The following is a 57,671-nucleotide window of genomic DNA, read 5'->3' as shown; positions in this document are numbered from 1 at the left end:
TTTTACGTGCAGGTATCGGAATGGTTGACGGTTTCTTAAAACTAATGCCTGCAGCAAAAGTAGGGCATGTTGGCCTATACCGTGATCCAGAAACACTGCAACCAGTTGAATACTATGTAAAATTACCAAATGATGTAGAAGAGCGTGATTTTATTGTTGTAGACCCAATGCTTGCAACAGGTGGTTCAGCAGTTGAAGCAATCAATTCGTTGAAAAAGCGCGGTGCAAAAAACATTAAATTTATGTGCTTAATTGCTGCTCCAGAGGGAGTAGAAATTGTAAAAGAAGCGCACCCAGATGTTGATATTTATATCGCAGCTTTAGACGAAAAATTAAATGACCATGGTTACATTGTTCCAGGTTTAGGAGATGCGGGAGACCGTTTATTCGGCACAAAATAATTTCTCAGATACGGGTGATAAATAATGAAGCAACCAATTAAAGTAATGACGATATTTGGTACTAGACCGGAAGCTATTAAAATGGCACCACTTGTTCTTGAGCTAAAGAAACGTCCCGAGGAATTTGAAGCAATTGTGACTGTTACTGCTCAGCATCGTCAAATGCTTGATCAAGTGCTATCCATCTTTAATATTGAACCAGATTATGACTTAAACATTATGAAAGACCGTCAAACATTAATGGATGTAACAACTAGGGGATTAGAAGGTTTAAACGATGTAATGCAAAAAGTAAAGCCAGATATTGTGTTGGTTCATGGAGATACAACAACAACATTTATTGCGGGACTAGCAGCGTTTTATAACCAAATTCCTGTAGGGCATGTAGAAGCAGGTCTTCGTACATGGAATAAATATTCACCTTATCCTGAAGAGATGAATCGACAGTTGACGGGTGTACTAGCAGATTTACACTTTGCTCCAACAACGAAGTCTTCTGTTAATTTGAGAACAGAAAACAAGAATGAAGAAAATATTTTTGTGACAGGAAACACAGCTATTGATGCGCTGAAAACAACTGTAAAAGATTCGTATGAGCATGAAGTCTTACGTAACCTTGGTACTGATCGTCTTATCTTATTAACCGCTCATCGTCGTGAAAATTTAGGTGAGCCAATGAAAAATATGTTTAGAGCCGTAAAGCGCATTGTAACTGAACATGATGACGTACAAGTTGTTTATCCTGTGCACTTAAATCCTGTTGTACGTGAAACAGCCAATGAAATATTAGGCGATGATGATCGTATTCATCTTATTGAGCCATTGGATGTAATTGACTTCCATAACTTTGCGAATCGAGCACATCTTATTCTAACGGATTCCGGTGGCGTTCAGGAAGAAGCACCTTCTCTTGGTGTACCTGTGTTAGTATTACGTGATACAACGGAGCGTCCAGAGGGTATTGAAGCAGGAACGTTAAAGTTAGCTGGTACAGAAGAAGAAACGATTTACACCTTAGCGAAAGAGTTATTAATCGACACATCCGTTTATGAAACAATGTCGAAAGCATCTAATCCTTATGGAGATGGTCATGCTTCTGAACGTATTTGCGATGCAATTAGCTACTATTTTAAACATCGTGAAGAAAGACCTGAAGAATTTAAGCCGTTATAAAAATAAACCTAACACCTCTCACATGAATGCAGTCTATTTGTGACACGCTATGTTGAGAGGTGTTTTTATGTGGAAAATAACCATTTTATTATTATTAATATTTGGAGTAAACAGTACAATCACGTACAGTGAAGGCGTAGAGTTTCCAGATATTCAATCATTTGAAAAACAGGTGCAAAAAACATACATTCTCATACTGAACGAGCAGAATGTGGCAGTTGCAAAACAAGAAATAAAGAAAAAATATCCCAACGTAAGCATTAACCACGAATTTCGAGAAGTATTTATAGGTCTATCCGTATCGGGGACTTTATACGACTTACAAAGACTGCGAGAAGAATCTTATATTGATAGTTCACATGCTTCTGTTTCGTATCATGCAAAAAATGAAGGAAGCGCATCTTATATTGGCAGTGAAAAGGTAAGGGGCATGTTTGATAAAAAAAACCAACGTTTAACAGGTAGAGGGATAAAAGTTGGAGTGATTGATACAGGAATTGACTTTAATCACCCTGATTTAAAGTCAAATTATCGAGGTGGATATGACGTTGTCGACCAAGATTACTCTCCAATGGAAACAGTAAGTAAGCAAGGAGAGCCTACGCTTCATGGTACGCATGTGGCTGGTATTATCGGAGCAAACGGGAAGATGCGTGGAGTGGCACCTGAAGCTGAAATTTATGCTTATCGAGCATTAGGTCCAGGCGGTTCTGGTTCTTCTGAAAACGTTATTCTAGCTGTTGAAAAAGCCATTCAAGATGGAGTCGATGTTATCAACTTATCCCTAGGAAACGATATTAATGGGCCAGATTTACCGACTAGTTTAGCTCTGAATAAGGCCGTTGAAAAAGGAATCGTAACGGTAACGTCCAGCGGTAATTCAGGGCCAGGATTGTGGACTGTCGGATCTCCTGGAACAGCTCGAGAAGCAATTTCAGTTGGTGCATCCGTTTCTCCAACAAGCATTCCATTTATAAAAATGGAAAGTTTCCCACATGATATTTCTCTATCTCCATTACCCAATGCTGAGAAATGGGATATGGATCAGAAAATTGTATTAAAGGACGCGGGAAGCGGAAGGGAAATGATTGATGTTGGAAATAAGGTCGTCCTTATGCATACCGGGGAAATTCCTCTATCGAATAAAATAAACAAAGCTAAAAAAGCTGGAGCTAAAGCGGTAATTGTATACCATGCTATCAACGGAGTGGTAGATGAGACTGTAAGCGAATTGTTTTCAATTCCAGTAGTTATCGTTTCGAGTGATGTGGGGGAAGTCATAAAGAAAGAAATTCAAAAAGGAAACGTGTATGCATCTACTTTCTCCAAGACTATAGAAGATATTATTACCCCTTTTAGTTCAAGGGGCCCGGTTACAAGCACATGGGACATTAAGCCTGATGTAGTAGCGCCAGGCTATCAAATCATGAGTACGGTACCGAACGGGTATGAGCCTTTAAATGGAACGAGCATGGCAGCACCTCACGTAGCGGGAGCCTGTGCTTTACTTTTACAGGCTCACCCTGATTGGTCTCCTGAACAAGTAAAAGCTGCACTGATGAGTACGGCAAAGCCAATTAGGAATTTGAAGGGTGAATTATATCACGTATATGAACAAGGCGCAGGAAGGATTCAAGTGGAACGTGCAGTAAAAGCAACAACGCTGTTATCACCTAGCACGTTACCTTTTGGAATTTTTGAAGGACAAAGTAGTAAAAGAATTAAAATGAGCATCTTTAATGAATCAAATTATAAAAACGTTTATCATGTTACGCCTCCAACAAAAAAGTCTGGTGAAACTTGGAGAGTACCGCTTTCTTTCACATTAAAGCCTAAAGAAGCGAAGACTATTTCATTTGATCTTCAGGTAAACAGCCATCAAAAGAAAAAAGGCATATATGATGGACGGTTGGAAATTCGTGATTCACGTGAAACAATATCAATACCGTATTTGTATATGGTCGAAAAGCCAAATTACCCTCGAGTTATGGGACTGCAGGCTATGCAAGGAAGTGATGCTAATACTTATATATATGAAGCATTTTTACCTGAAGGAGCGGATGAATTTGGAATTGCTGTTTATGACACGGATACCCTTCGATTCGTCTCTTATTTAGATGTAGATAAGAAATTAGAAAGAGGAATGTTAAAGCGGAAAATTCAACTGCAGGAAGAGCTACCTAAAGGTGATTATAAAGTATTCGCATATGCTAAAAAAGATGGTAAAACAGAGGTAGTAAATGCGAGGCTGATGATTGAGTAAAAGGGCATCAAACCAAGGTTTGATGCCCTTTTACATTGTTCTTATTTAATTATGAAATATGTGTGGCAAAAATGTGAACATCCCTTTTTAGATTGTGAAGTTTTTAGCTTAAACACATTGACATTAAATATGTGCTATTGTATGCTAACAATGGATATAAATGATAAGGTTTTCAACACTTGAAAATCAAGGTTCGCTTGTGTTTTCGACTAACTGTTTTTAACTTTTTTGGTAATTTATACATAAGTTTGCATAGCTTTAGAGTATGTAGATTTTTTTGAAAAAAAAGAATTTACCAAAAAGGGGTTTTCTAAATGACTAAGCAAAAACGGCAGTCATTACAAGCGATTGCATTAATGTCCACCATTCTTTCTCAGTTAGCAGGTTCCGTATTAATCGGTCTATTTGGTGGCAAATGGATTGATGGAAAAGTTGGGACTGAGCCACTTTTTTTAGTTTTAGGCCTTCTTTTAGGGCTTGCAGTTGGCGTCTATGCCATGCTGCGCACAGTCCGACAATTTTTTTCAGGAGATTAATAATCCATGCAAGAATTGCAACATTTATTTCCAAGACTTCGATCCTACATATTTTATTTATTAGCAATATACGTTCTCGGATGGGGATTTACTCCTTATCAAACCGTGTTTTTAGGCCTGATTTTAGGTACAGCACTCAGTTTGTATAACCTTTGGGTTTTAGTAAGAAGGGCTAAACAGTTTGGACAAGCGCTGGATGAAGGAAAACGACCTCGTTCAGTAGGAACATTTGCAAGGTTTGCAACCGCTGCGCTAGCAGTTGTAATTACAATCTCTTATCCAAATACTTTTCATATTATTGGTGTAGTTATGGGATTAATGACATCCTATCTTGTCATTATCATAGATTTAGTTGTTCAAAATATACGCAGGAGATGGGAAGAGAGGTGAATATAGTTGGGTCATGAATCACCAACTCAAGATTTCTTTGGTCTTACGTTTAATCTCAGTAACATGTTGATGATTACCGTGGCGTCAGTCATTGTGTTTTTAATTGCAGTTTTATGTACTCGTACTTTAGCAATGAAGCCTACAGGTATGCAAAACTTCCTGGAGTGGGTATTAGACTTTGTAAAAGGCCTCATTAACAGCACAATGGATTGGAAGACAGGTGGACGCTTCTTAACACTAGGTGTAACGCTCTTAATGTATATCTTCGTTGCCAATATGTTAGGATTGCCATTTGCCGTTGTTGTCGATCACGAATTATGGTGGAAATCACCGACTGCTGATCCGACGATTACATTGACTCTAGCAGCAATGGTCGTTGTCTTATCACATTATTATGGTATTAAGATGAAGGGGTTCGCAGAATATGGTCGAGATTACTTCAAACCAATGCCTTTTCTATTCCCATTAAAGATTATTGAAGAGTTTGCAAATACGCTAACGCTTGGTCTACGTCTTTTCGGGAATATCTATGCAGGAGAAATTCTGTTAACTTTATTAGCAGGGCTTGCTACAAGTGGTACTGCTCTTGGATTATTTGGGGCGGTTGTGCCAACATTGGCATGGCAAGGCTTCAGTATTTTCGTAGGTGCAATTCAAGCATTTATCTTTACAATGTTAACAATGGTTTACCTGGCACACAAAGTGAGTCAAGACCATTAATTTATAAAACCTTCGCTCAAGCTTTACCCGTTTTGAGCGAGTTTAAAACATGTTGAAAAAATTCTATTTCACTAAGGGAGGACTTTATAAAATGGGTTTATTAGCAGCTGCAATTGCAATTGGTTTAGCGGCACTAGGTGCTGGTATCGGTAACGGTCTTATCGTATCAAAAACAGTAGAAGGTATCGCTCGCCAACCAGAAGCACGTGGTACATTAACAACAACAATGTTCATCGGGGTTGCATTAGTAGAGGCGATTCCTATCATCGCTGTAGTAATCGCGTTCATGGTTCAAGGTCAATAATTAGTAACTTAAAACGTTTAAAAGTGGCGAAGATCATTCGAAAAGAACCTTCGCCATTGCTTTATGTCTTTAATGAGCAAAATCATAGATGTTAAGTCTTTGAAGGGAGTGAAGCAGCCGTGTCAAATACGTTTGTATTAGGAGCATCAGGCTTTAACGGTGGAGATATTTTATTCCAATTAGTAATGTTCCTTATCTTGCTAGCATTGTTACGAAAGTTCGCGTTTGGTCCAGTAATGGGTATCATGAAACAGCGTGAAGAGCATATTGCAAGTGAAATTGATTCAGCTGAACAGCAGAATCAACAAGCACAAAAGCTTGTTGAAGAGCAACGCGAGCTGTTAAAACAGTCTCGTGAAGAGGTTCAAGTTTTAATGGAAAACGCAAGAAAATCCGCTGAAGAGAAAAAAGAAGAAATTGTTGCTGCTGCGCGTGAAGAGTCTGAGCGCTTAAAAGCATTAGCAAAACAAGAAATTCAGCAAGAAAAAGATCAAGCAGTTACTGCACTTCGTGAGCAAGTTGCATCATTATCTGTATTAATCGCGTCGAAAGTGATTGAAAAAGAATTGTCAGAGCAAGATCAAGAGAAGTTGATCAATGAGTACATTCAAGAAGTAGGGGATGTACGATGAGTCAGCCGGCAGTCGCGAAGCGTTATGCATTAGCTCTTTTTCAATTAGCTTCTGAAAAGCAATCTATCGATGCTTTACAAGAAGAATTAGACGTAGTGGAAGCAGTTTTCGCTCAAAACGATGATTTAATTGAAGTGTTAACGCATCCAAAGATTTCAAACAACCGAAAAAAAGACTTAGTTCGCCAAACGTTTTCAACGTTGACAGAAACGGTTCAAAATACGCTCCTTTTATTATTAGATCGTCATCGTATTCAAGTAGTAGGGGAGATCACTCGTGAGTATCGTGCTCTTGCAAATGAAGCACGAGGTGTGGCTGAAGCTACCGTTTACTCTGTAAAAGCATTATCTTCAGATGAAGAGCGTGCTATTTCTGAAACATTTGCACCAAAGGTAGGAAAGCATTCATTATATATTACAAATGTAATCGATAAAAGCCTAATCGGCGGCGTGAAGCTTCGCATCGGCAACCGTATTTATGACGGAAGTATTTCCGGGAAATTAGAATCGGTACATCGCGAACTTCTTGCACATAGATCGTAGATAGGGGTGAAATTCATGAGCATCAAAGCTGAAGAAATTAGTGCGCTGATAAAACAGCAAATTGAAAACTATCAGTCTGAGATTAAAGTGAGTGATGTAGGTACTGTTATCCAAGTAGGGGATGGTATCGCACGTGCTCATGGCCTCGACAATGTCATGGCTGGAGAGTTAGTTGAATTTTCAAACGGTGTCATGGGTATGGCACAAAACTTAGAGGAAAACAATGTCGGTATCATTATCTTAGGACCTTACACTGGAATTCGTGAAGGGGATGAGGTACGTCGTACGGGAAGAATCATGGAAGTTCCTGTAGGAGAACAATTAATTGGTCGTGTTGTAAACTCGTTAGGTCAACCTGTAGACGGTTTAGGCCCAATTGGAACAACAAAAACACGTCCAATTGAAAGTCAAGCTCCTGGTGTTATGGATCGTAAATCTGTACACGAGCCACTTCAAACAGGTATTAAAGCGATTGACGCGCTTGTACCAATTGGCCGTGGTCAACGTGAGCTTATCATTGGTGACCGCCAAACAGGTAAAACATCTGTGGCAATCGATACAATTTTAAATCAAAAAGACCAAGATATGGTTTGTATTTACGTAGCTATTGGTCAAAAAGAATCAACAGTACGTAACGTAGTAGAGACATTGCGTAAGCATGGAGCACTTGATTACACAATCGTTGTAACAGCATCTGCTTCTCAACCAGCACCAATGCTGTTCTTAGCACCTTATGCTGGTGTAACAATGGGTGAAGAGTTCATGTATAACGGCAAACACGTACTTGTTATCTATGATGATTTAACAAAACAAGCATCTGCATACCGTGAACTTTCATTATTACTTCGTCGTCCTCCAGGTCGTGAAGCATATCCAGGGGATGTATTCTACTTACACTCTCGTTTATTAGAGCGTGCTGCAAAATTATCAGATGCTAAAGGTGGAGGATCATTAACAGCTCTTCCATTTATTGAAACACAAGCAGGAGACGTATCTGCTTATATTCCAACAAACGTAATCTCGATTACGGATGGACAAATTTTCTTACAGTCTGACTTATTCTTCTCAGGTGTACGTCCAGCGATTAACGCAGGTCTTTCAGTATCACGTGTAGGTGGGTCAGCTCAGGTTAAAGCGATGAAGAAAGTAGCTGGAACGCTACGCTTGGATTTAGCATCTTATCGCGAGCTTGAATCATTTGCTCAGTTTGGATCAGACCTTGACCAAGCTACACAAGCAAAGCTTAACCGTGGTGCGCGTACAGTAGAGGTATTAAAACAAGGCTTACACAAGCCGCTTCGCGTAGAAAAACAAGTAGCGATTTTATATGCGTTAACAAAAGGCTTCTTAGATGATGTACCAGTTGCTGATATCACTCGTTTCGAAGATGAGTACTTAGCATGGTTGGATTCAAATCGTAAAGAAGTTCTTGAAACAATTCGTACAACTGGCGGACTGCCTGAAGATGGTGCGTTTGAGTCTGCTCTTGAAGCGTTCAAGAAAACATTTGTAGCATCTGAGTAATCGTTAACTTTGTCAAAATGGTATGTTAAGACAAGCTTTTATTAAGGTAAAGGTGAACTTACGTTCACCTTTCATACCACGTGATCTTCTAAAACAAGGTGGTGAAACCTGTGGCATCATTACGTGATATACAAACGAGAATTACATCAACGAAAAAAACGAGTCAAATTACAAAAGCAATGGAAATGGTTTCAGCTGCAAAGTTAAACCGTGCCGAGCAAAACGCTAAGTCTTTCGTTCCTTATATGGAAAAGATTCAAGAAGTAGTTGCAAGCGTAGCAGGAGGCAGCAAAGGCGCTGCACATCCAATGCTAACGGCTCGTCCTGTAAAGAAAACAGGATACATTGTCATTACTTCAGATCGTGGCTTAGCAGGAGCTTATAATAGTAACGTTTTACGCGCTGTCTCACAAGCAATCGAAAAACGTCATGCATCTTCCGATGAATATGGTGTAATTGCAATTGGGAAAGTTGGGCGTGACTTCTTTATCAAGCGTGGTATTCCAGTGTTTTTAGAAATTACTGGTTTATCCGACCAACCATCTTTTGCTGATATTCAAGGAATTACTTCGCAAACGGTGCATATGTTCGCAGACGGTACATTTGATGAATTGTATTTATACTATAACCATTTTATTAATACAATCTCTCAAGAAGTAACGGAAAAGAAGCTGTTGCCGTTAGCTGATTTAGCTCCAACAGGGAAGCTTGTATCCTATGAGTTCGAGCCTTCTCAAGAGGAGATATTAGAAGTGCTATTGCCACAATATGCAGAAAGCCTTATTTATGGTGGCTTACTGGATGGAAAAGCAAGTGAGCACGCAGCGCGTATGACAGCGATGAAAAATGCAACGGATAATGCAAAAGACCTTATTAATAATCTTACCTTATCATATAACCGTGCTCGTCAAGCAGCAATCACGCAAGAAATTACGGAGATTGTTGGTGGAGCAGCGGCTTTAGAATAGAAATAAGACTTGAAAAGCAAGTTAGGAGGGAACACGATGGCAAAAGGACGCGTTACTCAAATCATGGGTCCAGTTGTAGACGTAAAGTTTGACAGCGGACACCTTCCAGCAATCTATAACGCCCTTAAAATTTCTCATAAACCTGTTAGTGAAAGTGAAGTAGCAATCGAATTAACATTAGAAGTTGCAATTCACTTAGGTGATAATACAGTTCGTGCAGTAGCAATGTCTTCAACTGATGGACTAGTTCGTGGACTAGAAGTAGAAGATACAGGCGCACCAATTTCTGTACCGGTTGGTGATGTAACGTTAGGTCGTGTGTTTAACGTATTAGGTGAGCATATCGATTTAGATGGACCAATCAGTGCGGGAGCTCGTCGTGATCCAATTCACCGCGAAGCACCAAAATTTGAAAACTTATCTACACAAGCTGAAATCCTAGAAACGGGAATTAAAGTAGTTGACCTTTTAGCTCCTTATATTAAAGGTGGTAAAATCGGTCTGTTCGGTGGAGCAGGTGTAGGTAAAACTGTACTTATTCAAGAACTAATCAATAACATCGCACAAGAACACGGCGGGATCTCAGTGTTCGCAGGTGTAGGTGAGCGTACTCGTGAGGGTAACGATCTATACCACGAAATGACAGATTCTGGTGTTATTAAAAAGACAGCGATGGTATTTGGTCAAATGAACGAGCCACCTGGAGCACGTCAACGTGTTGCATTAACTGGTTTAACAATGGCTGAATATTTCCGTGATGAGCAAGGACAAGACGTTCTGTTCTTTATCGATAACATCTTCCGTTTTACTCAAGCTGGTTCAGAGGTATCAGCCCTACTTGGTCGTATGCCTTCAGCGGTAGGTTACCAGCCTACACTAGCAACGGAAATGGGTCAATTACAAGAGCGTATTACATCTACTAGCGTTGGTTCTGTAACATCGATCCAAGCGATTTATGTACCAGCCGATGACTATACGGATCCGGCTCCTGCAACAACATTTGCTCACTTAGATGCAACAACTAACTTAGAGCGTAAGCTATCTGAGATGGGTATTTACCCAGCGGTGGATCCGTTAGCTTCGACTTCGCGCGCGCTTTCTCCGGAAATCGTAGGTGAAGAGCACTATAACGTTGCACGTCAAGTTCAGCAAACGTTACAGCGCTATAAAGAATTACAAGATATTATTGCAATCTTAGGTATGGACGAGTTATCTGATGAAGATAAGCTTGTTGTACAACGTGCTCGTCGTGTTCAATTCTTCTTATCTCAAAACTTCCACGTTGCGGAGCAATTTACTGGTCAGAAAGGTTCATACGTACCAGTTAAAGAAACGGTTCAAGGATTTAAAGAAATTCTTGAAGGTAAATATGATCATTTACCAGAAGATGCTTTCCGTTTAGTAGGACGTATTGAAGAAGTAGTTGAAAAAGCGAAAAGCATGGGAGTAGAAGTATAATATAGGGACATAGGAGGTTTTTTGAATGAAGACAATCCATGTCAGTGTAGTCACTCCTGATGGCCCAGTTTACGATTCGGAAGTGGAAATGGTCAGTGCTAGAGCTCAAAGTGGTGAGCTTGGTATCTTACATGGACATATTCCGATGGTAGCTCCATTACAAATTGGAGCCGTCCGCTTGAAAAAAGGAAGCAGCAGTGATGAAGTTGTAGCTGTTAGTGGAGGCTTTCTTGAAGTAAGACCTGACAAAGTAACAATCTTAGCACAAGCAGCAGAGACGTCAGATATGATTGATGTTTCTCGTGCAGAAGAAGCAAAAAAGAGAGCAGAAACACGACTGCAAAGCAAACAAGATGACGTTGATCATAAACGTGCTGAGTTAGCTTTAAAGCGTGCTTTAAATCGCATAGAAGTTACTAAACAAAAAATGTAATAACTAAAGCCTCCTTAAGCTTTTAAGGAGGCTTTTTACATGTAAATAAAAAGATTATATTAAGTTAAAATATGTAAATTAAGTTATATAGAGGTAAATCTTTGCACATTGCGCTGGACTGTGATTAAATGAGATAGTGGCTTTTCTTTGTTTTTTATCATTATGTTAAGGAGGTGTGATCATGCTAATTGGTGGTATTGGTCCACAGGCGCTATTAGCGATGGTTTCTCACCTTATTTTTATTGTCATTACATGGTATGCGCTTCAAGGTTTTCAGATTGAGAAATTAATGAAGCCAAACCGGATAGTACAAGCAAGAATCATGTTAATCTTGCTAACTATTACAATCGCTTCTACTGTTAGTAATTTCTTTTTGGATTACTTATTCTGGTCGCAGCGAATTCCTTCCTTATTTCAATAGAAAGTAGTGCTACCCTCTTAAAAGGCTGTCTAAAAATGACGACGAAACAGGTGTATTCATCTGGTTAATTTGGACAGGCTGATAGTAAGAAGAGGGAGTGAGGAAATGGGGAAAAAAATTAGTGTCTTTTTGGCTATTTTCATTGCAGGTATAATCGTATATTATGGAAGTTACGTGACCAATGCACAAGCTTCGAATTCAACGCTTGAAAAAATGGTTAACGTCTTAAATAAAGAAGCTGTAGAGATGAAAGAATGGTCATTGTATGCACGTGAAGAAGCTATGGACGTTACTAGTCTAGTAAACTTCCAAATGAAATCAAAACAGCTTCAAAGTAAATTTAGAGGTTTTAAATGGGACATTAAAAGGGAAAACGATGTATGGAAAGCTAAGGGTACAAGACAAACGGAATCTGTGAAAGAGTTGATTATGTTAACCTATACGGGAGATGAAAAAAGTAAGGGTGGATATATCTCATATGAGTTAATAGGACAAGGATTCACGACTCGGAATGTCAACGATGCCGAAGAGATTTTTAAAGACAATTATGAGCAACTTTTCCTAACAAATCCATTAATTTTCTCTTGTATAAAAGGTGAAATAAATGATAAGATGGAAAGTGTTTTGTCTTTACAAGTCAAGCAATTATTAACAGCATTCAATGCCCAGCAGATTGAATCGCTAATGGAAGAGTCATTTGTATCAGTATCAGCATATACTGGACTGTGGGAAGAAGCTCTTTCAAGTCAACAGCAGGAAATGAACTTACAAATTGCATTACGCAAGACAGGAATGGGCGGTCAAACAACCCTAGTTGTTGGCACACCTATTATTACGTCTGAATATTAATATATAGAAAATGGACGCGGAGGGGAATACCTTGGAAAAAATCATCGTCCGCGGTGGAAATAGATTAAACGGTACAGTAAAAGTAGAAGGTGCAAAGAATGCCGTTTTACCTATTATCACTGCAACATTATTAGCTAGTGATGGAAAAAGCATTTTAAATGATGTACCAGCTCTCTCCGATGTATTTACGATTGGCGAAGTTTTAAGACATCTGAATGCAGAAGTGGATTTTGAAACAAATCGTGTAGTTGTAGATGCATCAAGAGAATTAGAAACAGATGCACCTTTTGAGTATGTAAGAAAAATGCGAGCATCTGTATTAGTAATGGGTTCTTTATTAGCCCGTACTGGTAAAGCGCGTGTTGCGTTACCAGGTGGATGTGCAATTGGTTCTCGTCCAATTGATCAGCACCTTAAAGGCTTTGAAGCAATGGGAGCCAAAGTTACGGTTGGAAACGGCTTTATCTATGCTGAAGTTGAAGGAAGATTACAAGGTGCAAAGATTTATTTAGATTTCCCAAGTGTAGGTGCCACTGAAAATATCATGATGGCGGCAACGCTTGCTGAAGGTACAACAATTATTGAAAACGTAGCAAAAGAGCCTGAAATTGTGGATTTAGCAAACTTCTTAAATGCGATGGGTGCGAAAGTACGTGGAGCTGGAACTGGTACAATCCGAATTGAGGGTGTTAACAAATTATATGGTGCCGAACATTCAATTATTCCTGATCGCGTTGAAGCAGGTACGTTCATGGTAGCAGCAGCGATTACAGGTGGAGATGTGCTTGTACGTGGAGCTGTATCTGAACATTTGAGCTCGTTGGTAGCAAAAATGGAAGAGATGGGCGTGAAGATTATTGAAGAAGGCGACGGTTTACGTGTTATTGGACCGGAGAAATTAAAGCCTGTTGATATTAAAACGATGCCACACCCTGGCTTCCCAACAGATATGCAATCTCAAATGATGGCATTATTGTTAGCAGCTGAAGGCACAAGTATGATTACAGAAACAGTTTTCGAAAATCGCTTTATGCATGTCGAAGAGTTTCGTCGTATGAATGCAGATATTAAAATTGAAGGTCGTTCTGTGATTATTAATGGTCCTTCAAAACTACAAGGCGCAGAAGTAGCAGCAACAGATTTACGTGCTGCAGCAGCATTAACGCTTGCTGGCTTAGTGGCTGATGGCTATACGCGCGTTACTGAATTAAAGCATTTAGATCGTGGCTATGTGAACTTCCACCAAAAGCTAGCGGGATTAGGTGCTGATATTGAACGTGTAAATGATAAAACACATCAAGTGGAAACATCACAACAAGTATCTGATGTAAATATGTAATAAAAAAGTATCTCGCTTTGTCGAGATACTTTTTTTTATGGACAAATTTAGAAAAGGTTTTGGAGTGTCATAAAAGCTTGTCCCTATCCATAAATATGAATTATAAGGATTATTGAGTTCCTTGATAAATTCATAGATATGGAGGCTCTGTGTACATGAAGCAAATAAAGCCAATGATTATTCTAGCAGCGATCTTCTTTCTCGTCATTCTTTTAATTCCAACTTTATTGGTGATACCTTTTATTGAAAACGAAAGCGATTCATTAATGAATAAAGAGAATAAAAAAGCGGAACAGTCTGAGGTAGAGGAAGCGCCTAGTTCACAGCTAGATATTGATGTAGGTGTATATCGCTCTCAATCAGAGCAGGTAGAGACGTTGCCTCTTGAAGAATATCTAGTAGGAGTCGTAGCTGCTGAAATGCCTGCAGAGTTTGAATTGGAAGCATTGAAAGCCCAAAGCCTTGCAGCGCGCACTTATACTGTTCAAAAGCTTATGAATAGAGCAAATGCAGGCTTACCAGCCGGAGCAGACATTACAGATACTGTAAACGATCAAGTATATTTAAGTGAAAAAGAATTAAAAGAGCAATGGGGAAAAGAGTATGAGTGGAAAATCAAAAAAGTAAAAGATGCGGTTAAAAAAACAGAGGGACAAATCTTGACGTATAAAAATAAGCCCATTGATGCCACATTTTTTTCAACTAGCAATGGTTATACGGAAAATTCAGAGTCGGTGTGGTCAAATTCTATCCCTTATTTAAAGAGTGTCGAGAGTCATTGGGACACGAAATCACCTAAGTTTAAAAATCAAAAGATGGTATCTATTTCAGAGTTTGAACAGAAGCTAGACGTCAACATCTCACAATCTGGTGATGTAGGTAATATTATTTCAAAAACGCCTGGAAAACGAGTAGATTATGTGCAGGTTGGCAATAAAAAGATAGCTGGAACTGTGGTACGTAATAAGCTAAATCTTTCATCAGCTGATTTTACATGGAAGCGTGAGAATGACCATATTGTCATTGAAACTAAGGGATATGGGCATGGAATTGGTATGAGTCAATACGGTGCTAACGGTATGGCTATGGAGGGTAAATCTTATAAAGACATAGTGACTCATTATTATACAGGTGTAGCAATCGCCGGCTCAGACCAGTATGTTACACAGCTAACGGCTAAAAAGTAAATAAAAAAGCTTACTCTAGACATAGATCTAGAGTAAGCTTTTTTTGGGGAAATAAATAGCTTTATGTATATTTTTAAAACGTTTGTCGAAAAATAATCGAAAAAAACTTTTAGGTTGTGTATATATTCTTAAAATTGTGTTCAAACTGGTTGCTGAGGTGATGATACATGAGAGAGGAAGAAAAGAAACGTACTTCTCAACAATCAAAGGTTCACAAACTTTTTAGAAAGCGTTGGATTTTCCCAGCAATCTATCTGGCAAGCGCAGCAATTATCCTTACAGCCGTTCTTTGGTTTCAAGCGAATGGAAATAGTAACCTAAGCGAAGATGCTAAAGATCGTTATGGACAAGATGGGACTGCATATACAGAAGATGCAATGGAAGTAAATGCATCGCTTGAGAATTTAAAGATGCCACTTGTAAATGATAAGGATGCTGTTGTGAAGAAACCATTTTACGATGATCAAGCATCAAAGAAACAACAAGAAGCAGCACTCGTATTTTATAATAATACGTATCACCCAAACACAGGTATTGACTTAGCGGTAGAAGGTGATAAATCATTTGATGTAACAGCAGCTGCAAGTGGAACTGTTACAAAAGCCGAAAAAGACCCGTTGCTTGGATTTGTAATTGAAGTGGATCACAAAGATGGACTTGTTACGCAGTACCAATCGTTAGATGAAGCGACTGTTGAAGTAGGAGATGTTGTGAAACAAGGTCAAGTGCTTGCTAAAGCTGGAAAGAGCTTATATAACCAAGAAGCAAATAACCATGTTCACTTTGAAATTCGTAAAGATGGCGTTGCTATGAATCCTAGCGATTACTTTGGTAAATCAGTCTCTTCTATTAAAGAAGTGAAAGCTGCTGAAGTGACAGAACCGACTACAGCTGATGAGCCATCAAAGGATAAAGAAGAGTCAAAGCAGGAAGATAAAACTGGTGACGAAGCACCTAAAGCTCCTGAAAAGAAAGAGCAATCTGCGGATGAATTAAAATCAAATGCATAATATAAACTAATAAAAGCCTACCTTCTCTTAAACTCAGTTTTGGGTTAAGAGAAGGAGGTTTTTCTCTATTTTTTGATAAAATAGATGGAATTTTTAAAAAAATAAAATAAATCACTTGTCCCTCTTGACTTTTATAGCATATATCTTCGTATAAGCTAATACACTGTTACAAACCTACAAAGAGAATGGTGGAAAAATATAGAATGTTTTTCATCATCTCACATCCAATTTAGGGAGGGCGAGTAGAGTGCACGATTACATCAAAGAGAGAACTATCAAGATTGGGAAGTATATCGTGGAAACCAAAAAGACCGTTCGTGTAATTGCGAAAGAGTTTGGTGTTTCTAAAAGTACTGTCCATAAAGATTTAACAGAAAGACTACCTGAAATAAACCCTGAACTAGCAAATGAAGTAAAAGAAATACTTGATTACCATAAATCAATTCGACATCTGCGTGGAGGGGAAGCAACAAAATTAAAATACAAAAAAGAAGAAGAAATTGTAAAGTAGTACGATTCCCCTTTACTATCGTAAGCAATAGGGTAGGAAAGGGGAATTTATATTGGTTAAAAAAGTAAAAAAATAAAAATTTTTATTAATAAATACATACATATACAATTTGTGATAAAATAGTAAATTAGGAAAAAAGAATGGTATGCATGCAATGATATGTAAACTGAAGGAGGATTTAAGGTATGTTAGCAAAAGACATCGGTATCGACCTTGGTACGGCTAACGTCTTAATTCATGTAAAAGGCAAAGGAATTGTATTAAATGAACCATCGGTTGTAGCAATCGATAAAAATACAAATAAAGTGTTAGCAGTTGGGGAAGAAGCACGTCAGATGGTTGGACGTACACCTAGTAATATTGTAGCAATTCGTCCTCTTAAAGATGGTGTAATCGCGGACTTTGATATTACAGAATCTATGTTGAAATATTTCATTAATAAGTTAAATGTAAAAGGTTTTTTATCGAAACCTCGCATTTTAATTTGCTGTCCTACGAATATTACATCCGTAGAACAAAAGGCAATACGTGAAGCAGCCGAAAAAAGTGGCGGCAAAACCATTTATTTAGAAGAAGAGCCAAAAGTAGCAGCTATTGGTGCGGGAATGGATATCTTTCAACCAAGCGGTAATATGGTAGTGGATATTGGTGGTGGAACAACAGATGTGGCTGTGTTATCAATGGGCGATATTGTAACAGCTTCATCTATTAAAATGGCTGGAGATCGTTTTGATGCTGAAATCTTACAGTATATAAAAAGCAAATATAAGCTGTTAATTGGTGAGAGAACAGCTGAAGAAATTAAGGTGAAAATTGGTACAGTTTTCCCTAACTCAAGAGAAGAAGAATTAGATATTAGAGGTCGAGATATGGTGTCAGGCCTTCCTCGTACAGTCACAGTAAAATCTCATGAGGTAGAGGAAGCGCTTAGAGAATCTGTTAGCGTCATTGTACAAGCATCAAAAAGTGTCTTAGAACGTACACCTCCAGAGCTTTCTGCCGATATTATAGATAGAGGTGTTATCTTAACAGGCGGAGGAGCTTTACTACACGGTATTGATCAGTTGCTAGCAGAAGAACTAAAAGTTCCCGTACTGATTGCTGAGAGTCCAATGGATTGTGTTGCAGTTGGTACAGGTATTATGCTAGACAATATCGATCGACTTTCTCGCCGAAGTATTATTTAATAATGAAATTCTTATCATACGCTTTTTGTAAAAGCGTAAATAAGATGATAACTCCTCTTTGTAAAGTATTACAAGAGGAGTTTTATTATTTCTAAAAGTGTGAGGTGGACAAGTTGTTTAAAGGTTTTTATACAGCGACAGCAGGAATGCTATCCCAACAGCGAAGAACAGATATGCTTACAAATAATATTGCTAATGCAAATACTCCAGGCTTTAAAGAGGATCAAGGAGTTATTAGAGCGTTTCCGGAGATGTTATTGCAGCGTATCGAAGAGCAGCAAAAAGGAAAAACTGTAACTCGTTCTCAAGAGAACATTGGAAGCTTAAATACAGGAGTATACTTACAAGAAACGGTTCCTAATTTTGTGCAAGGAGATCTCCAGCAAACCGATTACCAAACAGATCTCGCACTGTTACAAACGAACTTACCAGACCAGAATGGTGGCTTATTTTTCGTAGTACAGAGTTCTGAGGATAACCTTTCTTATACACGAAATGGTAATTTTTCAGTAGACCCGGCAGGATTTTTAACCACTAATAATGGTGAATATGTGCTTAATATAAATAATGAACCTATCAATGTCGGAAGTGAAGAATTTAAAGTGGATAATCAAGGGAATGTAATGGTTAATGGTGAAGTAACGGGGCAATTAAATATTGCGTATGCTGATTCTATGGAAACAATCATTAAAACAGGAAACGGACTATACCAAACTGAAAATGGTGAGCCGTTGCCTTCAACTATTGAAAACAGTGACGCTTCTTACGAAATTAAACAGGGCTTTGTGGAGCGCTCTAATGTAAATATGTCACAAACTATGACTGAACTACTTACTGCTTATCGTACATTTGAAGCAAATCAAAAAGTGATGCAAGCTTACGATCGCAGCATGGAAAAAGCAGCCAATGAAATTGGTAAAGTAAGATAAGCATTGTATCAAATAATTGGAGGAATAATACGTGAATCGCTCGATGATTAATGCTACAAACACAATGACTCAATTGCAACAGCGCTTAGATTTAGTTGGAAGCAACTTGGCAAACGTAAATACAGTTGGTTACAAAAAGCGTGACGCGTCATTTAGTGATATGTTGTATCAACAAATCACTAATCAGTCGGATAAAGCAAGTGAACAAGGAAGAAAGACACCGCTTGGCATTCGTCAAGGAGCAGGAGCCATTCTTTCTCAAACGAAACTTGTTACTACACAAGGTTCACTTCAAGAAACAGGGCGACAACTAGATGTTGCATTAACCAACCCAAACGTTTTCTTTCAGGTGCAGAGAGATAATAATGGTACAGTAGAAACGTACTATACAAAAAGCGGTTCCTTTTATCTTACCCCACTTGGAAACGGAGAAGTACAGTTAGTGAACGCAGATGGAAATGCAGTCTTAGATAGTGAAGGCAATATTATTTCCTTTAGCAAGGACTTTCGTGAGCTTCAAATTAATAAAGCTGGTGAATTAACTGTTGTTGGAAGTGAAGAAAATGAAGTTATTACCCTAGGTTTAACTCGAGTAAACCGTCCGCAGTCACTTGAGGCAGTTGGTTTATCTTTATTTAAGGTTCCTGATGCTCTAAATCAAGAAAATAGTATTCAAAGCTTACAGGGTGATGAACGTATGGAATCGGGGATTCGGCAAGGGGTCTTGGAACAATCGAACGTTGATATGAGCAAAGAAATAACGGATATGACATTGACGCAAAGAGCCTACCAGTTTAATTCGCAATCCATTTCAATTGCTGATCAAATGATGGGACTGGTAAACAGTATACGTTAATTATTCGCTTTGCTTTTTATAAAATAGTAAATTATAACTAATTTTTTAATTTGTTCATAAACTATACCTTCACGTGGCATTCTAAGTACGTAGATTGAATTTATGTAAAAGGAGAGTTGCTACGATGAAGAAAAAAATACTTATGGGTTTAGGTTCAGCTGTGTTTGCACTTGCAACACTAGGGGCGTGTAACACGCAAGACCCACCGCCAGAAGAAGAGCAAATGGAAGAGCAAGAAAACATGGATGAGCAAAAAGAAGAAAATATGCAAGAACAAGAGATGCAAGACGAAAACGATATGAACAACATGGATGATAACCAGAATCAAAATGATGATGAAAACAATGAGAATGACCAAGAAGACCCAGTAGAAGATATGAATGATATGGAAGATAAAGATCGTAAAGATGAATAGAATGAGTATAAACAAACATGTCAGCTTAGGTTGTCATGTTTGTTTTTTGTTTGAAAGCGTATACAATTTCCGGAATAAAGGGGTGATGGTATTTAAGAGCTCTTTTTGAGGTACTTCTGGTAAAGAGTGCAGTTTTTGTAAAGCTTTTTTTAAATCAGGGTATTTTTGAAAGAGCATAAGTAGAGTGTGAACATCGTTGTCGGAAACATGATAAGTAGCAGGTGAAGAGTTGAGTTTGTGGGGTTGTTGAAGGTGAGGTTCAGATTCTAAAAACTCATCTAGATTTATTTGGAAATGACTTTTAAGCAAAAGGCAGTCTGCTATATCGGGATATTGAATGGAAGTTTCCCATTTGGAAACTTTAGAGCGAGAAATATTAAGCAATTTTGCAAATTGATCTTGAGTCAAACCTGCATTAGCACGAAGCATTTTAATCTTAACAGCAATTTCTAACATAAGTACCACTTCTTTCTTCATATAGATTGTGTTCGGAATTAGGTCTAAAGTCATGTAAATGAGTAATATTCGAACTTAATTAAAAAAATACAGCAAAATGACAGAAAATTCAAGGTAATATTCGTTTATTTTTAAATTAAATAAAGTAAGATAGGGGTTTTTTAAAAAAAAGTGGTGAAAAAAATAAAGCTTAACTGATAAGTAAAAAAAGGTGAAGAAAAAGCTGTTGAATCATGGTAAAAAATATATTAATATACATAATACAAACAAGAAAGGAGTAGAGAAATGGCGAAATATTACTTGAAACGTAATCAAATAAAACATCGCAAAAGAAAGAATAGTCGAATGAATGATTTACCTTTATTTTTGGGGAAGCATAGAGAGTTTAAGCCTATTAATCCTTTACCCTCCAACCATAACCTTCACCGTATGACTCAACACCCTTTTAAGTAATATAAATTTTTTAATCTTCACGTGTTCTTTATATTTTCTCGTTCATTAGTAGGAAGAGTTTTGTTATTTCGTTTTTTATTATGAAGCTGATATTTAAACTGTGCTAATAATTCAGAACCTGTTAAACCTTGTTCAATCAAGTTAGCGAGAATCATTTCAGCAAAGTGTAGTTTTCTTTCAAGTAATGTACCTTTCATTAATACGCTTATCTGCTTATCGTTAATTGCTTTGACTGAAACAACCTGAACCGAAAACAAGGCAGGATCGTTGGTTGGTTTTGAGATAAGTGCCTCAATTTGTACAGGTTGATGATCTTTTAGTGGCAGCTCAAATAAGCGTGTAAACTGCTGATCAATAACAGCTTCGAGAATCCAATGGTTATCTGTATCTTCTTTATTAATAATTAACCCTTTATTTAATTCTAAATTATGTTTCTCTCCTTCATGATCAATTAGTTGTAGGCCGACTAATCGAAATGTTTTCATACAGAAGCTTCCTCCTTTAACAAATATGTTACTCGTATACCACTATTATAACATGAGGTATAAGAATATTCTTATTATTCAACCTTTTGATTGTGTAGAAATTGAATAAAGAGGTGATCAATTGATTAATGAAGTAGTGTTAGTAGGGCGTTTGACACGAGCTCCTGAACTAAAATATACTTCCGAAGGAATTCCTTTTTCTCACATTACAGTAGCTGTGAACAGAAATTTTCGTAACCAGGAAGGAGAAGTGGACGCAGATTTTGTATCAATAACGCTATGGCGGAAAAACGCTGAAAACATGACGAAATACTGTGATAAGGGGTCTATTATAGGAGTCGTAGGTCGTGTGCAAACACGTACGTTTGAAAACAACTTGCATCAACGCGCTTATGTTACAGAAATTATCGCAGAATATGTTCGGTTTTTAAGCGGTAAGCCTTCCTCACCTGAAAATCAGCCATGATGTTTTTCAGCACTATAAGCTAAATGGAATTGCTTCATTATCTCTTTTATCCAAGATCAGAAAAACTTACTTTCCTCTCTTTATTATAATCCCCACTTTGCCATTGAACTCTCATCAATGGTTCTTTTTTGTGAAAAACTCCTCTAGCTGCAAGTAACAACTAGAGGAGTTTAGCTTTTATTTTGAGAAACGTTTCGCTCCTAGGTAGCGTTTGTTCCAATAGCTATTATCTAAGCTTGAAATAGTTACACCTGTTGAAGAGCCAGCATGAATAAACTGACGATTTCCTAGGTAAATTCCTAGATGTGAAGGTCCTGACGTATATGTAGTAAAGAACACCAAATCTCCAGGTTGTGGCTGACTTACCGACTTTGAAGCATTCCAAAAGCCCATTGTTGTATAACGAGGCATTGAAACTTGTTCTTTCATTACATAGTAAATAAATCCACTGCAATCAAAGCCAGATGGTGTTGTACCACCCCATTTATAAGGAACACCTATATATTTCTTTGCATCAGTAATCATTTTAGAAACATTTAGTTGTCCATTGGTTGGCGTTGTAGTTGAAGGAGTGCCAGTGCTTGGCGTAGATGGCGCTGCTCCAGATGTAGTTACTTTTAAGACCTGGTTGACATAAATAATATCAGATTTTAAGTTATTTGCTGTTTTAAGAGCAGAGACGCTCATTTTAAACTGAGCTGCAATTTTAGAAAGCGTATCACCCTGCTGAACTTTGTATGTACCATTTGTTGAAACCGACGGCGTTTGTGGTTCCGTTACTTCCGGCTTGGGGTTAGAAGATGTAGCTTGTCCATTTACTTTTAATGTTTGGTTGACATAAATAACATTTGATAAGAGTGAATTTAACCTTTTTAAATCTGAAACGCTCATTTTAAATTGAGCTGCAATCTTATATAGCGTATCGCCACTTTGTACTTTATAAGTAGAAGCAGTACTCGGTGTGGAAGGTGTTGGTTTTGCTGTCTCAACAGGTTTCGTAGGCTCTGATGGTTTTGATGCATTAGACGAAATCACGAGTGTTTGTCCTATATGGATAACATCAGACTTTAGGTTATTTTGAGTCTTTAAGTTTTGTACACTTGTTTGATATTTAGTAGCTATTGACCACAAAGTATCGCCTGACTTTACCTGAACAGAAGTAGAAGCAGCGTCAGTAGACGTTTGAAAAAGGGTAATTCCTCCTAATATCGATCCTATCGACAGGACAATTTGCTTTTTTTTCACTAGTAATCCTCCTTTTGTATATGAATCTTTTAGACTATTTTCGACTCGTTTTAATCATAATCTAAAAAAAAAGAAGAAGTAAAGGGTATTTTGTCACACAAAACACCTTTTTTCTTCTTTTGAAGCTGAATTTAATAAGGAGTTGGCTTTTTCTTTTATTAATTGTATTGAAATAATTCTTGCAGTTCTTGCTGTGACAATTCTGTGATCCACTTGTCATTTTGAACTAACTGTTCACTTAGCGCGTATTTTTTCATCATCATATCATCAATCTTTTCTTCAATCGTCCCTAAGGAAATAAATTTATGAATATGGACAAATTTTTGTTGACCAATTCGATATACGCGATCTGTCGCTTGATTTTCGACTGCTGGATTCCACCAACGATCAAAATGAATTACGTGATTCGCGGTTGTTAGGTTCAAACCAACTCCACCTGATCGTAAGGATAAGATGAAAATGGAATGCTGACCAGATTGAAAAGATGCTACCATGTCATCACGCTCTGCTTTTGATAAACCTCCATGCAAGAATAATACATCTTCTTTTAAAGCTCTTTTCAAAGTACGTTTTAGCATGTTCCCTGTTTCAAGATATTGAGTGAAGATTAAGCAGCTTTCATTTTGTAGTTTAATTTGTTTTAGTAGCTCAACTGTCTTCTCAAGCTTAGGTGATCGAGTAATAGCTTGCTTATTAATTGGCTCTTTTAACAACAAAGCAGGGTGGTTACAAAGTAGTTTGAGCTTTGTTAGAAGTTGAAGAACCTGACCGCTTCGTTCAATTCCTTTTTGTTCTTTAAGATCGTTAAGAGTCGAATGAACAAGCTCTTCGTACAGCACTTTTTGTTCAGCTGTTAACTCAATATGCACTTTTTCTTCTTGTTTATCAGGTAGGTCTAAAGCAATTTTTTTATCTGATTTAGTACGTCTTAATAAAATGGGAGAAAGCAATGCTTTTAACTGTTTCGATTTTTTTAGGTCTTGTTCTTTCTCAATTGGAATAACAAATTCTTTCTTAAACCTTTCTAAGCTATCTAGATAACCAGGATTTAGAAAATCAACAATAGACCATAGCTCGGTTAACCGATTTTCGATTGGTGTACCGGTCAGAGCAAATCGATGAGCTGTATTTAATTTTTTAACTGCTTTTGCCTGTTTAGTATGAGGGTTCTTAATATGTTGGGCTTCGTCCAAACATACTGTATCCCAAACTTTCGCTTGAAAAAGTCCGACTTCTTGAGCCACCAATTGATAAGTTGTAATGACTAGATCATAATCACTTATTTCATCTAGACTTGTTGTGTTTTCTGACGCTAATCGGTTTTTACCATAGTGAGTATACACTTTGAGGTAAGGTGAAAATTTACTCAGCTCTTTCTCCCAATTCCCAATCAGTGAAGTTGGGCAAATAAGTAAAAAGGGCTTTTGTGCAGCGGCTAGTTCATTTGCCTTTGTAAAATAACTAATCAACTGAATCGTTTTACCAAGACCCATGTCGTCTGCTAACAAGCCGCCTATCCCTATTTGACGTAGGTGGATTAACCAATTTAATCCTACCTGTTGATAATGGCGCAGTTTTCCTTTAAAAGCAGAAGAAAGTTGGATAGGTGGAAGTGTATGAGCTTGCTTTAATTGATTAACAATTGATTGAGAGTGTGAATTTAAGTAATATTCAATGGGCACGTTATTGCAATCATTATCAAATGAAAAAGGCTGTTTTAGATGCGAACGCAATACTTGATGGACGCTAACGCCTTGTTGCTTTGCTTCTTTTAGCAGCTTTTTCGCTTTTCTGATAAGCGTACTGTCTACATGAATCCATTGACCATCTAATTTTAGCAACTGTTTTTTCTTTTTAATCAAGTCGTTGAGCTCATCTTCCGTTAACCTATGTGAGTCTATAGAAACCGACCATTGAAAGTTTGTTAAAGCTTCTATTCCAAACGAAGACGCTTGGTTTTCTTCATGGACAGCGTGTACTTGAATTCGACCTTTTTTAATTCCTTTCCACCAGCTAGGTAGCTGCATGTGCACACCTTTTTGAATTAATTCATTGCTTTCCTGGGTCAGGAAGTTCCATAGCTCTTCATCAGATAACGTAGGTACTTTTCCTGATAAGGCATGTCGTAAGGTAGGTGATGAGTGCTTAATTCGTTGAACTTCATATAAAATAGCTTTTTCATTTTGATACTCATGAATCATGTCATCACGAATAAGAAAAGGGTCTTGATCGCTATCTGCAGGAATGGCTACTAGCTGAACTTCCCAAAAAGAACCTTCAAATAACGGTTCTTCAAATCGCACAGATACGGTATATTCACTTTGAGGATAAGGGATATTAGCCTCCTCGAGCAGCTGATAAGTATGATTGAGAAAAAGAAATTCAAGCACATTTTTTTCCCAAGTTGAATTGCTATTTACCAATAAAGGCTGTGTTAATCCATCGACAGTTAATAGGTTCTCTTTTAGCTTTAAAGCTCTATTAAAGTAATCCTGAACTTCTTCTGAAAACGTTGGTGTTAATAAGTGTCCTTTTTCAATGGACAAAAAGAATGTGAAGCTATCCCATGCTGACAATAGAATACCACTCTTGCCGTCCAGCTCAAAAGGAGATAGAGTTGTACCGTAATAAGAAGAAGAATGCCATAAAAATAGGGAATTCTTCCATTTGGCTGGCTGTAGAAGCTGTTGGTTTCTGTCGGTGCAGTATAAAAACAACTTATCTTCGTATTTATCAATATGGAGCGTTAGTTCAAATAAATCAAACATCAGCATGAAGCCCTCTTTCTTTTAGTAGCTTTTGAAATAAGGATAGTGATTTTGTTTCACCATGTAAATAGTGTATATAACGATGAAACAACTTCTCTTTATTTGTTTTAATATAAATTTCTTGTAGTTTTAGTAAGTAATCACATGCAAGTGCATAGCTTGTTTTCTTACGCTCTGAAATAAAGTGACTAATAATTTGATGCAGGATTGGAATCGCATAATCTGCACGTTGTTGAATAACATATTCAGCTATTTCACTTGCTTGTTGGGCATCATCAAAGTCTAGCAGTACTTGAAGTTCCATCCATTCTTTTAAATATCCTTTGTTATGTAGATACTGGCTATATTCAATAAAGCTATACGGTAATAAAAGCTGAAGGCACACGATATAAGGATCTTCCTTCTTTATGAGAAGTGCGTATTGTTTAAAAAGGTTCACTAAGATTGAAACCATATTTCGACTTCCTTGATAAGTGGAGGGAACAGTCCTTACATACTCACCCATTTTATTTGAAAGATAGGTTATCCACACTGGCAAGCGCTCCGTTTCTTTTTGAGAAAGCAGTTCCTTTACCCAAGAGATATAGTAAGGAAGCTTTGATAAGTCATCTGGTTTTAGAGTTAGGATAGCACCTTCATCGTTTCCATTTAAAAATAATAAATAGCTACGGGCAATAGTCGCGTGAATAGAGGTAAAAGGTTTAAGAATGGTTAATTCTTTGTTGATCCATTCCTCGTCATTTAATACATTTGCCCATATAACCTCATATAACTTCATCAATTCATATTGTAATGAATCACTTTCATCTAGTAATAAGCGAATAAAAGATAAACTATTTTCAATAATGAATTTCTTATCATCTGGAATGGAACTTAGCTTATTAACTTTAGCTAATTCACTTACTTTATTAGTTAGTTTATAAAGGTGCACATATAAGAAGGATTCTTTTGTGTTAGCAGAGAGCTGAATCTGCTTTAGCTCATCATTAAATTTTAAGACGGCGTATAGACCTCCATATAAAAGAAAAAGGTTTCGTAAGGTCGGTTCAGTTGGAGCTGTCTTAGTTAATGACATAAAAAACTCCTCATATAGATTTTGAAAAATAGAAAGGTTTTTGGTGGATTGTGCTTGCGAGAATTGATCGTATACTATATCAAACTGCTCGATCCACGCCTTAAAAGAAAGATCAATGGAAAGAGAAGAAGGTTTTTTTGGTTGAATGAATAAGCTTGTCTCCCCTGCGCTTCGCCACTCTTGAAATAGTATTGTTAGGGGCTCATATTGGGCCCAAAGAAAGAAAACCAAAGCGAATTGATGTTTGCAAAATTCACCATCATTGCACGTGCACGAGCTTTTGAGTAAGTTGCTTGTATTAATTGTTGTGGTAAATCCATCTACACGGTTAGAGATGGTCTCTGTGTCTTGCTTTATGCCATTGTTTGAAATCTGCTTATATAATTGAAGCCCATCAGCAGCTTTTGCTTTATAAATTGGATTATTGTAGGGAAGAGTAGAAATAAATTTTGATTTTAATTTATAAATAAACTCGGTCATTTGACTCATCCTTTCAAAATGGAAGCGATGTAGAATTTCGTGACAGTTATGATAAGGTTATTATAAAATACATTTATATGAATTGTAACAACCATGAATTTAATGGGAGGTAAATGAAATGACAGTACGTAAAGCAATCATACCAGCTGCAGGATTAGGAACACGATTTTTACCTGCAACGAAAGCGCAACCAAAAGAAATGTTACCGATTGTTGATAAACCAACGATTCAATATATTATTGAAGAGGCAGTAGCTTCTGGTATTGAAGATATTCTAATTATTAGCGGTCGCGGTAAGCGCGCGATTGAAGATCACTTTGATAAATCATATGAATTAGAAGAAACGTTAGCAGCTAAAGAAAAATGGGACATGCTTAAAGAAATCCAAGAAATTTCAAGCTTAGCCAATATTCATTACATTCGCCAAAAGGAACCAAAGGGGTTAGGGCATGCGATTAACTGTGCACAAAGCTTTATTGGTAATGAACCTTTTGCAGTTTTACTCGGTGATGATATTGTACAATCGGAAAAGCCTTGCTTAAAACAACTTATGGATGTTTATGAAGAACACCAATGTACGGTAGTAGGTGTTCAGGAAGTACCTCGTCAAGAAACGAATAAATATGGAATTATTGGAATTGAAGAGTCAATACAAGATGATGTTTTTGAAGTAAATACGTTAGTAGAAAAGCCAAATCCGGCTGATGCACCTTCTACGTACGCAATTATGGGAAGATACATTTTAACACCTGAGATTTTTGATATTTTAAGTCAAGAGAAAATTGGTGCTGGGGGAGAAGTGCAGTTGACAGATGCAATTTTACAACTGAATGAATCTCAGCGCGTGTTGGCTCACTATTTCCAAGGTAATCGCTATGATGTAGGAGATAAGTTTGGTTTTATTAAGGCTACGGTAGATTTTGGTTTGCAAAGAGATGAACTGAAAGAAAAACTAATGGACTACTTTCAAACGATTGTAAAAGACAAATGATTATAGTAGATGAACTAGCGCACTGCAACTAGTGCGTTAGTTCTTTTGGTTTAGAAAAAGCTTAAAAAGATAAATCATTTGTTCGGTGATGAACAAAACAAAACTGATGCATAATATAAATAAGAAGACAATTTGAATAGTGTTTTTATATAAAAGCTATCATGATGCAACAATTTTCGCTATAATATCATGTAGGTTTCATTTATAAAGTATGTCATATAAAGGAGATTTTCTGTAATGGCAAAAAAATTATGTGTAGTTGGCTTAGGGTATATTGGTTTACCGACAGCCGTTATGTTTGCAAATCATGGTTTACAGGTTCACGGCGTTGACGTAAACGAGCATGCAGTCAACTTAATTAAAAATAAACAGCTTCATATAGAAGAGAATGGACTACAAGAGCGCTTAGAAGAAGCAGTCGACGAAGGCTTATTCACGGTTAGTACAAAACCTGAAGAAGCAGATGTATTCATTATTGCAGTACCTTCGCCAATTAATAGTGATAAAACAGCTAATTTAAATTATGTAAGAGAAGCAACCAAATCAATCGTTCCTTATGTTCGTAAAGGGAATTTGGTTATTTTAGAGTCAACAGTTCCTCCTCGTACTGTAGAGGATGTTATGCTACCTGTTTTAAAAGAAACAGGACTAGCGTTTGGAACAGAATTATTTGTGTCTCATTCACCTGAGCGTGTTATTCCAGGTAAGGTATTTGAAGAACTGGTAAACAATGATCGCATTGTGGGTGGAATTAACGAAGAATCAAGTCGATTAACAGTGGAATTATATAAAGTATTCGTAAAAGGCAATATTCACGTAACAGATGCTACAACGGCTGAAATGGTCAAGGTTATTGAAAATACGTACCGCGATGTGAACATTGCTTTCGCGAATGAGTTAGCAAAAATTAGTGAAAAACTAGGTGTTAATGCTTGGGAAGCGATTAAGTTAGCGAACTATCATCCACGTGTAAACATTCATTTACCAGGGCCGGGTGTAGGGGGACACTGTATCGCAGTTGACCCATGGTTCTTAACAGAACTACAACCTGAGTTAGCGAAAATCATTTCTCTTTCTCGCCAAACAAATGATTCAATGCCAGAATATACCGCGCTAAAAGCAAAAAGCATTCTTGATGCAAAAGGCATTCAGCACGGTCGTGTTGCCGTATTAGGCCTAGCATTTAAAGGGAATATTGATGATATGCGTGAAAGTCCATCAACGGATGTATTGGCACATTTAGATAAGTTAAATGTTGATTACACGGCGTTCGACCCGCACATTAAAGAAAATAAAATTGAAAAGCAAACACAAGACTTAGAGGAAGCTGTAGCTCATGCAGACTTAATCTTAATTCTCACAGACCATAACGAATTTAAAGAAATGCTTCCGTCTGCAGTTGAAGATAAAATGCGTACCAAAGCTATCTTTGATACGAAAAATTGTATTCAGCGTGATGCATGGAAACAAGCAGGATTTGATGTTATTTTATTAGGTGATTCTAAAGTTTCTACAATGTAAGCATAATAAAGATAACAATGAAAGACGGGCTATAGCCTGTCTTTCATTACGAATAAACACAAAATTTTAGTATCTTTAAATAGGTGATTTGATGAAAGAGAATATCTTAGGTGTAGATGTATGTCACGACACATATGATGAGTTAGCAGTAAAGCTAATGGAAGATATTAATCAACGTAACACCTCGTTTATTGTAGCCATTAATCCAGAAAAGATCATGAAAGCCCAAGAAGATCAGGAGCTACGTACATTGCTAAATAAAGCAACGTATCAAATTCCAGACGGTATTGGTGTTATTTTGGCTTCTAAGCTTCGCAAAGGTAAAATCCGCGAACGAGTAACGGGAATTGATATGATGATGAAGCTTTGTGAAACAGCTGCTGTAGAAGGCAAGAAAATCTTCTTGTATGGTGCCAAGCCAGGCATAGCTGAAGAGGCGAAAGTCAAGCTAGAAGAGAAGTTTCCAGGTATTCAAATTGTGGGTGTACTTGATGGTTATGAAAAAGACGAGCATGTAATTGAAACAACTATTAATGAATCAAAAGCAGAGATCGTTTTTGTTGCATTAGGAAGCCCAGCACAAGAAAACTGGATTTTAGCAAACAAAGATCATTTATACCCTTCCGTTTACCAAGGGGTAGGAGGATCGTTTGATGTAATTTCTGGTCGCTTAAACCGTGCTCCAGAATTTTTTCAACGATTCGGGTTAGAATGGTTATATCGCTTAATAAAAGAGCCATGGCGTTTAAAAAGACAACTAGCACTACCAAAGTTCTTACTTAAAGCGCTAAAAGGATAATAAAAAAGAGAGCCTAGGCAAAAGGCTCTCTTTTTTATTACGCTTCTTTTTTATCTTTAATTTCTTCTGTTAGCTGATCTAAGCTGTGACGAACGTTTCCTTTTCCAGAGAAGTTTTCAATCAATTCTTTAACATCTAACCCAGATGAAGCTTTTAACGATTCTTGTAAAGTAGACATTAGGTTGGTAGCATAGCCAGTTACTTTATTGGCACCGCCATTTTCACCTGAGCTACCTGTATCAACGACTGTAATCTTATCAATATTAGATAAAGGTGCAGCAACTTGCTTCGCATATTCTGGTAGCATTTTGATAATCATATCCAATATAGCTGCTTGACCGAACTGTTCAAACGCTTCTGCGACTTTTTGTTTTGCTTCCGCTTCTGCAAGTCCTTTTAAACGAATAATTTCTGCTTCTGATTCACCCTGAGCACGCTCAGCATCCGCTTTTGCAAGACCATCAATACGAACGCGTTCAGCTTCTGCTTTAGCCATTGTTTCAACACGATACTTATTTGCATCCGCTTCTGCAAGTTGCTTCGCTTTTTCAGCAGCAGCAGCCTGCTCAACTGCGTAGCGATCCGCATCTGCTTTCTTTTTAACTTCAGAATCATATTGGCGTTCACGACGAAGAATTTCTTTTTCTTCTAACTCAATTTGTTTTTGACGCTCAATGATACGAATTTGCATTTCATGTTCTGTTACTTCCTGTTTTGCACGAGCTGTTTCTAAATCATATGCTTGGTCAGCACGAGCTTTTGCAATATCTTGTTCACGGCGGTATTCAGCCGTTTTTAATTGGTTTGCTTTTTCGGCTTCCGCAATTTCAGTATTTCGCTCTAGTTCCGCTTTTTGAGCATCTTTGTGTGCTTCTGCGCGCTTAATTCTCGTTTCTTTTTCAGCTTCAGCAGTAGCAATGTCAGCGTCACGTTTTACTTGGGCGATACGAGGTTTACCAAGGGATTCTAAGTATCCATTTTTATCACGTACATCCTTGATTGTAAATGAGACGATAACAAGCCCCATTTTTGCTAAGTCTTGAGAGGCTACGCGCTGTACTTCTTGTGAAAATTTCTCTCGATTTTTATAAATTTCTTCCACAGTCATTGATCCTAAAATCGAACGTAAATGTCCTTCAAGAACTTCACGCGCTTCCGTTTCACGATCTTCTTTTGCTTTACCTAAGAACTGTTCAGCTGCTGTAGCAATTTCTGATATAGAACCGCCTATTTTAATAATAGATACACCATCGGCCATCACGGGTACACCTTGTTCTGTATATACTTCAGGTGTTGATACTTCTAATTTACTTGATAATAAACTCAATGGTTCAGCTTGTTGAAATACGGGTAATACAAATGTACCTCCGCCTCGAACAATTTTGATTCTATTTCCAGATTCATCAACGTGAACATTCTTTGATCCTAAATAGCTACCTGTGACAATCAGTGCTTCATCAGGACCTGCAGTACGATATTTGGTAATAAATACTCCAATCAATACGATTAATAAAAAGACAACGATTCCAGCAATAATAAAAATGGACATAAATATCCTCCTCTTGATTATGAATTTGGTAGTGTGTAGTTGGTCGATTCGTAAGTAACAACAACCGCATTTCCGTTTTTGATTTCAACAATCAATACTTTGGTACCTGACAAAATTTCTTGATTTTTTAAGCTAATAGCTGGTTTTGAAATAGTACCACTTACGTCTTTAACAACAACTTCACCGTATCCGTCAATAGGAATAGGAATGATGAGTTCGCCAATTCGGCCTTGAAGAGATGACTCTGTAAAAGCAATTGATTCTTCAGCAGATGATAAAGGAATAAGAACAAAAATATTAAGTAGTGTTACGAGTAATAGGGCAATAATTGCAGAGACAATCAGATTTAAAATACTAGAAAATAGCTGTAATTGTTCTAAGATATAGCCGCTTGCACTGAAGATTGTAAAAAAGGAAAAAATGAGCGTAGGATTTAATCCAGGAATACCCTCAAATAATGCATCTAGTACGTCACCGAATAAAATGTATAAAAAGGTAAGGGTACCAAAACCAATTAGCGTGTAAAGGTAAATTGTCTGAATAGGTACCGAGAACAGTTCCAATTTGAAAACCTCCCTTCATTTAATTCTTATAAAAGGTAATACGCTCAAAAAATGGAAAAGTTTCATTTTTTATAAAAATAATAATTTTTTTTCAACTTTAAGGTTGAGATGATGCAGTAGATAAGCAATTGGTTCATTCATCCATTCGAATGTTCGTATATTTGCAAAGACGGTTAAATACAATAGATAGGGTGTTGGTTAGCAAGAGAAAGATAGAAGAAAAATATAAGAGTGCAGGTGTGTATTAAATGATAGATACATAGAAAAAGTTAGTTTAAGCTTTATAAAGACAAATTCTTATTTAAGTAGTAAAATCAATATGGTATAATCCAGTTTAGGAGAAAACTAGTCAAAAAATTTTGTGCAATAGCTCGCTCATATGTAATATTATCCAAATCTAAATAACAGTAACATTTACTGCGATTTTGGTTAACATAAACCTGAGGAGGGTCTACATGTTATATTTGACCTTGTTTATTTGTTTTATTTCGTCTATTTTAGTCACTCCGCTTGTTAAAAAATTAGCATTTAAAATAGGTGCAACAGATAAGCCAAATCAACGAAAAGTTCACCAGAAAATTATGCCTCGTCTTGGAGGATTAGCAATATTTATTAGTTTTTTAATCGGTTATTTCCTTTTACAACCAACTAGCCCTTACGCTTTAGCAATTATCATCGGAAGTTTTATCATCATTATCACAGGTGTGTTGGATGATATGATGGAACTTTCAGCAAAAATTAAGCTAGGCGGTCAATTGCTTGCAGCATTAATCGTGGTGGTATATGGCGGTGTACAAGTTCAGTATATCAACCTTCCTTTTAACGGCAGTCTTGAGTTTGGCGTTTTGAGTATTCCTCTTACTATCATTTGGATTGTAGGGATTACCAATGCCATCAACTTAATTGACGGATTAGATGGTCTTGCAGCTGGAGTTTCTTCAATTGTGTTAATTACAATTTCAGGAATGGCCATTATGATGAACGACGTGTTCGTAACGAGTATGGGCTTTATCCTGTTAGGCAGTACGCTTGGGTTCTTGTTTTATAATTTTCATCCTGCCAAAATCTTTATGGGAGATACAGGGGCACTGTTCTTAGGGTACATGATTTCGGTTTTATCTCTGTTAGGATTTAAAAATGTTACGTTAATTTCATTGATTGTACCCGTTATTATTCTCGGTGTACCGATTTCAGACACGTTCTTTGCAATTATTCGCCGTATCGTTAAAAATCAGCCGCTTTCGGCTCCTGACAAGTCGCACCTGCATCACTGCCTGTTGCGCTTAGGGTACAGCCATCGCCAAACAGTTTTAATTATTTACGGTATGAGTGCAATCTTTGGCCTAGCAGCGGTTATCTTTTCTCAGGTACAAACCATGTGGGGATCGTTCCTCGTTCTCGCCATTTTAATTTTTGCAATTGAAATTATTGTGGAGAAAATTGGTCTGGTAGATAAAACATATCGACCACTACTCAATATGTTTCAAGCTCTGCGATATAAATAAAAAAAGCCTGTCGGCTCGGGGACTGACCCCGTAAAGTGAGACAAATAAAAAACACCTTTAAGTTGAAAACTGGGTATGTAGTACCTAACCATCACTTGGAGGTGTTTTTTCTATGGGAACAAGAGTTAGTTATCCAGTCGAACTAAAGTTAAAGGCAATTGAAATGAGATTAGCCGGTGTACCTGTAAAAGAAGTCTTATCACAACTAAACATTCGAAATCCTACCCAATTAAAAACGTGGATGAAGTGGTATCAAACTGGGGATGTACACCGGTTGGAACAGCCAGTAGGCAAGCAATATGCCTATGGAAAAGGTCCTGATTTTGAAAGCGAGACAGCGAAGTTAGAGGCTGAGAACCGACAGTTAAAGCAACAAATCGAGATTTTAAAAAAGTACAAGGAATTGGAAAGGAAGTGGTACCAGAAATCGCAGTGAACCTAGTGGAAGAGTTAAAAGAACAAATCCCTATTTATCAAATCTGTTTCCATCTTGGTATTCCCCGATCCACTTACTACCGTTGGAAGCAGCATAGTCAACAGGATACACGAAAGAAATGGATGGAACAGCAAGTGGGTGAACAATGTCGTGCACACAAGTTTCGATATGGCTATCGAAAAATCACAGCTGTACTCAAGCGAACCATGAAGATTAACCACAAGTTTGTGCAGCGTACCATGCAGAAATACGGTTGGCAATGTCGTGTTAAACGGAAGAAACGGCAGCGAACAGGGCAACCTTATCAGGTTGCAGAGAATGTATTAAATCGTGACTTTCAAGCTGAACGCCCTCTTCAAAAGCTCGTGACCGATATTACGTACTTGCCTTTTGGGCCGAAACCATTGTATCTTTCAAGTATTCAAGATTTATTTAACGGAGAGATTATTGCGTATTCCATAGGTGATTGTCAAAATGTCGCGTTTGTTTTAGACACGCTTAACCAACTCCCTTCTCTACCGGAAGGGTGTACGTTGCATAGTGATCAAGGCTCTGTGTACACATCGTATGCTTATCAACAAACAATTAAAGAGAAAGGCATTATCATGAGTATGTCCCGAAAAGGGACGCCCGCAGATAATGCCTCAATTGAATCGTTTCATTCCTCACTAAAGTCTGAAACGTTCTACCTTGACGAGTTGACATACACTACGACTACCATCGTAGAGCAAACCGTCAAAAGCTATATTACGTATTATAACCATGCCCGTATTCAAACAAAATTAAACAACCAGTCTCCTGTACAATACAGAAAACTGGTTGTTTAAAAGGTGTTTTGATTCCTGTCTCAAAAACAGGGGTCAGTCCCTCGGCCGACAGGCTTTTTTCTATTCTTTGCTTTCTTCGTCTAGACCTAAATGTTCGTGTAGCGTATCGCTTACTTCTTGAACAGCCATATCATCCAAGTCATAATAATAAACCCCATTAATCGTATCATCTGTCCCAGCAAGGTTTAATGTTTCAATCTCAATATTTTTTGAAGCGTAATCGTAGAACGAAAGCATCTCGCCAAACATTAAGTTTGTTTTCATGTTATCACCAACAGCTTCGATTAAGTTACCATACTTTGTCATAGACCCAATTGACGACGCTTCCTTAGCGATAGCTTGCATAAGCTGCTGCTGTCGCTTGCCTCGTTCAATGTCACTATCTTGTTTTCTTGTTCGAGCAATGGCTAGTGCTTCTTCACCGTTTAAGTGCTGTTTACCAGCTTTTAGTACGACCCCTTCATGATGGTCACTAGAGTCTTTTTCTTTTAAGTCGTAAGGTACATCAAATTCGATGCCTCCTAAAGAATCAACAATTTCAGTAAAAGCCTGAAAATTAAGCTTTACATAGTAGTCTACGGGAACATCGAATAGCTCTTCAACTGTTTCGACCGTTGCTTTCGGTCCACCATATGCATGAGCATGCGTAATCTTATCTTTTTTGCTGACTTCTGGAATATATACACGAGAGTCGCGAGGAATACTCACAAGCTTCACCGTTTTTTCTTTTTCGTTTAGCGTCGCTAAAATTAGTGCATCTGTACGAGCAGATTTCCCGAAATTTCGCGATTCGCTGTCATCAACCCCCATAAATAAAATGGAGATGTTGTCTTTCTTAGGGTCGATTTTTCGATCGCGCATCGGTGAAGAGTCACGATCTCCTAAGCTTTGAAATGAATCAGATGCAACGCTTTTTGCTTTAGCGAACAAATAAGAGCCGTACGCCGTAGCGGATAATCCAATGATTAAGATTGGCAAAAGAAAAAAAGAAAGCAATCTTCTTTTTCGCTTTTTTCGATTTACTCGTTTTTCAAAACGCCTATGCTGAGCCATATACGTTCTCCTTTAGTTTAGTAAGTTTTTACATAATTTTATTGTTTGTTGTTAGAATTCAATTTAAACGGTATGGTTTCAATATTACCTTATATTTTAGTAAGGAAAAGAACGACGCACTGTGACTCAGTGCGCTGTCTTTCATTTTACAATGTTTTTAATTCACAGTAAATAATTCATTATATCTCTTCTTCTAAATAGGTCACTTCGCCTGCTGAAATGTCTGCTTGGCCATTTGTAAGTTCCGTCATCCATGCTGTAAATGCATCTTTTTGACTCTCTTCGACAAATGTATCTACAATCACGTTATCTGCATAATGAATTTCTTTTAAGGCATAAGGTGAATTGCGTAATTCATTTTCTAGCTTGCCAAGCCACGTATAATCGACTTTTGTATGCATGATTTGCATAAGTGTACATTTTACGATGCCAATGTTTGTAAGGCCTTCAGATACTGAGTTGCTATATGCGCGAACGAGTCCTCCAGCCCCAAGTTTAATGCCGCCAAAATAACGCGTTACTACCACAACAGTATCCTTTAGCTCTTTTCGCTTCAGTACTTCAAGCATTGGTACACCGGCAGTACCACTAGGCTCACCGTCATCATTAGCTTTTTGAAACTGATCCCGCTCTCCGATTAAATAGGCAGAACAGTTGTGGTTTGCGCTCCAATGTTCTTTTTTTATCCCTTGAATAAAGTCTTGTGCTTCTTTTTCCGTTGTCACACGCTTTGCATGGCAGATAAAGCGCGATTTTTGAATCACAATTTCATGTGCACCAGACTGTTTTACAGTATAATATTGAGGTAACAAGGTAGTAAAATGCCTCCTGTTTATATGATTTTATGTGTTTATTAAAGAAAAGTGGGTAATAGGTAATTAAAATTAAGAATAAAAGCAATTTTTTCTTATCTCACTTATTATAAAGCTTCAAAACTGATACATCAATTTGGAGCCTTGAATTGTTACAGTGTTGTAAAGTATTTATCAATGATAATGGACAGACTAACTAAACCAAAAGTTTTAAAAAAATAATCACATAAATGTTACGAATGACATGTAATTGTTAAACGAAACAGGATGTTTGTCCCTGTTAATGGTGAGATAGAAATGGTAGTCTTTTGGAGTAGAGTGTATATCATGCATGAAAAAAGTAGTGAGCAAAGATGTACACCAAAAGAACTTATTCTATTCTAATATAAGAAAAACAAGAAGGTATCTCATATGTTTTTCTATAGCCATGCTGTTTCTATAGATGCTGTCTTAATCATGTAAACTGGAGTCTATCCAGATTTCCTCGCAGTTCAAGTAAGTCGTACGAGAAAGCGTAATAACGTATTGGCATTTCTTCGAATGTGAGTGTAAGCTTGAGGTGAACAAATGTCAAAACATAAATTAACAAGTAAAATGTTAGATGAAATATTAGACAAAATCATTGGCACAGTTGGAAATAGTAAAGATGAAGTATATCGCTTATCTGAAAGTGCACGACAGGAATATGAAGAGATAAAAGAAGAACTAGAAGGTTTAAAAGCCAAAGTTTTGCATGTTATTGAACAAGGAGATCGCTTAGAGGCTCAGGCACGTTTAGCACGAAAGCGCTTAGCTGAGGTAAGTAAGCATTTTCAAATTTATTCTGAGCCAGAGGTGAAAGATGCCTACGAAAAGGCTCATGAACTGCAAACAAAGCTTTTGATGAATCAGCAGTCAGAACACCAGCTTAGAAGTAGGCGAGATGAACTTGAGCGTCGATTGATGTCGTTGGAAGAAACCATTAAGCGTGCAGATCACCTGGTAGGACAGATTTCAGTAGTATTAAACTATTTAACCAGCGATTTGAAACAAGTTGGAGAAATTGTTGAAGATGCTATTCAAAAAGAGTATTTTGGCTTTCGGATTATTGAAGCACAAGAGGAAGAGCGGAAAAGATTATCCCGTGAAATTCATGATGGTCCAGCTCAAATGCTAGCTAACGTGATGATGAGGTCGGAATTAATTGAGCGTATTTACCGAGAGCGCAGTGCTCAGGAAGCTATGGATGAAATTCGAGATTTACGAAAAATGGTGCGTTCAGCACTTTATGAAGTGCGAAGAATTATTTACGACTTAAGACCAATGGCATTGGATGATCTCGGGTTAATTCCAACGCTCAGAAAATATTTAGATACGATTGAAGACTATAATGACGGTAAACCACGCATTACTTTCATTTCGATTGGACAAGAAAAACGTACTGCGTCAAAGCTGGAAGTAGCACTGTTTCGACTTGTACAAGAAGCTGTTACAAATGCGTTAAAGCATGCGGATGCCTCGGAAGTTCAAGTGAAAATTGAGTTTAATAACGAACAAGCAATTTTACTTGTAAAAGATGATGGATGTGGCTTTGATCAAAATCAAAAAAAAGAAAATTCCTTTGGTTTAATTGGAATGAAGGAAAGAGTAGATTTGTTGGGTGGAAGCATTGCTGTCCATTCAAAATTAAATCAAGGTACACTTGTTATGATTAAAGTACCGATTCTAAATAAATAATAAAAATAACAATAACATCAAATTAATATAGTAAATAACTATTCACTGTTAGATTTGGGGAGGAACCGAACATGCAAACAAGAATTGTCATCATTGATGACCATCAATTATTCCGCGAAGGAGTAAAACGTATTTTAGATTTTGAAAAAGATTTTGAAGTAGTAGCAGAAGGTGACGATGGTAACGAAGCGATTGGTCTTGTTGAAGAACATCAACCTGACGTTGTTATCATGGATATCAATATGCCAGCTGTAAATGGTGTTGAAGCAACAAAGCAGCTAGTAGAGATGAATCCAGATACGAAAGTTATCATTTTATCTATTCATGATGATGAAACATATGTGACTCATGCACTTCAAACAGGAGCAAGAGGCTACCTATTAAAAGAAATGGATGCAGATGCATTAATTGAAGCTGTTAAAGTGGTAGCAGAAGGTGGATCTTACCTACACCCGAAGGTAACGCATAGCCTAGTAAAAGAATATCGTCGCCTGGCAGCTCAAGGTCAATCATCTTCATATCCACATGAGCCAATTGAAATCCGTCGTCCACTTCACTTATTAACTCGCCGTGAATGTGAAGTACTCCAGCTTTTAGCTGATGGAAAGAGCAACCGTGGAATTGGTGAAGCTCTATATATTAGTGAAAAAACAGTTAAAAATCATGTAAGTAATATCTTACAAAAGATGAACGTAAACGACCGTACGCAAGCCGTTGTTGTAGCAATTAAAAACGGTTGGGTAGAAGTACGATAAAAAAAAGCTCCGCATACATTTGTATGCGGAGCTTTTTTAGGTGAAAAGACATATGAAAAGCAAAAAAAAGTAGCCGATACATACCGTAGAGAACATATGTCGTAAAGCGACTTAATGGAGCGTGAATCTATGAAAATTCAGCAGTCATCCCATTCGTTGCATCACGCGATTGCGCCTTCGGCAACTACAGTTGCAACAGAAGATACGCTGCAAGGAATAGTTAAGGAAGTAATGAATGAAAAAGAAGTGCTTATGCAGGTAAAGGGACGTGAAGTACCCGTTTGGCTAGACCAGCCAGTACATGAAAATGATCATATTAAAATAAAAGTAACGCATATAAAAGAAGGTTATATAGAAGGACAAGTTTTATCGAAAACACCAACAGAGGTTTTTGAAGAACCGATTACAAGGCCAAATATGGCAGCTCCTTCAGAACAAGTACAAAAAGCTGCTCAAAGACTTAGAAATGCTGGATATCGAATAACAGAATCTTCGATAATAGCACTTGAACGTTTTTTCACTATAATAAATCGCTCCGCTTCACAAACAGATGAAACGATTTCTGCTCTTGTGAATAAAGAGTTAGAAGTTACGGTAACGCATCTTACTGCAATTGATGAAGCTCTTCATGGTGATGGATTAAAGGAGCTTTTTAAAGAAGCGGTTACCAATCGACCGAATTTGTCATTAGAGCTACAGATTAAGGTTGAAGAAGCTTTAGAAAGTGTAAAAGGAGCGACTCAATCTTCTTTTACCCAAGAGGAAATCAGCGTACTGCTTCAACGTCTAAAAACAAGTGATAACGTAGAGAGTATTCTTCAGCAATTAAAAAAGGTAGAAGAAATACCTAAGAATATCGTAGAGCAATTACAGCGTATTTTCCGAACGAGTCAAGAAGTCACAGCGAGCATTCTTAAAGAATTGAATCGAGACGACCTGCTGAAAAACATGCCCCTAACAAAACAAGAAATGCAGACTTTGCTTCTTGAATTAAAGAGTAGCGGTGTATCGCAAGAAGTTCAGCGAAAGCTACTAGAAGGCTTAAAGCTACAAGAACTTGTTCTTCAGCGCACCAGTGATTTGGTAACAGCGTTACAAACAAAACAAGCAGATATAAAAAACGTTCAAGAAGTACTTCATTTGGCGGTGCGTAAGTTTAGTCGTGAGCCGAATATAAAAGTTGCTCTTGAGCATCTTTCCAATCAAGTGTTATCAGTTTTAAAATCTCATCCGGAACACGCTGAAAAAGTAAGTGAAGCTCTTGTTGAGGCAAGTAAATTAGCAGATCAGCATAAAGAAATGGCTGCTAGAAAGCAAATAAATGAAGTTATATTGGCCATTAGCGAGAGTTCTGAGCAATCATCAGCAAAAGACCTACCTTTTCATGCTGCTACAAAAGATGTAGTTGTAACGGTTGTGACAGAAAAACTTGCGCATATCACAAAAGAATTTAAAAATATACAGCAGCAAGTAAATCGTCAGCTTCTCAATGTGTCGGATTTGCTTCAAGAATCAGCACCTTCAGCAAGAATGAAGGCTTCACAACTGTTAGAAGCAACCGTTAAGCAGCTAGATAAAGCGATTTTACAAAGTGATTTCATGTTATATGCTGATATGAAGTCTGAAAAAGAAATGTTGAAGGCTAGTCAGCTTCTTCAAGAAGCCAAACGTCTATTAGCACAAGGGGATCGCTCTCAAGCTCACAGCTTAGTTATGCAAATTAAAGAGATGATTAAAGGAATGGACTATAAGCCTTCTCACCAAAAGATGCTGCATTTTGTTCAAGACGATTTGTTTTCAAAAGCTGCTTTACCAGGAATTAGCATCGTTGATGAGTCAGAAATAGGAGCTAGAGATATCTATGAAACGGTAAAGAGATTGGGGTTTCAGCGTGAAAAAGAGGCATTACATGTATTACAAGGACAACAGCAAGCATCCACAGCTGATGTTAAAAGTGGTCTGTTAAAAGGAGAATATGTGGGCGTGTCGGCTCAAACAACTGATTCAGCCCTTCAGCATATTACAGGACAGCAGCTCTTAAATAAGCAGGATTCCTCATCAGCGCAGCAGCTTTATATGCAGATACCTTTTACGTTAAAAGGTGAAATAGGAACCATGAAAGTATTTGTTCAGTCAAATAAGCAGCATGAAAAAATTGACTGGGAAAATACAAGCTTATACTTTCTATTTGAGACGAAGCAACTCGGTGAAATTGGCGTGATGTTAAAAGCAGCAGATCGTAATTTGTCCATTTCATTTGAAACGAACAGTGACGTTTTTGTATCAAACGCTGATACGGTTGTGGATGAATTAAAGGATAAAATTACAGCAATTGGTTACGCAATTACAGGGGTCTCCTATTCAGAGTTACGAAAAGGAAGCGAAGAAGAAGTGAAAGCACCAATTAAGAAACAAATCCCGCTTCTGTCAATGAAAGGATTTGATTATTCAATATGAACTATCAGTATATTAATACAGGGAATAGAAGGCAAAAGAGAGGACCTTCTGCAACAGTTATTCGCTATGAGCAAGGGGAAGGAGCACCAAAAGTCGTTGCGCAAGGTTCAGGTTTGACGGCAAATCGAATTCTTAGTCTTGCAAAGCAACATGATATTCCTCTGCAAGAAGACGAAACGCTTCTGACAAATTTGATGGATATTGAGCTAGGAGATCAAATCCCCCCACAGCTATACGGAGTTATTGCTGAAATTCTTTTATTTGTAAAAAAAGTCGAGGACATGAATGAAAATGGCTACTAGACGTGCCGATAAGTAAAAAAAGGACTACACAAGGGAGATATGATGAATTGGACTTTTTAACGGAAGAGCTTCTTTATCAAAAAACATCGCAGCAGCTCACGTCCATGCTGTATGAAAAAGCGATTTTAAATATCGAAGAAAGCATTGAACATATTCATAACAAAGATTTCTATACAGCGAATGAAAATTTAAAAAATACAAGTGATATTCTTCATCGCCTAGGCGTCGGTTTAAAGTATGAAGCAGGCGTTATCGCGGAGCAGCTGGATACGATTTATAACTACGTAGCAGAACGAGTGGTAGAAGGAAACATGAAGAAAGATATTACGATTTTACAAGACGCGCATCACGTTTTAAAGGAAATTTCAGTTGCTTGGAATAAGGCAATGAGTGAAGAGGTAGCCCAAAAGCGACCAAGCATTCGTAGAAAATTATCGTCTTATGAGAGCCAAATTAGTACAACGACATTATAAAGAGGAGCTTATTAAATGAGAATCAATCATAATATTCAAGCGTTAAATGCTTATAAAAACTTATCCACGAATCAAATGAATACGTCGAAAAGCTTAGAGAAACTATCATCTGGACTTCGTATTAACCGCGCAGCAGACGATGCAGCAGGATTAGCTATCTCAGAGAAAATGCGCTCTCAAATTCGCGCTTTAGATATGGCAGAGCGTAATGCGTTAGACGGAATTTCACTCATTCAAACAGCAGAAGGTGGCATGCAGGAAGTGCACAGTATGCTTCAGCGCATGCGCGAACTAGCCGTTCAATCTTCAAACGGCACATATCAAGATGCTGAAGACCGTGCGTATTTAGATGCTGAAGTGCAGCAGTTAAAGCAGGAAATCGACCGTATCGCACAAACAACACAATTTAACGGTACAAATTTATTAGATGGGAAAACAACGAATATTCAATTTCAAATTTCACCAGAGGCTCCGAGCTTAGCGCTAAAGTTAGCTAAAATTGGTGACGTTACGACGGCAACTTTAGGTCTTACGACAACTTCTATTACAACCGCAACAAATGCAACAACTGCTATTACTCAGCTTGATAAAGCGATTGCTGCTGTGTCAAAAGATCGCTCAACGCTTGGTGCTGCACAAAACCGCCTTGAGCATGCCATGAGCAATATCAGTACAATGAGTGAAAACTTAACGGCTTCTGAATCGCGCATTCGTGACGTGGATATGGCACAGGAGATGACGGAGTTTACGAAAAACAACATTTTAAACCAAGCTGCGCAAGCGATGCTTGCACAGGCTAACCAGCTTCCACAAGGAATTTTACAGTTGTTAAAATAATGGATTATGAAAAAGAGAGAAAAGCACGGTGCTTTTCTCTTTTTCCTGTATAATACAAGTAAAAATGAAAGAGGAATAGAAATGGATGTTCAGCGAATTAACGGACTGACAAATCAACTAAACGTTTCTAAAGCGAAAGAGGTTCAAGAATCAATTACGTTCACGGACGTTATGGCTAAAAAGCAGCGTGACCTCACCCATGAGCGTTTATCACAACTGGTGACAAAAATCGATGAACAAGGTCGTCACTTAGCCAAGAATCAGACGGTTGATGTGCTTCGAAAGTACAAAGCCCTGGTGAAAGAGTTTATGGATGATGCAGTTAAAAATGGCTTTGAACTGCATGAAGAGAGGGGCTTTAACAGAAGAGGAACGACAAAGGTATATAAGCTTGTAAAAGAAGTCGATCGTAAGCTTGTTGATTTAACAAACGACGTGCTAAATAAATCAACGAATGAGCTTCAGCTTTTAGCAAGAGTAGGTGAAATCCAAGGTTTATTGGTCAACATCTATACGTGAAAAGAGGGAAAGGTTAAAAGGACTTTCTTTGTTTTTGTAAACATGCATTTTAAATTGAAATGTTGTAAAATAGAGTGAACTTATTTTTAAATAATAAAAAAGGATGGACCCTTTCAAATGAAAACGGCAATTATTACTGATAGTACAGCGTATATATCAGAAGAAGTGCGCGCTCAACATGACATACATATGGTACCGCTTAGCGTTATTTTTGGTAGTGAAACTTATCGTGAAGAAATAGACGTAACGGCGGAAGAATATTTTCATAAAATTAAAGATGCCAAAACATTGCCAACAACCTCTCAGCCTCCAATTGGTGAGTTTGTTGAACTGTATGAGCAGCTACAGCGTGATGGTTATGAGTCGGCGGTCGTTGTGACGCTCTCAAGTGGGATTAGTGGAACCTATCAAGGGGCACTTTCAGCAAGCGAAATGGTTTCAGGTTTTGACGTACAAGTATATGATTCTGAAATTAGCTGCATGGTGCAAGGCTTTTATGTTCTTGAAGGAGCTAAAATGGCGAAAGCTGGTCGTACGCCAGCAGAGATTGTAAATCGTTTTGATGAAATGAAAAAGTCTATACGTGCTTATTTTATGGCAGACGATCTTTCACATTTGCAGCGTGGAGGTCGCTTAAATGCAGCTCAAGCGATTATTGGAAGCTTGTTGCAAGTTAAGCCACTGCTCCACTTTGTTGATAAAAAAATTGTCCCTTATGAAAAAATCCGTACAAGAAAGCGCGCGTTAAAACGTATCGTAGAATTACTGGATGAGGATGCACGTGAGCTTGCGCCAATGAAAGGCGTAGTGATTCATGCCAATCGCCCTTCAGAAGCAGCAGAATTTAAAGCAGAGCTGCAAGAAACGTACCCTCACATTGAGTGGACCCTGTCATACTTTGGACCAGTTATTGGTACTCATCTAGGAGAAGGTGCCATCGGTGTTGGTTGGTATAAAGAATAAAGCCAAACTAACTTTTTGTTAGTTTGGTTTTTTTTATTGCAGGAATTTAGTCAACGTATCTCGTACTAGTTAGGATGAAAGGAGCGATGTTTTTGCGTTTTATTCTACATGCCAATCAGTTAGTACCAAATGCCTCACGGGAAGCGAAGGCGATCTCACAGCTTCCGGAGTGGTATACCCCCTCTGTTAACCCTGCATTTTTATTTAGTTCAAGTCTCCAACAATTCCTCGTTGGGAAGCAATTACTCCCTGATGAACTCACTTCATTTTCTTTTTCTACTCTTCATGAACATTACGAACAAGGCTATATTCGCTATCATAAGTCAATCATTAAAAAAGACGTGATGACCTGCATGCGCTGTGGAAATCAGCAGCAGCACCTATTTGCTTCGTTTCATTGTGGTCGCTGTTACAGCACGTGTACGTATTGTCGCGCTTGCATTGGGATGGGGCGTGTATCAGAATGTACGCCGCTTATCACATGGAAAGGTCCTCTTTTACGCAAGGTTTCGTCCCCAGCTCTTACATGGAAAGGCAAGCTTTCTCCTGCTCAGCAAACGGCTTCTAGCCAAATGGTAGAAGCCGTAAATTCAAATCAAGAGCTGCTCGTATGGGCCGTTTGTGGCGCTGGGAAAACGGAAGTTCTCTTTGAAGGTATTGCCAAAGCACTTGGTTTGGGTAAATCAGTATGCGTCGCCACGCCGAGAACGGACGTAGTCCTGGAGCTTCATCCAAGGCTTCAACAAGCATTTCAAGGATTGGAAGTAGTGGCGCTTTACGGTGGAAGTGCTGATAAAGGGAAGCACTCTTCCTTAATCCTCGCAACCACGCATCAGCTTTTGCGTTACCATGAAGCATTTGACGTCGTGATCATTGACGAAGTAGACGCATTTCCTTATTCAGCAGAACCAATGTTGCATTATGCTTCCAACAAAGCTCGTAAAGTAGAATCAACCCTTATTTACTTAACAGCAACTCCCAGTGAAAATCTTAAGCAACAGGTTAAAGAAAATAAGCTAGCAGCTGTCAAAATATCGGCTCGCTATCACCGGTATCCCATTCCGATACCTCGTTTTGTATGGTGTGGCAACTGGCAGAAGAGGCTTGTTAAAAAGAAGTTACCTTTTTCTATATCAAGCTGGATCAAGCAGCGAGTATGTGATGATAAGCAGTGCTTTGTGTTTGTACCAAAGGTCAAATGGGTTCAGCCCGTTGTAGAACTCATTCAACAGCTAACGCCAAGCGTGGCTGGGGTGCACGCAGAAGATAAGGAGCGAAAAGAAAAAGTAAAAGCATTTCGTGAGCGGCAATATACCATTTTGGTTACAACAACCATTTTAGAACGAGGGGTGACTGTCCCTAATATTGATGTCGCTGTAGTAGGTGCTGAAAATGAAATTTTCACTGAAAGCGCACTTGTGCAAATTTCAGGCCGAGTTGGTAGAAGCGCAAACTTTCCAACAGGAGACGTGGTCTTCTTTCACTATGGGCAAACGGGTGAAATGAAAAAAGCGAAAAAGCATATGGTAGATATGAACGATATGGCAAAAAAACAAGGTCTAATTCAGATATGATATGGTGTTTACTGTGCCATGAATCAATTGAACCCGCTCATAGCTTCTCGTCTCTGATTTCTCCACAGCAAAAAAAGTGGCTGTGTGAAACGTGCCAGTCATCTTTTAAAGGGCTTTCAGAGCCACTTTGTAGACGTTGTGGAAGGATGCTTAATGAGCTTCCTATAGCTTATTATAAGGGTGAATATTGCATCGACTGCGTTCAATGGAACAAGAAGAAATCACCTTTAATTCGTAACTATTCATTATATAAATATAATAAATTCGCAAAAGAGGTAATGGCTTTGTTTAAATACCGAGGTGACTACGAACTTCATAAAATATTTACTGACGATTTCGCTCAGCTTTATAAGGTATATAGTCCCGAGAATCCCGTACTGGTTCCCATCCCTTTAAGCAAGGAACGAATGTATGAACGAGGGTTTAATCAAGCGGAAGCGTTGGCATCTTTACTCCCGGCAGAAGTAGCTTATCCTCTTACTCGTAAGCATACGGAGAAACAAGCGAAGAAAACGAGAGAAGAAAGGCTACAAAACCATAGGGTGTTTGAGCTTGTGGAGCCAGCTTCGGTTACAAAAAGAAACGTCATTTTAATTGATGATTTGTACACAACAGGCGTTACGTTACACGAAGCAGCGCTTTGTCTAAAAGATGTGGCGGCAGCAATCTATTCTTTTACAATTTACCGTTGAAAAAATAAGCGGTTCAGCCGATACAAAAGGAAATGAGAAGAGAAAGGGAAAAGGAGCATGTTAACGAATTGTTTACGTTGTGGAAGCTTATATGTTCAAAGTGGAGCACGCAACATTTGCCCAAGTTGTTATCAGGAAGAAGAAGACCAGTATGAGCGCGTGGTTACCTTTTTACGAAAGCGAGAAAATCGAACTGCAACCATGTATGAAGTCGTTAAAAAAACGAAAGTACCGGATCTGCGCATTCGGCAGTTTATTCAACAGGGGAGGCTACTAATAGCCAAATTTCCAAACCTAAGCTACCCTTGCCTAGAGTGTGGGCAAAATATTAGAGAGGGAAAGCTTTGTCATAGTTGCGCTCAGCAGTTGAAAAATGATTTAGCGAAGCACGAAATAGAAACAAAACGTCAAAGTGAACGACAGGATCGATTATCAACTTATCGTTTGAAAGATAAATAATCTAGATAGAAAGAACTGGTTATCTTCTTTTAATAAAAATAATGGTTCTTAAGACCTTTTTAGTTTGGGTACAAAATCGCACTTATTTTGAAGCTTTTTAGTATGTTTGTGCATTTAGCCTCAACTTTGAATCAGTTGCTAAATGTTTAATTCAAAGCTCCGATATAATGAGTAATAGATAGCGGATACAAACTTTAAAGAGGTGACGAAAAATGAAGATAAATTCAACTCATTCTAGCAGAATAAATCCATATCAAAAGGCAGCTGAAAAAATGGAAAAAGCTCAGCAAACAGGAAAACGAGATGGTGTACAAATTTCAAAAGAAGCGAAAGAGCTTCAGCAAATGAGTACGAAAGCGACAGAGCATTCAGCAAAGGTTGAACAGCTAAAGCAGCAGATTGAAAATGGAACATATAAAGTTAACGCAGAAGAAGTGGCAAAAGGGCTTATCAACTTTTATAAAAAGTAAAGGGAATGACAAAAATTGAATAGCGGCAAACTGAATGAAATTTTAACAAAGCAAATTGCATTGCATAAGAGCTTATTAGCTTTAACAGACCAGAAGACGGCAATTATTATTAGCCAAGATATCAAAAATTTAACCCATGTGCTTAAAGATGAGCAAACACATGTTGCGGCGATAGAAGCATTGGAAAAACAGCGTATGTTGCTCATGGGAAATATCGAACAGATCGATCAAGCCATTACCCTTCAACCACTTCAAAGCCAGCTCATTGAACTTATTGAAAGCATTCAGAAAAAAAATGAGTTAAATCAACAACTGCTAACACAATCTCTGCAGCTCATTAATCTTGAGCTTGACTTATTAACCTCATCTCAACAAGTAGATTCATATAATTATACAAAAGTAGAAAACGATGTACCACCACTTACACCAGCATCTACCTTTCAGTCAAAAGCGTAGAGAATGAAGGAGAGAATGTAATGATTTCAACTTTTCATGGGCTACAGGTTGCAAAGCGAGGCATGAATGCGCAGCAGTCAGCGCTATACACAGTGGGGCAAAATATCGCCAATGCCAACACGCCAGGCTATACCCGTCAGCGCGTTACGTTTGAAGCGAGTACGCCTTACCCAACACCAGGAATGAACCGTCCAGGAGTGACCGGCCAACTTGGCACGGGGGTGGATGCCAAAACGATTGAGCGTGTGCGCGATCAGTTCCTTGATGTACAGTACAGAGGGGAAACGGTTAAGGTAGGTTATTGGAATGCTAAATCGGCAGCCATTGACAAAATGGAAGAAATTCTAAATGAGCCATCTGAAGACGGACTGTCGGCAACGTTTGATCAATTCTTCGAAGCGCTTCAAGACGTTGCCGCAAATCCATCAAATGCCGGTGCTCGATCTGTTGCACGTGAGAGGGCAAATGCGATTGCTGATACATTTACGTATCTGTCCACATCGCTGGAAGTTATTCAAGGTGATTTACAATCTGAAATTGACGTTACCGTCACGCAAATGAACTCGGTTCTTGAGCAAATCAATAACGTTAATAAACAAATTAATGACATTGAAGCGCACGGCTATTTGCCAAATGATTTATACGATGAGCGTGACCGCTTATTAGACGAGCTTTCACAGTTTGTAGAATTTGACGTACAGTACAATCAAACAAGCGGTAACAGTCTGCCCGTAGCTGAAGGAACCGTGACGGTTACGATGCAAACTGCAAACGGCCCTGTTACGTTAGTAAATGGTCAAACTCGTCAAGCTGCAGCGTTTACGATAAACGATAGGGACGGAATCGTAACGGATATTCGTGTAGGTGGCCAAACACTTTCGCCAGCTAACCTTTCACAAGGTAAGCTTAAAGGATTGATTGAATCAGCAGGTTACGTAGATGAAAGTGGCCAAACTAAAGGCGTATATTCGGATATGCTGGCGTCACTTGATAAAATGGCCTTTGAGTTTGTAAACTGGTTTAACGGCCAGCACGAACAGGGCGTAACGTTAGATGGCCAAACGGGTGTATCTTTCTTTAATCCAATTAACGAGGAAAAAGGCGCAGCGAAAAACATTACGCTATCAAATGAAATTATTCAAAGTACTAACAATATAGCGGCTGCTTCTCAATCAGAAATAGATGGAGACCGTAAAGGAGACGGAAGCAATGCGCTAGAGCTGGCTAACTTTCGTGATAGTATTCGTATTCAGCTTACTAACGATCAAACTGTATCCATGAAAGAATATTATCAATCTCTTATTGGACAAATGGCTGTTAACGGCCAGCAGGCAAACCGTCTAAAAGGAAACTCAGAAACGCTTCAACAAGCTGTGGAGCAGCGAAAACAATCAACAAGCTCCGTTTCAATTGACGAAGAAATGAGCAACATGATTCAGTTTCAGCACGCATACAATGCGAGTGCTCGCATGGTGACAGTAATTGATGAAATGTTAGATCGTATTATTAACGGATTGGGAACGGGTGGTAGATAAAGATGCGAATTACACAAAGCATGTTGGCGGCCAACTCATTACGACATATTAACAGCAGCTATAATCAGCTCCAAACCTTGCAAAATCAGCTATCAACGGGTAAGAAAATTACGCGTCCGTCAGATGATCCCGTTGTCGCTACGAAGGGGATGGCATACAGGTCTAACCTATCTGAAATTGATCAATACAAGCGAAACTTAACCGAGGCCTATTCGTGGTTTGATAACTCTGAAGCAGGGCTTGAACAAGTTAACTCCATTTTTCAACGTGCTAAAGAGCTTATGGTTCAAGGAACAAACGGCACGAACGATGGACAAGATCGCCAAGCAATTGCTCGTGAAATTGAACAGCTGAAGCTCGATTTTATGCAGGTAGCAAATACGCAAGTAGCGGGCAGATATATCTTTAACGGCGTGAACGTAGGGAACGCGCCCGTTACTCAAAGTGCGGATGGCTCCATTGCATCTGAAATTAATGCCGACCCTTTTTCAGTTGAAGTATCAAAAGGCGTCAGCCTACGTGTCAACATTAATGCTGACCGTATCTTTTCGCAAGAAGCGTTTGATTTCATCAATAATATTCAAGTTGGTTTTGAAAACAACGACGTTGAATCGCTTCAACAATTATCAACACAAGTGGATGACTATTTATCAACTCTATCAGCAGAGCGTTCAGAGCTTGGTGCAAGAAACAATCGCCTGGAGCTCATTGAAAATCGCATTGCTTCTCAAGAAATTATCGCTAGCCGTATGATTTCAGATAACGAAGATGCTGACATTGAGAAAGTCATTACGGACTTAACCATTCAAGAAAGCGTGCACCGTGCTTCCTTATCAGTTGGTGCCAAGCTCATTCAGCCAACGCTTCTTGACTTTTTACGCTAAACCAAAACTCCTTCTTTGAAGGGGTTTTTTTAGGAGGAATACTGATGCAAGTTAGTGCCACCCAGGCCTCTTACGCCATGCCATCCATCACTCAGCCCCAGCCAGTCGACGTTTCGACAGAAAAAATCCAGATCATTGTCGAAAAAACACCGTCCCGGCTTACTATTGATCAAACTAAGGCATGGGAAGAAATGAACCTGCAATCAATTTTAAAAAGAATGGCCGAAGAAGCAAATGAAGGAAAACAGGCGGTGATGGAATCTATTACAAAAGCAACCCAAGAAGGAAAAGAGTTAATGAAAATTGAACAGGAGGGTAATCCAATCGCTGATCAAGCCAAGCGCAACAGCGAAAAGCCCATCTATCCAAGCAACATAACCTTTATTCCAAGTCCGTTTAGTGTCAAAATAAACTATGTACCTGAAACACTATCAATCTCAACAATTAAACAAGAGGTGTAGCTCATGCTTAAAACAGCTTATCACGGTGATGTTCAAATTGAACAACCCTCATTAACATTTGAAAAAGGTCTTCCCGGGTTTCCACACGAAACGCAATTTGTGATTTTGCCGCTTCCAAACGCTGATATGTTCCACGTGTTACAGTCTACGAAAACGCAGGAAGTTGCGTTTGTGATGACCGAGCCATTTCAATTCTTCCCAGACTATGACTTTAAATTAGATGAGACAACGGTCAAGCAGCTTCAGCTTGAAAGTAGCAGTGACGCTGCGGTATACGTCATTTTAACGATGCATGACGACGTGACTAAAATTACGGCAAACCTGCAGGCACCAATCGTTTTTAACACCAAAAACAATCAAGCTAAGCAAGTTATCTTAAATAACGAAGTCTACCAAACAAAGCACCCGCTGTTTCAGCCCGTCAACAACTAAGGAGGGAACGACCATGCTAGTCCTAACGCGTAAAACGAACGAAACGATTAAAATCGGTGAAAACATTGAAGTGACCGTTCTCTCTATTAGCGGTGATCAAGTCAAACTTGGTATCAAGGCCCCGCGTGACGTTGAAGTCCATCGCCAAGAAATCTATGAAGAAATACAGCTGGAAAACCGCCAGGCATCCAAGCCGGTAGCTAATATGATGGACATCTTAAAAATAATAAATGACACCAAACCAAGACTCTAAACCGTCTTGGTTTTTCTTTTGAAAAAAGTAAAGAAACCGCTAAACAATCTAAAAAAGAAGACGATATCATTCTTGTAAAGACAAACTGCCAGGCGGCCGATTGGCGGGGAGTCAAAATAAGCTCACACGGACGTGGGCGAAAACATATTCAAGGAGGAAATTATAATGAGAATTAATCATAATATTGCGGCTTTAAACACATACCGTCAGTTCGGTAATGCAAATGCTGCTCAATCAAAATCAATGGAGAAATTGTCTTCTGGTCTTGCAATTAATAAAGCTGGAGATAATGCAGCTGGGCTAGCAATCTCAGAAAAAATGCGCGGGCAAATTCGTGGTTTAGACCAAGCTGGGAAAAATGCACAAGATTCAATCTCAATGATTCAAACAGCAGAAGGTGCTTTAAACGAAACTCACGACATTCTTCAACGTATGCGTGAACTAGCTGTTCAAGCTGGTAATGATACAAACACAGGTACAGACCGTGGTGAAATTCAAAAAGAGATTAACCAATTAACATCGGAAATTAACAGAATTGGTAATACTACTGAATTTAATAACCAAAAATTATTAAATGCTACATCAGGTACTCAAGTAGGAGGTTCACCAGCTGTTCCAGGAACACCAGCAACTACAATTGCATCAGCAACTGATATGACAGCTGGGGGTACTAATACTGCTTCAGGTGAAGCTACTATTAGTGGGACATTTACAGGAGCTGCTGATGAAACTCTAACACTTCAAAAAACAGCTACTGGTTGGTCTGTAGATGGAGGAACTTCTGATGTATCTTTAACAGGAGATACATTTACTTACAAAGGTATGACAATTGACATTTCAGCTGCAAAAGGTGATGCAGCAACTGGTGATACTTGGACTCAAGACTTAACTGCAGCAGTAGCAGGAACACCAGCAACTGGTGCAAAGTCTCAATTTACAACACAAATTGGTGCGAATGAAAACCAAACCATGACGCTTGAATTTGAGGATATGCGTGCAGCAGCTCTAGGAATTACTGGTACAGCAGGAAATGCCGGTTTTACAACAGCAGCCACAGTTACTGATGGTACTAACAATACTGCTAATGAAGCTGCCCTAGACGTATCATCAGCTGAAAATGCAGGTAAAGCTGTTACAGCAATTCAAAGTGCTATTGAAAAAGTTTCCGCAGAACGTTCTAAACTAGGTGCGAACCAAAACCGCCTAGAGCACACGATTAATAATCTAGCTACATCTTCTGAAAACCTAACAGCTGCGGAATCTCGTATCCGTGACGTTGATATGGCGAAAGAAATGATGAATCAAACGAAAAACTCAATTCTTTCTCAAGCTGCTCAAGCAATGCTTGCTCAAGCTAACCAACAGCCACAAGGAGTTCTTCAACTTCTACGTTAATTTTAAGCTGAATAGAAAGACTCTAGTCTATGTACTAGAGTCTTTTTTTACTATGAAAAGGTATAAATGACAGCAATCCAGCCCATACTAATATCAAGGTATTCCCCTATCCCCTTTTTTATTGATCTTCTCCCGTGAGAAGGTCTTTTTTTATGAAAAAGGCTGAAACAGAAGTATTTCAGCCAATGGTAAGCTTGAACGATTGAGAGTTCGCAACTCTTAGTTGTCCAGGCTTTTTTGTGATTGGGCAAGCCTAGTTTGGAGACGGAGTGGAATGGAGAGAAAGGCACTCGACTCCTCTGCGCGGAAAGCGAGTGGCCGTGGCGCAATGGAGCGAACGTGTTGAGCCAAACCATAGAGAGGGGAGCGGCTATTGTTTGGCTCTTAGAAGCAATCATTTTGTTATATTCCAAACTCTTGCTTATGTATAAATAGACGATAAAGCCGATTTGTCTTCGATTTGAGCGGGTTCTTGGGTAGAGATGTATTCAATCTTATAGCGGTTTAAGTAGTTTTTTTGAAGAATGGCACAGCCAATTTGCTTATCGGTTGTGGTGAACAAAATGATACGCTTTTCTCCGTTGATCGTTTCGTCTTTTTGTATTTCTTGAATGGACAAGCTGGGTTCTTCTTTTTTCGCATAGGTTTCAATTTTCGCTTGAATAGTAGAATACGAGTCGGTTTCTTTAATTGCTTTTTCGTTTGTATGAATAACGGCAAAGGCCGTGAGCATCCCGGCAAGTAGAAAAGGAATGATCGTTTTTTTCATGGCTGAGTAGCTCCTTTATAGAGGATCGTAACAATGTGGAATTTTAACAGCATTGTAGCACGAAAAGCCCCCAATGAAGGTCTAGATTTAAAGAAATAGGAAAATAAAACAGATTAATGGATAACAAAGGTAGCGCTCGTGACCTTCATCCCTGTCGAAAAAACAAGCCTTATCTCATGCGAAATCGTGTTTTTAAAGCGAAAAAGTACTGCGAACTACCTATAAACAATAAATAAATGCTTCCGATAACAATAGAAAAGAGTGCTTTTTAAGGGGTGGCTGTGATGGAGGGGACATCATTTTCAGCTAAAACGCTTCATTCAATTGCGTTAAGCTATGCCAATGTTCAGCAATCAAAAGAAACAAAACAGCTAGAAACAGAGTCAAAAGCGCTGGAAAGCAGCAATGAAGTAATCATTGCACAGCTTGAAAAAGCAGTGGAAGAGATTAATCGAAAGCTCGCGCCTACGTTTGTTTCGGTGCGTTTTCAGCTTCATGAAAAGTCTCATACGTATTTCGCTCAGGTTGTAAATGCAGAAACAAACGAAGTGATTCGTGAGATACCTCCCGAAAAGCTTTTAGATATGCATGCCGAGATGGAGCGGCTTGCAGGGTTAGTCATTGATCAAAAAATGTAATTGGCGGTGAAACAATGGTTCGTATTGGTGGATTAGCAAGTGGAATGGATATTGACCAAATCGTAAGTGACTTAATGAAAGCGGAGCGTATGCCGCTGGATAAAATAAAGCAAAAAAAGCAAACAACAGAATGGCAGCGCGACCAGTATCGCGAAATGAACCGATTGCTAACGGAATTTCGTGATTCGGCTTTTAACATGACGCTCCAGTCAACATATATGGTGAAAAGCTCATCTTCAGCAGATGAATCGAAAGTTACGGCTACTGCGACAACTTCAGCAGGTAACGCGTCGTATACGTTATCAAACGTAACGATGGCGACGGCTGCCAAAAATATTAGCGGGGCAGTTTCAGGAACAACGAAAATTGATCCATCCAAAAGCTTATGGTCTCAGCAAAGTGCGTTTTCAGGTGGTCTAACGTGGCAGACTAAAACGATCAATCAAAGCGCGATTACGGTAGCGAGTGACACGACGAAGGTTTCGTTAGGAAAAGGAGCTATTTCTAATTTACCGACTTCTATTACGGTCAATGATGCGGACGGTGCTTCTACTAATTATACGGTTGTTAACAGCGCGGATAACCTAGGTGCAAACGATGTATTTATTGACGCGGCAACCGGTGAAATGACGTTTGGTACGCAACTTGCAAAAGATAGCGTGGTACAAGGGTTTGATTATGAACAAAACTATGTTTCATTTGCCATTATAACCTATGATGAAAATGGAAAAGCGATTGAAGATGATCAAAAGAATGGGAAAATGAACTTTGAGTTTGATGGTACAAAATCTTTAAACGACGTTATTTCTACGATTAATAACTCCAAGGTTGGAATTTCTGCATTTTACGATTCAGGAACGGATAAAATCATGTTTACTCGTAAAGACACGGGTAAATTGACGAGCAGTACGGATGCGGCGGGTCCTCAAATGAAGCTTGAAGGTGATTTTCTGACCCAGACGCTAAAGCTCGATCAAACGAATGAACAAAGCGGAACTGACGCAACGTTTGAAATTAACGGCTTACAAACAACGCGAAAGTCCAATACGTTTACAATAAGCGGCGTGAGCTTTACCCTGCAAGATAACTTTACAGCCCCTGTGCGCGTAAATGTCAGCAATAACACGGATAAAGCCGTGGAATCAATTAAAAATTTTGTGACGAAATACAATGAGCTCATTGCCACTCTTAATGGTAAAATCACCGAAGAGCGCTACCGCGATTACGGTCCTTTAACGGATGCGCAGCGTGAAGGCTTAACGGACAAACAAGCGGAGCAGTGGGAAGAAAAAGCGAAAAGTGGGTTATTAAAAAACGATTCAATTCTTTCAAGCGGCTTAAATCAAATGCGTTCCAACTGGTATTCAGCTGTTTCAGGCCTTACGGGTGAATTTAAGCAGCTAACGGATATTGGAATTACGACAAGTACGAACTATATGGACCGTGGAAAGCTTGTTATTAACGAGACAAAGCTAAAGGAAGCACTTGAGAAAGATCCGCAGTCTGTTATGGACTTATTTTCAAAGAATGGTGAAACGACAAGCGAAAAAGGAATTGTCCGAAGACTTCGTGAATCCGTTACGGATACGGTATCTAAAATTGAGCAGCGTGCAGGTCGCTCAACTTGGACGAATACGCAGTTTGTGCTCGGCCGTAATTTACGTGACATGGATGATCAAATTAGTCGATTTGAAAGTCGTCTTGTGCAGGTGGAAGATCGTTACTGGCGCCAATTTACAGCAATGGAAAAAGCCATTCAAAATTCAAACGCACAAAGCATGCAGCTATCGCAATATTTTGCTTAAACATAGAAAAAGTACGAGAAGGAGTGAAGGAAATGGCAGCAAATCCTTATCAAGCGTATCAGCAAGGGGCAGTTCAAACCGCTTCACCTGGTGAACTTACGCTGATGCTTTACAACGGATGTATTAAATTTATTAAAATGGCCCGTATGGGGTTTGAACAACATAATATCGAAGTGAAAAACGAAAACTTACTTAAAGCACAAAAGATTATTCAAGAGCTAATGGTTACGTTGGATACAAGTGCTACGGTTGGAAAAGAAATGATGGCGATGTATGACTATATGAATCAGCGTT

General features: G+C 38.4%; 61 protein-coding genes and 1 pseudogene (2 of these 62 running past the window's edge). 51 read left to right on the top strand and 11 right to left on the bottom strand.

The genetic code is table 11. The annotated features are described in order from the left end of the window. The 23 genes from upp to V2145_RS18505 form a co-directional block, all read left to right on the top strand. Positions 1-401: the 3' portion of a uracil phosphoribosyltransferase gene (gene upp, locus V2145_RS18615; RefSeq protein ID WP_094911033.1), read on the top strand. Its footprint begins 229 nt before the window's first position; only the last 401 of its 630 coding nucleotides appear in the window; its start codon lies beyond the left edge, outside the window; it ends in the stop codon at positions 399-401. Positions 402-425: 24 nt separating this feature from the next. Next, entirely contained in the window at positions 426-1,574 is a 1,149-nt protein-coding gene (gene wecB, locus V2145_RS18610) for a non-hydrolyzing UDP-N-acetylglucosamine 2-epimerase (protein ID WP_094911034.1), read from the top strand. Between the two features lie 67 nt (positions 1,575-1,641). Further along, on the top strand, positions 1,642-3,837 hold the full coding sequence (locus tag V2145_RS18605) for a S8 family serine peptidase (protein ID WP_330988093.1): 2,196 nt from the start codon (positions 1,642-1,644) through the stop codon (positions 3,835-3,837). A 314-nt stretch (positions 3,838-4,151) separates the two neighbouring features. After that, positions 4,152-4,373, top strand: coding sequence for an AtpZ/AtpI family protein (locus V2145_RS18600; RefSeq protein ID WP_131887535.1), 222 nt, complete (start codon positions 4,152-4,154; stop codon positions 4,371-4,373). 6 nt (positions 4,374-4,379) lie between these two features. Then, complete coding sequence (locus V2145_RS18595) at positions 4,380-4,763, top strand: ATP synthase subunit I (protein WP_094911036.1); 384 nt, start codon at positions 4,380-4,382, stop codon at positions 4,761-4,763. Between the two features lie 6 nt (positions 4,764-4,769). Then, positions 4,770-5,483, top strand: coding sequence for a F0F1 ATP synthase subunit A (gene atpB, locus V2145_RS18590; RefSeq protein ID WP_025908756.1), 714 nt, complete (start codon positions 4,770-4,772; stop codon positions 5,481-5,483). A gap of 91 nt (positions 5,484-5,574) precedes the next feature. Beyond that, complete coding sequence (gene atpE / locus V2145_RS18585) at positions 5,575-5,787, top strand: F0F1 ATP synthase subunit C (RefSeq protein WP_025908757.1); 213 nt, start codon at positions 5,575-5,577, stop codon at positions 5,785-5,787. Between the two features lie 119 nt (positions 5,788-5,906). Beyond that, positions 5,907-6,419, top strand: coding sequence for a F0F1 ATP synthase subunit B (gene atpF / locus V2145_RS18580; protein WP_025908758.1), 513 nt, complete (start codon positions 5,907-5,909; stop codon positions 6,417-6,419). Then, a complete protein-coding gene (locus tag V2145_RS18575; RefSeq protein WP_094911037.1) occupies positions 6,416-6,961 on the top strand; it encodes a F0F1 ATP synthase subunit delta in 546 nt (181 codons plus the stop codon). Before atpF ends, V2145_RS18575 begins: the two co-directional genes overlap by 4 nt. A 15-nt stretch (positions 6,962-6,976) precedes the next feature. After that, on the top strand, positions 6,977-8,485 hold the full coding sequence (gene atpA / locus V2145_RS18570; protein WP_094911038.1) for a F0F1 ATP synthase subunit alpha: 1,509 nt from the start codon (positions 6,977-6,979) through the stop codon (positions 8,483-8,485). Between the two features lie 110 nt (positions 8,486-8,595). After that, positions 8,596-9,453, top strand: a complete 858-nt coding sequence (locus tag V2145_RS18565; RefSeq protein WP_094911039.1) for a F0F1 ATP synthase subunit gamma — start codon at positions 8,596-8,598, stop codon at positions 9,451-9,453. Between the two features lie 36 nt (positions 9,454-9,489). After that, entirely contained in the window at positions 9,490-10,911 is a 1,422-nt protein-coding gene (atpD, locus tag V2145_RS18560) for a F0F1 ATP synthase subunit beta (protein ID WP_094911040.1), read from the top strand. A gap of 25 nt (positions 10,912-10,936) precedes the next feature. Further along, positions 10,937-11,344 (top strand): F0F1 ATP synthase subunit epsilon, encoded by a 408-nt coding sequence (locus V2145_RS18555; RefSeq protein WP_094911041.1) that lies wholly within the window; start codon positions 10,937-10,939, stop codon positions 11,342-11,344. 181 nt (positions 11,345-11,525) lie between these two features. Further along, positions 11,526-11,765: a DUF1146 family protein gene (locus V2145_RS18550; protein ID WP_094911042.1), complete on the top strand. Its 240-nt coding sequence runs from the start codon at positions 11,526-11,528 to the stop codon at positions 11,763-11,765. Between the two features lie 105 nt (positions 11,766-11,870). Then, a complete protein-coding gene (locus tag V2145_RS18545; RefSeq protein ID WP_094911043.1) occupies positions 11,871-12,614 on the top strand; it encodes a YwmB family TATA-box binding protein in 744 nt (247 codons plus the stop codon). A gap of 31 nt (positions 12,615-12,645) precedes the next feature. Beyond that, positions 12,646-13,953, top strand: coding sequence for a UDP-N-acetylglucosamine 1-carboxyvinyltransferase (gene murA, locus V2145_RS18540; protein WP_094911044.1), 1,308 nt, complete (start codon positions 12,646-12,648; stop codon positions 13,951-13,953). Between the two features lie 155 nt (positions 13,954-14,108). After that, positions 14,109-15,140 carry a stage II sporulation protein D gene (spoIID, locus tag V2145_RS18535; protein ID WP_311856111.1) on the top strand — a complete coding sequence of 344 codons (1,032 nt, stop codon included), beginning with the start codon at positions 14,109-14,111 and terminating at the stop codon, positions 15,138-15,140. A gap of 167 nt (positions 15,141-15,307) precedes the next feature. After that, positions 15,308-16,150 (top strand): M23 family metallopeptidase, encoded by an 843-nt coding sequence (locus tag V2145_RS18530; RefSeq protein ID WP_311856112.1) that lies wholly within the window; start codon positions 15,308-15,310, stop codon positions 16,148-16,150. Positions 16,151-16,397: 247 nt separating this feature from the next. Further along, complete coding sequence (gene spoIIID, locus V2145_RS18525; RefSeq protein ID WP_025908769.1) at positions 16,398-16,661, top strand: sporulation transcriptional regulator SpoIIID; 264 nt, start codon at positions 16,398-16,400, stop codon at positions 16,659-16,661. 185 nt (positions 16,662-16,846) lie between these two features. After that, a complete protein-coding gene (locus V2145_RS18520) occupies positions 16,847-17,848 on the top strand; it encodes a rod shape-determining protein (RefSeq protein WP_131887531.1) in 1,002 nt (333 codons plus the stop codon). A gap of 113 nt (positions 17,849-17,961) precedes the next feature. After that, positions 17,962-18,777 (top strand): flagellar hook-basal body protein, encoded by an 816-nt coding sequence (locus tag V2145_RS18515; RefSeq protein ID WP_330988092.1) that lies wholly within the window; start codon positions 17,962-17,964, stop codon positions 18,775-18,777. Between the two features lie 31 nt (positions 18,778-18,808). After that, on the top strand, positions 18,809-19,633 hold the full coding sequence (locus tag V2145_RS18510) for a flagellar hook-basal body protein (protein ID WP_311856114.1): 825 nt from the start codon (positions 18,809-18,811) through the stop codon (positions 19,631-19,633). Positions 19,634-19,757: 124 nt separating this feature from the next. Further along, the gene (locus V2145_RS18505; protein WP_131887528.1) at positions 19,758-20,048 is read left to right on the top strand and encodes a hypothetical protein; all 291 of its coding nucleotides are present in this window, start codon (positions 19,758-19,760) and stop codon (positions 20,046-20,048) included. Between the two features lie 33 nt (positions 20,049-20,081). Here the strand turns inward: V2145_RS18505 and V2145_RS18500 are convergent, their stop codons facing one another. Together V2145_RS18500 and V2145_RS18495 are read right to left on the bottom strand one after the other, a co-directional pair. Next, the gene (locus V2145_RS18500; RefSeq protein WP_311856115.1) at positions 20,082-20,504 is read right to left on the bottom strand and encodes a helix-turn-helix transcriptional regulator; all 423 of its coding nucleotides are present in this window, start codon (positions 20,502-20,504) and stop codon (positions 20,082-20,084) included. A 470-nt stretch (positions 20,505-20,974) separates the two neighbouring features. Next, positions 20,975-21,442, bottom strand: a complete 468-nt coding sequence (locus V2145_RS18495) for a YwpF family protein (RefSeq protein ID WP_131887526.1) — start codon at positions 21,440-21,442, stop codon at positions 20,975-20,977. Positions 21,443-21,563: 121 nt separating this feature from the next. Between V2145_RS18495 and ssb the strand changes: the two genes are divergently transcribed. Further along, the gene (gene ssb / locus V2145_RS18490) at positions 21,564-21,908 is read left to right on the top strand and encodes a single-stranded DNA-binding protein (protein WP_311856117.1); all 345 of its coding nucleotides are present in this window, start codon (positions 21,564-21,566) and stop codon (positions 21,906-21,908) included. A gap of 177 nt (positions 21,909-22,085) precedes the next feature. Here the strand turns inward: ssb and V2145_RS18485 are convergent, their stop codons facing one another. The 4 genes and pseudogenes from V2145_RS18485 to V2145_RS18475 form a co-directional block, all read right to left on the bottom strand. Next, entirely contained in the window at positions 22,086-23,153 is a 1,068-nt protein-coding gene (locus V2145_RS18485) for a C40 family peptidase (RefSeq protein WP_330988091.1), read from the bottom strand. Positions 23,154-23,311: 158 nt separating this feature from the next. Then, positions 23,312-23,866 (bottom strand): DEAD/DEAH box helicase, encoded by a 555-nt coding sequence (locus V2145_RS21485; RefSeq protein ID WP_442956800.1) that lies wholly within the window; start codon positions 23,864-23,866, stop codon positions 23,312-23,314. A 15-nt stretch (positions 23,867-23,881) separates the two neighbouring features. Then, positions 23,882-25,354 (bottom strand): annotated as a pseudogene (locus V2145_RS21480) (DEAD/DEAH box helicase); the annotation flags it as partial. Positions 25,355-25,913: 559 nt separating this feature from the next. Continuing rightward, complete coding sequence (locus tag V2145_RS18475; protein WP_330988090.1) at positions 25,914-27,476, bottom strand: hypothetical protein; 1,563 nt, start codon at positions 27,474-27,476, stop codon at positions 25,914-25,916. Between the two features lie 118 nt (positions 27,477-27,594). Here V2145_RS18475 and galU point away from each other — a divergent pair, with 118 nt between their 5' ends. From galU to V2145_RS18460, 3 genes are all read left to right on the top strand, one after another. After that, positions 27,595-28,467 carry a UTP--glucose-1-phosphate uridylyltransferase GalU gene (galU, locus tag V2145_RS18470; protein ID WP_094911058.1) on the top strand — a complete coding sequence of 291 codons (873 nt, stop codon included), beginning with the start codon at positions 27,595-27,597 and terminating at the stop codon, positions 28,465-28,467. 237 nt (positions 28,468-28,704) lie between these two features. Continuing rightward, on the top strand, positions 28,705-29,988 hold the full coding sequence (locus V2145_RS18465; protein ID WP_094911059.1) for a nucleotide sugar dehydrogenase: 1,284 nt from the start codon (positions 28,705-28,707) through the stop codon (positions 29,986-29,988). Positions 29,989-30,079: 91 nt separating this feature from the next. Continuing rightward, positions 30,080-30,787 (top strand): WecB/TagA/CpsF family glycosyltransferase, encoded by a 708-nt coding sequence (locus V2145_RS18460; protein ID WP_094911060.1) that lies wholly within the window; start codon positions 30,080-30,082, stop codon positions 30,785-30,787. Between the two features lie 37 nt (positions 30,788-30,824). Here the strand turns inward: V2145_RS18460 and V2145_RS18455 are convergent, their stop codons facing one another. After that, complete coding sequence (locus tag V2145_RS18455) at positions 30,825-32,336, bottom strand: flotillin family protein (RefSeq protein ID WP_247600549.1); 1,512 nt, start codon at positions 32,334-32,336, stop codon at positions 30,825-30,827. A gap of 17 nt (positions 32,337-32,353) precedes the next feature. After that, complete coding sequence (locus V2145_RS18450) at positions 32,354-32,899, bottom strand: hypothetical protein (protein WP_179289226.1); 546 nt, start codon at positions 32,897-32,899, stop codon at positions 32,354-32,356. Positions 32,900-33,354: 455 nt separating this feature from the next. On the opposite strand from V2145_RS18450, the gene V2145_RS18445 reads away from it, so the two are divergent. Continuing rightward, the gene (locus V2145_RS18445) at positions 33,355-34,404 is read left to right on the top strand and encodes a glycosyltransferase family 4 protein (RefSeq protein WP_094911062.1); all 1,050 of its coding nucleotides are present in this window, start codon (positions 33,355-33,357) and stop codon (positions 34,402-34,404) included. 112 nt (positions 34,405-34,516) lie between these two features. Next, positions 34,517-35,667, top strand: a protein-coding gene (locus V2145_RS18440) for an IS3 family transposase (RefSeq protein WP_330987294.1) whose coding sequence is annotated in 2 segments (ribosomal slippage) — positions 34,517-34,790 and positions 34,790-35,667 — 1,152 coding nt in all. Because the reading frame shifts where the segments join, the coding sequence is not laid out codon by codon here. 60 nt (positions 35,668-35,727) lie between these two features. On the opposite strand, the gene V2145_RS18435 is transcribed toward V2145_RS18440, so the two are convergent. Further along, a complete protein-coding gene (locus V2145_RS18435) occupies positions 35,728-36,720 on the bottom strand; it encodes an LCP family protein (RefSeq protein ID WP_094911063.1) in 993 nt (330 codons plus the stop codon). Between the two features lie 179 nt (positions 36,721-36,899). Next, positions 36,900-37,532, bottom strand: a complete 633-nt coding sequence (locus V2145_RS18430; RefSeq protein ID WP_094911064.1) for a YigZ family protein — start codon at positions 37,530-37,532, stop codon at positions 36,900-36,902. A 567-nt stretch (positions 37,533-38,099) separates the two neighbouring features. On the opposite strand from V2145_RS18430, the gene V2145_RS18425 reads away from it, so the two are divergent. The 19 genes from V2145_RS18425 (at position 38,100) to V2145_RS18335 (ending at position 54,165) form a co-directional block, all read left to right on the top strand. Further along, positions 38,100-39,248 (top strand): sensor histidine kinase, encoded by a 1,149-nt coding sequence (locus V2145_RS18425; protein WP_094911065.1) that lies wholly within the window; start codon positions 38,100-38,102, stop codon positions 39,246-39,248. Positions 39,249-39,319: 71 nt separating this feature from the next. Further along, entirely contained in the window at positions 39,320-40,003 is a 684-nt protein-coding gene (locus tag V2145_RS18420; protein ID WP_025908789.1) for a response regulator, read from the top strand. A gap of 129 nt (positions 40,004-40,132) precedes the next feature. Beyond that, positions 40,133-42,460, top strand: a complete 2,328-nt coding sequence (locus tag V2145_RS18415) for a hypothetical protein (RefSeq protein ID WP_330988089.1) — start codon at positions 40,133-40,135, stop codon at positions 42,458-42,460. Continuing rightward, entirely contained in the window at positions 42,457-42,762 is a 306-nt protein-coding gene (locus tag V2145_RS18410; protein ID WP_131887515.1) for an EscU/YscU/HrcU family type III secretion system export apparatus switch protein, read from the top strand. Before V2145_RS18415 ends, V2145_RS18410 begins: the two co-directional genes overlap by 4 nt. 47 nt (positions 42,763-42,809) lie before the next feature. Beyond that, entirely contained in the window at positions 42,810-43,235 is a 426-nt protein-coding gene (locus tag V2145_RS18405; RefSeq protein WP_311856122.1) for a flagellar export chaperone FliS, read from the top strand. Positions 43,236-43,250: 15 nt separating this feature from the next. Continuing rightward, positions 43,251-44,072, top strand: coding sequence for a flagellin N-terminal helical domain-containing protein (locus tag V2145_RS18400; protein WP_311856124.1), 822 nt, complete (start codon positions 43,251-43,253; stop codon positions 44,070-44,072). An 81-nt stretch (positions 44,073-44,153) separates the two neighbouring features. Further along, positions 44,154-44,591: a YaaR family protein gene (locus V2145_RS18395; protein ID WP_330988088.1), complete on the top strand. Its 438-nt coding sequence runs from the start codon at positions 44,154-44,156 to the stop codon at positions 44,589-44,591. A gap of 117 nt (positions 44,592-44,708) precedes the next feature. Next, positions 44,709-45,554 carry a DegV family protein gene (locus V2145_RS18390; protein WP_094911070.1) on the top strand — a complete coding sequence of 282 codons (846 nt, stop codon included), beginning with the start codon at positions 44,709-44,711 and terminating at the stop codon, positions 45,552-45,554. An 86-nt stretch (positions 45,555-45,640) separates the two neighbouring features. Next, positions 45,641-47,128, top strand: coding sequence for a DEAD/DEAH box helicase (locus V2145_RS18385; RefSeq protein ID WP_442956791.1), 1,488 nt, complete (start codon positions 45,641-45,643; stop codon positions 47,126-47,128). A gap of 284 nt (positions 47,129-47,412) precedes the next feature. Beyond that, entirely contained in the window at positions 47,413-47,820 is a 408-nt protein-coding gene (locus V2145_RS18380; protein WP_330988086.1) for a ComF family protein, read from the top strand. 57 nt (positions 47,821-47,877) lie between these two features. Next, positions 47,878-48,279 carry a TIGR03826 family flagellar region protein gene (locus tag V2145_RS18375; RefSeq protein ID WP_210610819.1) on the top strand — a complete coding sequence of 134 codons (402 nt, stop codon included), beginning with the start codon at positions 47,878-47,880 and terminating at the stop codon, positions 48,277-48,279. Positions 48,280-48,491: 212 nt separating this feature from the next. Further along, positions 48,492-48,749 carry a flagellar biosynthesis anti-sigma factor FlgM gene (flgM, locus tag V2145_RS18370; protein ID WP_210610820.1) on the top strand — a complete coding sequence of 86 codons (258 nt, stop codon included), beginning with the start codon at positions 48,492-48,494 and terminating at the stop codon, positions 48,747-48,749. 15 nt (positions 48,750-48,764) lie between these two features. Next, entirely contained in the window at positions 48,765-49,205 is a 441-nt protein-coding gene (locus V2145_RS18365) for a flagellar protein FlgN (protein ID WP_210610821.1), read from the top strand. Between the two features lie 20 nt (positions 49,206-49,225). Then, positions 49,226-50,740 carry a flagellar hook-associated protein FlgK gene (flgK, locus tag V2145_RS18360; protein WP_330988085.1) on the top strand — a complete coding sequence of 505 codons (1,515 nt, stop codon included), beginning with the start codon at positions 49,226-49,228 and terminating at the stop codon, positions 50,738-50,740. A gap of 2 nt (positions 50,741-50,742) precedes the next feature. Further along, positions 50,743-51,624 (top strand): flagellar hook-associated protein FlgL, encoded by an 882-nt coding sequence (gene flgL, locus V2145_RS18355; protein ID WP_330988084.1) that lies wholly within the window; start codon positions 50,743-50,745, stop codon positions 51,622-51,624. Positions 51,625-51,668: 44 nt separating this feature from the next. Continuing rightward, positions 51,669-52,085 (top strand): DUF6470 family protein, encoded by a 417-nt coding sequence (locus V2145_RS18350; RefSeq protein WP_210610823.1) that lies wholly within the window; start codon positions 51,669-51,671, stop codon positions 52,083-52,085. Positions 52,086-52,088: 3 nt separating this feature from the next. Then, positions 52,089-52,517, top strand: coding sequence for a flagellar assembly protein FliW (gene fliW / locus V2145_RS18345; protein ID WP_330988083.1), 429 nt, complete (start codon positions 52,089-52,091; stop codon positions 52,515-52,517). Between the two features lie 13 nt (positions 52,518-52,530). Next, on the top strand, positions 52,531-52,770 hold the full coding sequence (gene csrA / locus V2145_RS18340; RefSeq protein WP_330988082.1) for a carbon storage regulator CsrA: 240 nt from the start codon (positions 52,531-52,533) through the stop codon (positions 52,768-52,770). 165 nt (positions 52,771-52,935) lie between these two features. Further along, on the top strand, positions 52,936-54,165 hold the full coding sequence (locus V2145_RS18335) for a flagellin N-terminal helical domain-containing protein (protein WP_094911081.1): 1,230 nt from the start codon (positions 52,936-52,938) through the stop codon (positions 54,163-54,165). A gap of 421 nt (positions 54,166-54,586) precedes the next feature. On the opposite strand, the gene V2145_RS18330 is transcribed toward V2145_RS18335, so the two are convergent. Further along, entirely contained in the window at positions 54,587-54,934 is a 348-nt protein-coding gene (locus V2145_RS18330; protein ID WP_094911082.1) for a hypothetical protein, read from the bottom strand. 284 nt (positions 54,935-55,218) lie between these two features. Here V2145_RS18330 and V2145_RS18325 point away from each other — a divergent pair, with 284 nt between their 5' ends. The 3 genes in view from V2145_RS18325 to fliS are tightly spaced (at most 32 nt apart) and all read left to right on the top strand, a layout consistent with a single transcriptional unit that may run on beyond the window. Further along, complete coding sequence (locus V2145_RS18325) at positions 55,219-55,572, top strand: flagellar protein FlaG (RefSeq protein ID WP_094911083.1); 354 nt, start codon at positions 55,219-55,221, stop codon at positions 55,570-55,572. Positions 55,573-55,586: 14 nt separating this feature from the next. Then, entirely contained in the window at positions 55,587-57,377 is a 1,791-nt protein-coding gene (gene fliD, locus V2145_RS18320) for a flagellar filament capping protein FliD (protein ID WP_330988081.1), read from the top strand. 32 nt (positions 57,378-57,409) lie between these two features. Then, on the top strand, positions 57,410-57,671 hold the 5' portion of the coding sequence (gene fliS / locus V2145_RS18315) for a flagellar export chaperone FliS (RefSeq protein ID WP_094911085.1). The gene runs 137 nt beyond the window's last position; 262 of the gene's 399 nt are visible here — the first part of the coding sequence; it begins with the start codon at positions 57,410-57,412; its stop codon lies off the right edge, out of view.

The sequence above is a fragment of the Priestia sp. GS2 genome (genome assembly GCF_036409025.1).
GTDB lineage: Bacteria > Bacillota > Bacilli > Bacillales > Bacillaceae_H > Priestia > Priestia aryabhattai_A.
This window is presented reverse-complemented; position numbering and strand designations above follow the sequence as displayed.

What these genes read in the sequence shown, in the direction of transcription:
- wecB (WP_094911034.1), top strand. Translation starts at nt 426, where the DNA reads ATGAAGCAACCAATTAAAGTAATGACGATATTTGGTACTAGACCGGAA.
- V2145_RS18605 (WP_330988093.1), top strand. Translation starts at nt 1,642, where the DNA reads ATGTGGAAAATAACCATTTTATTATTATTAATATTTGGAGTAAACAGT.
- V2145_RS18600 (WP_131887535.1), top strand. Translation starts at nt 4,152, where the DNA reads ATGACTAAGCAAAAACGGCAGTCATTACAAGCGATTGCATTAATGTCC.
- V2145_RS18595 (WP_094911036.1), top strand. Translation starts at nt 4,380, where the DNA reads ATGCAAGAATTGCAACATTTATTTCCAAGACTTCGATCCTACATATTT.
- atpE (WP_025908757.1), top strand. Translation starts at nt 5,575, where the DNA reads ATGGGTTTATTAGCAGCTGCAATTGCAATTGGTTTAGCGGCACTAGGT.
- V2145_RS18575 (WP_094911037.1), top strand. Translation starts at nt 6,416, where the DNA reads ATGAGTCAGCCGGCAGTCGCGAAGCGTTATGCATTAGCTCTTTTTCAA.
- atpA (WP_094911038.1), top strand. Translation starts at nt 6,977, where the DNA reads ATGAGCATCAAAGCTGAAGAAATTAGTGCGCTGATAAAACAGCAAATT.
- atpD (WP_094911040.1), top strand. Translation starts at nt 9,490, where the DNA reads ATGGCAAAAGGACGCGTTACTCAAATCATGGGTCCAGTTGTAGACGTA.
- V2145_RS18555 (WP_094911041.1), top strand. Translation starts at nt 10,937, where the DNA reads ATGAAGACAATCCATGTCAGTGTAGTCACTCCTGATGGCCCAGTTTAC.
- V2145_RS18550 (WP_094911042.1), top strand. Translation starts at nt 11,526, where the DNA reads ATGCTAATTGGTGGTATTGGTCCACAGGCGCTATTAGCGATGGTTTCT.
- V2145_RS18545 (WP_094911043.1), top strand. Translation starts at nt 11,871, where the DNA reads ATGGGGAAAAAAATTAGTGTCTTTTTGGCTATTTTCATTGCAGGTATA.
- spoIID (WP_311856111.1), top strand. Translation starts at nt 14,109, where the DNA reads ATGAAGCAAATAAAGCCAATGATTATTCTAGCAGCGATCTTCTTTCTC.
- V2145_RS18530 (WP_311856112.1), top strand. Translation starts at nt 15,308, where the DNA reads ATGAGAGAGGAAGAAAAGAAACGTACTTCTCAACAATCAAAGGTTCAC.
- V2145_RS18520 (WP_131887531.1), top strand. Translation starts at nt 16,847, where the DNA reads ATGTTAGCAAAAGACATCGGTATCGACCTTGGTACGGCTAACGTCTTA.
- V2145_RS18505 (WP_131887528.1), top strand. Translation starts at nt 19,758, where the DNA reads ATGAAGAAAAAAATACTTATGGGTTTAGGTTCAGCTGTGTTTGCACTT.
- V2145_RS18500 (WP_311856115.1), bottom strand. Translation starts at nt 20,504, where the DNA reads ATGTTAGAAATTGCTGTTAAGATTAAAATGCTTCGTGCTAATGCAGGT.
- V2145_RS18495 (WP_131887526.1), bottom strand. Translation starts at nt 21,442, where the DNA reads ATGAAAACATTTCGATTAGTCGGCCTACAACTAATTGATCATGAAGGA.
- V2145_RS18475 (WP_330988090.1), bottom strand. Translation starts at nt 27,476, where the DNA reads ATGACCGAGTTTATTTATAAATTAAAATCAAAATTTATTTCTACTCTT.
- galU (WP_094911058.1), top strand. Translation starts at nt 27,595, where the DNA reads ATGACAGTACGTAAAGCAATCATACCAGCTGCAGGATTAGGAACACGA.
- V2145_RS18465 (WP_094911059.1), top strand. Translation starts at nt 28,705, where the DNA reads ATGGCAAAAAAATTATGTGTAGTTGGCTTAGGGTATATTGGTTTACCG.
- V2145_RS18460 (WP_094911060.1), top strand. Translation starts at nt 30,080, where the DNA reads ATGAAAGAGAATATCTTAGGTGTAGATGTATGTCACGACACATATGAT.
- V2145_RS18455 (WP_247600549.1), bottom strand. Translation starts at nt 32,336, where the DNA reads ATGTCCATTTTTATTATTGCTGGAATCGTTGTCTTTTTATTAATCGTA.
- V2145_RS18445 (WP_094911062.1), top strand. Translation starts at nt 33,355, where the DNA reads ATGTTATATTTGACCTTGTTTATTTGTTTTATTTCGTCTATTTTAGTC.
- V2145_RS18435 (WP_094911063.1), bottom strand. Translation starts at nt 36,720, where the DNA reads ATGGCTCAGCATAGGCGTTTTGAAAAACGAGTAAATCGAAAAAAGCGA.
- V2145_RS18425 (WP_094911065.1), top strand. Translation starts at nt 38,100, where the DNA reads ATGTCAAAACATAAATTAACAAGTAAAATGTTAGATGAAATATTAGAC.
- V2145_RS18420 (WP_025908789.1), top strand. Translation starts at nt 39,320, where the DNA reads ATGCAAACAAGAATTGTCATCATTGATGACCATCAATTATTCCGCGAA.
- V2145_RS18415 (WP_330988089.1), top strand. Translation starts at nt 40,133, where the DNA reads ATGAAAATTCAGCAGTCATCCCATTCGTTGCATCACGCGATTGCGCCT.
- V2145_RS18410 (WP_131887515.1), top strand. Translation starts at nt 42,457, where the DNA reads ATGAACTATCAGTATATTAATACAGGGAATAGAAGGCAAAAGAGAGGA.
- V2145_RS18400 (WP_311856124.1), top strand. Translation starts at nt 43,251, where the DNA reads ATGAGAATCAATCATAATATTCAAGCGTTAAATGCTTATAAAAACTTA.
- V2145_RS18395 (WP_330988088.1), top strand. Translation starts at nt 44,154, where the DNA reads ATGGATGTTCAGCGAATTAACGGACTGACAAATCAACTAAACGTTTCT.
- V2145_RS18390 (WP_094911070.1), top strand. Translation starts at nt 44,709, where the DNA reads ATGAAAACGGCAATTATTACTGATAGTACAGCGTATATATCAGAAGAA.
- V2145_RS18385 (WP_442956791.1), top strand. Translation starts at nt 45,641, where the DNA reads ATGTTTTTGCGTTTTATTCTACATGCCAATCAGTTAGTACCAAATGCC.
- V2145_RS18375 (WP_210610819.1), top strand. Translation starts at nt 47,878, where the DNA reads ATGTTAACGAATTGTTTACGTTGTGGAAGCTTATATGTTCAAAGTGGA.
- flgM (WP_210610820.1), top strand. Translation starts at nt 48,492, where the DNA reads ATGAAGATAAATTCAACTCATTCTAGCAGAATAAATCCATATCAAAAG.
- flgK (WP_330988085.1), top strand. Translation starts at nt 49,226, where the DNA reads ATGATTTCAACTTTTCATGGGCTACAGGTTGCAAAGCGAGGCATGAAT.
- flgL (WP_330988084.1), top strand. Translation starts at nt 50,743, where the DNA reads ATGCGAATTACACAAAGCATGTTGGCGGCCAACTCATTACGACATATT.
- V2145_RS18350 (WP_210610823.1), top strand. Translation starts at nt 51,669, where the DNA reads ATGCAAGTTAGTGCCACCCAGGCCTCTTACGCCATGCCATCCATCACT.
- fliW (WP_330988083.1), top strand. Translation starts at nt 52,089, where the DNA reads ATGCTTAAAACAGCTTATCACGGTGATGTTCAAATTGAACAACCCTCA.
- csrA (WP_330988082.1), top strand. Translation starts at nt 52,531, where the DNA reads ATGCTAGTCCTAACGCGTAAAACGAACGAAACGATTAAAATCGGTGAA.
- V2145_RS18335 (WP_094911081.1), top strand. Translation starts at nt 52,936, where the DNA reads ATGAGAATTAATCATAATATTGCGGCTTTAAACACATACCGTCAGTTC.
- V2145_RS18330 (WP_094911082.1), bottom strand. Translation starts at nt 54,934, where the DNA reads ATGAAAAAAACGATCATTCCTTTTCTACTTGCCGGGATGCTCACGGCC.
- V2145_RS18325 (WP_094911083.1), top strand. Translation starts at nt 55,219, where the DNA reads ATGGAGGGGACATCATTTTCAGCTAAAACGCTTCATTCAATTGCGTTA.
- fliD (WP_330988081.1), top strand. Translation starts at nt 55,587, where the DNA reads ATGGTTCGTATTGGTGGATTAGCAAGTGGAATGGATATTGACCAAATC.